This window comes from Sphingomonas mangrovi (genome assembly GCF_047975845.1).
GTDB lineage: Bacteria > Pseudomonadota > Alphaproteobacteria > Sphingomonadales > Sphingomonadaceae > Sphingomonas.
The window spans coordinates 1-51,474 of sequence record NZ_JBIUCZ010000025.1 but is presented as its reverse complement, the minus strand read 5'-3'; the positions used below and the strand labels follow the sequence as shown (position 1 = coordinate 51,474).

48 protein-coding genes are annotated in these 51,474 nt (G+C 70.0%); 15 read left to right on the top strand and 33 right to left on the bottom strand.

Translation table 11 applies throughout. The features are described from left to right. Positions 1 to 152: 152 nt before the first annotated feature. The 3 genes from ACBY01_RS12490 to nadA form a co-directional block, all read right to left on the bottom strand. Positions 153 to 1,847, bottom strand: a complete 1,695-nt coding sequence (locus tag ACBY01_RS12490) for a DEAD/DEAH box helicase (RefSeq protein WP_416461205.1) — start codon at positions 1,845 to 1,847, stop codon at positions 153 to 155. Between the two features lie 197 nt (positions 1,848 to 2,044). After that, positions 2,045 to 2,878: a TIGR00266 family protein gene (locus ACBY01_RS12485; protein WP_416461204.1), complete on the bottom strand. Its 834-nt coding sequence runs from the start codon at positions 2,876 to 2,878 to the stop codon at positions 2,045 to 2,047. Positions 2,879 to 2,922: 44 nt separating this feature from the next. Continuing rightward, the gene (gene nadA / locus ACBY01_RS12480) at positions 2,923 to 3,933 is read right to left on the bottom strand and encodes a quinolinate synthase NadA (protein WP_416461203.1); all 1,011 of its coding nucleotides are present in this window, start codon (positions 3,931 to 3,933) and stop codon (positions 2,923 to 2,925) included. A gap of 43 nt (positions 3,934 to 3,976) precedes the next feature. On the opposite strand from nadA, the gene ACBY01_RS12475 reads away from it, so the two are divergent. From ACBY01_RS12475 to ACBY01_RS12465, 3 genes are read left to right on the top strand one after another with little or no spacing between them, the layout of a single operon-like run. Then, positions 3,977 to 4,615, top strand: a complete 639-nt coding sequence (locus ACBY01_RS12475; RefSeq protein WP_416461202.1) for a hypothetical protein — start codon at positions 3,977 to 3,979, stop codon at positions 4,613 to 4,615. After that, positions 4,612 to 4,968, top strand: a complete 357-nt coding sequence (locus tag ACBY01_RS12470) for a hypothetical protein (protein ID WP_416461201.1) — start codon at positions 4,612 to 4,614, stop codon at positions 4,966 to 4,968. The genes ACBY01_RS12475 and ACBY01_RS12470 overlap by 4 nt, the downstream gene beginning before the upstream one ends. A gap of 50 nt (positions 4,969 to 5,018) precedes the next feature. Then, a complete protein-coding gene (locus ACBY01_RS12465; protein WP_416461200.1) occupies positions 5,019 to 6,188 on the top strand; it encodes a hypothetical protein in 1,170 nt (389 codons plus the stop codon). Between the two features lie 342 nt (positions 6,189 to 6,530). Here ACBY01_RS12465 and ACBY01_RS12460 read toward each other — a convergent pair whose 3' ends face one another. From ACBY01_RS12460 to ACBY01_RS12450, 3 genes are read right to left on the bottom strand one after another with little or no spacing between them, the layout of a single operon-like run. Next, the gene (locus ACBY01_RS12460) at positions 6,531 to 7,064 is read right to left on the bottom strand and encodes an NUDIX domain-containing protein (protein WP_416461199.1); all 534 of its coding nucleotides are present in this window, start codon (positions 7,062 to 7,064) and stop codon (positions 6,531 to 6,533) included. Positions 7,065 to 7,078: 14 nt separating this feature from the next. Then, positions 7,079 to 7,792, bottom strand: a complete 714-nt coding sequence (locus tag ACBY01_RS12455; RefSeq protein ID WP_416461198.1) for a DUF4230 domain-containing protein — start codon at positions 7,790 to 7,792, stop codon at positions 7,079 to 7,081. Continuing rightward, entirely contained in the window at positions 7,777 to 8,643 is an 867-nt protein-coding gene (locus ACBY01_RS12450; protein WP_416461197.1) for an MBL fold metallo-hydrolase, read from the bottom strand. The genes ACBY01_RS12455 and ACBY01_RS12450 overlap by 16 nt, the downstream gene beginning before the upstream one ends. Before the next feature lie 167 nt (positions 8,644 to 8,810). On the opposite strand from ACBY01_RS12450, the gene ACBY01_RS12445 reads away from it, so the two are divergent. After that, entirely contained in the window at positions 8,811 to 9,641 is an 831-nt protein-coding gene (locus tag ACBY01_RS12445) for a phytanoyl-CoA dioxygenase family protein (RefSeq protein ID WP_416461196.1), read from the top strand. A gap of 139 nt (positions 9,642 to 9,780) precedes the next feature. Here the strand turns inward: ACBY01_RS12445 and ACBY01_RS12440 are convergent, their stop codons facing one another. The 12 genes from ACBY01_RS12440 to ACBY01_RS12385 all read right to left on the bottom strand — a co-directional run bounded on the left by ACBY01_RS12440 (position 9,781) and on the right by ACBY01_RS12385 (position 20,383). Further along, positions 9,781 to 11,355 carry a PQQ-binding-like beta-propeller repeat protein gene (locus tag ACBY01_RS12440; RefSeq protein WP_416461195.1) on the bottom strand — a complete coding sequence of 525 codons (1,575 nt, stop codon included), beginning with the start codon at positions 11,353 to 11,355 and terminating at the stop codon, positions 9,781 to 9,783. A gap of 252 nt (positions 11,356 to 11,607) precedes the next feature. Beyond that, entirely contained in the window at positions 11,608 to 13,119 is a 1,512-nt protein-coding gene (locus tag ACBY01_RS12435; RefSeq protein WP_416461194.1) for a M56 family metallopeptidase, read from the bottom strand. Further along, entirely contained in the window at positions 13,116 to 13,484 is a 369-nt protein-coding gene (locus tag ACBY01_RS12430) for a BlaI/MecI/CopY family transcriptional regulator (RefSeq protein WP_416461193.1), read from the bottom strand. Before ACBY01_RS12430 ends, ACBY01_RS12435 begins: the two co-directional genes overlap by 4 nt. 820 nt (positions 13,485 to 14,304) lie before the next feature. Beyond that, positions 14,305 to 14,631, bottom strand: coding sequence for a Grx4 family monothiol glutaredoxin (grxD, locus tag ACBY01_RS12425; protein ID WP_416461209.1), 327 nt, complete (start codon positions 14,629 to 14,631; stop codon positions 14,305 to 14,307). Between the two features lie 4 nt (positions 14,632 to 14,635). Continuing rightward, positions 14,636 to 14,875, bottom strand: a complete 240-nt coding sequence (locus ACBY01_RS12420) for a BolA family protein (protein ID WP_416461192.1) — start codon at positions 14,873 to 14,875, stop codon at positions 14,636 to 14,638. Positions 14,876 to 14,878: 3 nt separating this feature from the next. After that, on the bottom strand, positions 14,879 to 15,202 hold the full coding sequence (locus ACBY01_RS12415; protein ID WP_416461191.1) for a DUF1476 domain-containing protein: 324 nt from the start codon (positions 15,200 to 15,202) through the stop codon (positions 14,879 to 14,881). Between the two features lie 216 nt (positions 15,203 to 15,418). Beyond that, positions 15,419 to 16,030: a 3-isopropylmalate dehydratase small subunit gene (gene leuD / locus ACBY01_RS12410; protein WP_416461190.1), complete on the bottom strand. Its 612-nt coding sequence runs from the start codon at positions 16,028 to 16,030 to the stop codon at positions 15,419 to 15,421. Positions 16,031 to 16,058: 28 nt separating this feature from the next. After that, positions 16,059 to 16,184, bottom strand: a complete 126-nt coding sequence (locus ACBY01_RS12405) for a hypothetical protein (RefSeq protein ID WP_416461189.1) — start codon at positions 16,182 to 16,184, stop codon at positions 16,059 to 16,061. 4 nt (positions 16,185 to 16,188) lie between these two features. Further along, the gene (gene leuC, locus ACBY01_RS12400; RefSeq protein WP_416461188.1) at positions 16,189 to 17,625 is read right to left on the bottom strand and encodes a 3-isopropylmalate dehydratase large subunit; all 1,437 of its coding nucleotides are present in this window, start codon (positions 17,623 to 17,625) and stop codon (positions 16,189 to 16,191) included. Between the two features lie 246 nt (positions 17,626 to 17,871). Next, entirely contained in the window at positions 17,872 to 18,507 is a 636-nt protein-coding gene (locus ACBY01_RS12395) for a CoA transferase subunit B (RefSeq protein WP_416461187.1), read from the bottom strand. Between the two features lie 2 nt (positions 18,508 to 18,509). Next, entirely contained in the window at positions 18,510 to 19,679 is a 1,170-nt protein-coding gene (locus ACBY01_RS12390; RefSeq protein WP_416461186.1) for an HAD family acid phosphatase, read from the bottom strand. Then, positions 19,676 to 20,383 carry a CoA transferase subunit A gene (locus ACBY01_RS12385; RefSeq protein WP_416461185.1) on the bottom strand — a complete coding sequence of 236 codons (708 nt, stop codon included), beginning with the start codon at positions 20,381 to 20,383 and terminating at the stop codon, positions 19,676 to 19,678. The genes ACBY01_RS12390 and ACBY01_RS12385 overlap by 4 nt, the downstream gene beginning before the upstream one ends. Positions 20,384 to 20,475: 92 nt before the next feature. On the opposite strand from ACBY01_RS12385, the gene ACBY01_RS12380 reads away from it, so the two are divergent. After that, complete coding sequence (locus ACBY01_RS12380; RefSeq protein ID WP_416461184.1) at positions 20,476 to 22,122, top strand: thiamine pyrophosphate-binding protein; 1,647 nt, start codon at positions 20,476 to 20,478, stop codon at positions 22,120 to 22,122. 311 nt (positions 22,123 to 22,433) lie between these two features. On the opposite strand, the gene ACBY01_RS12375 is transcribed toward ACBY01_RS12380, so the two are convergent. Beyond that, positions 22,434 to 22,604 (bottom strand): CsbD family protein, encoded by a 171-nt coding sequence (locus ACBY01_RS12375; protein ID WP_416461183.1) that lies wholly within the window; start codon positions 22,602 to 22,604, stop codon positions 22,434 to 22,436. Positions 22,605 to 22,704: 100 nt separating this feature from the next. Next, positions 22,705 to 23,709: a sulfur carrier protein ThiS gene (gene thiS, locus ACBY01_RS12370; protein WP_416461182.1), complete on the bottom strand. Its 1,005-nt coding sequence runs from the start codon at positions 23,707 to 23,709 to the stop codon at positions 22,705 to 22,707. Between the two features lie 118 nt (positions 23,710 to 23,827). On the opposite strand from thiS, the gene aroQ reads away from it, so the two are divergent. From aroQ to ACBY01_RS12345, 5 genes are all read left to right on the top strand, one after another. Next, positions 23,828 to 24,262: a type II 3-dehydroquinate dehydratase gene (gene aroQ / locus ACBY01_RS12365; RefSeq protein ID WP_416461181.1), complete on the top strand. Its 435-nt coding sequence runs from the start codon at positions 23,828 to 23,830 to the stop codon at positions 24,260 to 24,262. A gap of 30 nt (positions 24,263 to 24,292) precedes the next feature. Continuing rightward, positions 24,293 to 24,796 carry an acetyl-CoA carboxylase biotin carboxyl carrier protein gene (gene accB, locus ACBY01_RS12360; RefSeq protein ID WP_416461179.1) on the top strand — a complete coding sequence of 168 codons (504 nt, stop codon included), beginning with the start codon at positions 24,293 to 24,295 and terminating at the stop codon, positions 24,794 to 24,796. Between the two features lie 4 nt (positions 24,797 to 24,800). Further along, on the top strand, positions 24,801 to 26,156 hold the full coding sequence (gene accC, locus ACBY01_RS12355) for an acetyl-CoA carboxylase biotin carboxylase subunit (protein WP_416461208.1): 1,356 nt from the start codon (positions 24,801 to 24,803) through the stop codon (positions 26,154 to 26,156). Positions 26,157 to 26,247: 91 nt separating this feature from the next. Then, the gene (gene arsC / locus ACBY01_RS12350; protein ID WP_416461178.1) at positions 26,248 to 26,592 is read left to right on the top strand and encodes an arsenate reductase (glutaredoxin); all 345 of its coding nucleotides are present in this window, start codon (positions 26,248 to 26,250) and stop codon (positions 26,590 to 26,592) included. Between the two features lie 4 nt (positions 26,593 to 26,596). Then, entirely contained in the window at positions 26,597 to 28,165 is a 1,569-nt protein-coding gene (locus ACBY01_RS12345) for a phospholipase D-like domain-containing protein (protein ID WP_416461177.1), read from the top strand. A gap of 42 nt (positions 28,166 to 28,207) precedes the next feature. Here the strand turns inward: ACBY01_RS12345 and trxA are convergent, their stop codons facing one another. The 10 genes from trxA to ACBY01_RS12295 all read right to left on the bottom strand — a co-directional run bounded on the left by trxA (position 28,208) and on the right by ACBY01_RS12295 (position 42,914). Next, positions 28,208 to 28,528, bottom strand: coding sequence for a thioredoxin TrxA (gene trxA / locus ACBY01_RS12340; RefSeq protein WP_416461175.1), 321 nt, complete (start codon positions 28,526 to 28,528; stop codon positions 28,208 to 28,210). A gap of 48 nt (positions 28,529 to 28,576) precedes the next feature. Beyond that, entirely contained in the window at positions 28,577 to 32,020 is a 3,444-nt protein-coding gene (gene addA, locus ACBY01_RS12335) for a double-strand break repair helicase AddA (protein ID WP_416461174.1), read from the bottom strand. Further along, complete coding sequence (addB, locus tag ACBY01_RS12330; RefSeq protein ID WP_416461173.1) at positions 32,007 to 34,973, bottom strand: double-strand break repair protein AddB; 2,967 nt, start codon at positions 34,971 to 34,973, stop codon at positions 32,007 to 32,009. The genes addA and addB overlap by 14 nt, the downstream gene beginning before the upstream one ends. Continuing rightward, positions 34,966 to 35,727, bottom strand: a complete 762-nt coding sequence (locus ACBY01_RS12325; RefSeq protein WP_416461172.1) for a nucleotidyltransferase family protein — start codon at positions 35,725 to 35,727, stop codon at positions 34,966 to 34,968. Before ACBY01_RS12325 ends, addB begins: the two co-directional genes overlap by 8 nt. After that, positions 35,724 to 36,695 (bottom strand): aminoglycoside phosphotransferase family protein, encoded by a 972-nt coding sequence (locus ACBY01_RS12320; protein ID WP_416461207.1) that lies wholly within the window; start codon positions 36,693 to 36,695, stop codon positions 35,724 to 35,726. The genes ACBY01_RS12325 and ACBY01_RS12320 overlap by 4 nt, the downstream gene beginning before the upstream one ends. Further along, positions 36,692 to 37,144 (bottom strand): tRNA (adenosine(37)-N6)-threonylcarbamoyltransferase complex ATPase subunit type 1 TsaE, encoded by a 453-nt coding sequence (tsaE, locus tag ACBY01_RS12315; RefSeq protein ID WP_416461171.1) that lies wholly within the window; start codon positions 37,142 to 37,144, stop codon positions 36,692 to 36,694. The genes ACBY01_RS12320 and tsaE overlap by 4 nt, the downstream gene beginning before the upstream one ends. Next, complete coding sequence (locus tag ACBY01_RS12310; RefSeq protein WP_416461170.1) at positions 37,141 to 39,486, bottom strand: sensor histidine kinase; 2,346 nt, start codon at positions 39,484 to 39,486, stop codon at positions 37,141 to 37,143. Before ACBY01_RS12310 ends, tsaE begins: the two co-directional genes overlap by 4 nt. Positions 39,487 to 39,719: 233 nt before the next feature. Further along, positions 39,720 to 41,126, bottom strand: a complete 1,407-nt coding sequence (ahcY, locus tag ACBY01_RS12305; RefSeq protein WP_416461169.1) for an adenosylhomocysteinase — start codon at positions 41,124 to 41,126, stop codon at positions 39,720 to 39,722. Positions 41,127 to 41,282: 156 nt separating this feature from the next. Then, positions 41,283 to 42,254: a HupA family protein gene (locus ACBY01_RS12300; RefSeq protein ID WP_416461168.1), complete on the bottom strand. Its 972-nt coding sequence runs from the start codon at positions 42,252 to 42,254 to the stop codon at positions 41,283 to 41,285. Between the two features lie 99 nt (positions 42,255 to 42,353). Continuing rightward, positions 42,354 to 42,914, bottom strand: coding sequence for a YqgE/AlgH family protein (locus ACBY01_RS12295; RefSeq protein WP_416461206.1), 561 nt, complete (start codon positions 42,912 to 42,914; stop codon positions 42,354 to 42,356). 103 nt (positions 42,915 to 43,017) lie between these two features. Between ACBY01_RS12295 and ACBY01_RS12290 the strand changes: the two genes are divergently transcribed. The 3 genes from ACBY01_RS12290 (at position 43,018) to ACBY01_RS12280 (ending at position 45,579) form a co-directional block, all read left to right on the top strand. After that, positions 43,018 to 43,500 (top strand): peroxiredoxin, encoded by a 483-nt coding sequence (locus ACBY01_RS12290; RefSeq protein WP_416461167.1) that lies wholly within the window; start codon positions 43,018 to 43,020, stop codon positions 43,498 to 43,500. A 130-nt stretch (positions 43,501 to 43,630) separates the two neighbouring features. Further along, entirely contained in the window at positions 43,631 to 44,017 is a 387-nt protein-coding gene (locus ACBY01_RS12285) for a hypothetical protein (protein ID WP_416461166.1), read from the top strand. Positions 44,018 to 44,142: 125 nt separating this feature from the next. Then, complete coding sequence (locus tag ACBY01_RS12280) at positions 44,143 to 45,579, top strand: AMP nucleosidase (protein ID WP_416461165.1); 1,437 nt, start codon at positions 44,143 to 44,145, stop codon at positions 45,577 to 45,579. 166 nt (positions 45,580 to 45,745) lie between these two features. On the opposite strand, the gene ACBY01_RS12275 is transcribed toward ACBY01_RS12280, so the two are convergent. From ACBY01_RS12275 to ACBY01_RS12265, 3 genes are read right to left on the bottom strand one after another with little or no spacing between them, the layout of a single operon-like run. Beyond that, positions 45,746 to 47,584: a M2 family metallopeptidase gene (locus ACBY01_RS12275; RefSeq protein ID WP_416461164.1), complete on the bottom strand. Its 1,839-nt coding sequence runs from the start codon at positions 47,582 to 47,584 to the stop codon at positions 45,746 to 45,748. 57 nt (positions 47,585 to 47,641) lie between these two features. After that, on the bottom strand, positions 47,642 to 48,403 hold the full coding sequence (locus tag ACBY01_RS12270; protein ID WP_416461163.1) for an alpha/beta fold hydrolase: 762 nt from the start codon (positions 48,401 to 48,403) through the stop codon (positions 47,642 to 47,644). Further along, positions 48,384 to 48,827 (bottom strand): GFA family protein, encoded by a 444-nt coding sequence (locus tag ACBY01_RS12265; RefSeq protein ID WP_416461162.1) that lies wholly within the window; start codon positions 48,825 to 48,827, stop codon positions 48,384 to 48,386. The genes ACBY01_RS12270 and ACBY01_RS12265 overlap by 20 nt, the downstream gene beginning before the upstream one ends. A gap of 86 nt (positions 48,828 to 48,913) precedes the next feature. Between ACBY01_RS12265 and ACBY01_RS12260 the strand changes: the two genes are divergently transcribed. Next, a complete protein-coding gene (locus ACBY01_RS12260) occupies positions 48,914 to 50,581 on the top strand; it encodes a M28 family metallopeptidase (protein WP_416461161.1) in 1,668 nt (555 codons plus the stop codon). Between the two features lie 136 nt (positions 50,582 to 50,717). Continuing rightward, the gene (locus tag ACBY01_RS12255) at positions 50,718 to 51,344 is read left to right on the top strand and encodes a YitT family protein (RefSeq protein WP_416461160.1); all 627 of its coding nucleotides are present in this window, start codon (positions 50,718 to 50,720) and stop codon (positions 51,342 to 51,344) included. Positions 51,345 to 51,474: the final 130 nt, after the last annotated feature.

Here is a 51,474-nt window from a genome sequence, read left to right as displayed (position 1 = left end):
CCAACAGGTCCGCAAAGGACGCCGGCCTCGTCTGCTTGCGCATCTCATCTCTCCGATACCCAGCGAAGAGAATTACATCCCCAGCTTTATGCAAAGGTCCCGCTTTCGCTGGATGACGGTTCCTAATTAGTAAACTGGACGGCGGCCGCAGCTCACCCGCGCGGGGCGCGGGGGCGGAACGGTCGTGCCTGGTGGCGTCCGGCGTTCGGGTGCGGGCCACGGTTCGGGCGCGGGCCGCTGCTTCCCGGCGGCGGCGGGCCGTCCATCGGCAGGACGCGCAGATCGTCGTCGCCCTCGCCCGCGGTGCGCTTGATCGCGGCGACGAAGCGGCTGGCGACCGCGCGCGGGATCTGGAAAGCGGTCTCGTCGGCACCGATGCGGATCGCGCCCACCTCGCCCTTGGTGATGTGGCCGCGACGACACAGCAGCGGCAGCAGCCAGCGCGGATCGGCGTTGTGGCGGCGGCCGATGTTCATGCGGAACCACACGCTGTCCTCGAAGCCCGGGCGCGGGCCGTCGTCGCGCGGGCGACGCTCGGCGCTGCCGCCGACCAGTTCCTCGGGCGCCGGCAGCTTGGCGCGATAGGCGCGCACCAACAGCGCGGCGAGATCGGCGGGCTCGCGGCCTTCGAGCAGCCGGGCGCCCAGCGCGCGATCCTCCTCGTCCAACTCGACCGGCTCGGACAGCTTGGTGAGCAGCCGCTCGCGATCGGCCGCGCGGATCGACTCGGGGCTCGGCACCTCGACCCATTCGGCGTTGATCTTCGCGCCGCGCAGCATCGATTCGACGCGGCGGCGACGCTGGTACGGCACCACCAGCACAGCGACGCCCTTCTTGCCCGCGCGGCCGGTGCGGCCCGAACGGTGCTGGAGCGCCTCGGCATCGCGCGGCAGTTCGACGTGGACCACCAGGCTGAGCGACGGCAGGTCGATCCCGCGCGCGGCGACGTCGGTCGCGACGCAGACGCGTGCGCGGCGGTCGCGCAGCGCCTGGAGCGCGTGGTTGCGCTCGTTCTGGCTGTGCTCGCCCGACAGCGCCACCGCGTCGAAGCCGCGCTCGACCAGGCTGGCGTGGAGGTGGCGTACCGCCTCACGCGTGGCGCAGAACAGGAAGGCGGTGTCCGGCTCGTGGAAGCGCAGCAGGTTGACCACCGCATTCTCGATGTCGGGCGGCGCCACCGTGACGCACTGATAGGCGATGTCGCCGTGGCCGCGATCGGCCGACAGCGTCTCGATGCGCATCGCGTCGCGCTGGTAGCGCTTGGCGAGCGCGACGATCGGGCGCGGCATCGTCGCCGAGAACAACAGCGTGCGGCGGGTGTCGGGCGTCGCGTCGAGGATCTGCTCCAGGTCCTCGCGAAAGCCCATGTCGAGCATCTCGTCGGCCTCGTCGAGCACCGCGGCGCGGATCGCCGACAGGTCGAGCGCGCCGCGTTCGAGGTGGTCGCGCAGACGCCCCGGCGTGCCGACGACGATGTGGGCGCCGTGGCTGAGCGTGCGACGCTCGCGCGACGGATCCATGCCGCCGACACAGGTGGCGATCCGCGCGCCGGTCTGGGCATAGAGCCAGCCGAGTTCGCGCGCGACCTGCAGCGCGAGTTCGCGCGTCGGGGCGATGGCGATGGCGAGCGGCGCGCCGGCCGGGCCGACGCCGTCCTCCGCCAGCAACTGCGGCGCCATCGCCAGGCCGAAGGCGACGGTCTTGCCCGAGCCGGTCTGCGCCGAGACGACGAGGTCGCGTCCCTCCGCCTCGGGCTGGACGACGGCGGCCTGGACGGCGGTGGGCGCTTCATAGCCGCGCGCGACGAGCGCCGCGGCGAGCGGTTCGGGAACGTTACCAAAGTGCATGCGCGCGCAGATGGCGCTTTCCGCCCCGCGGCACAAGGCCCTACGGTGCGCGCGTGCGGGACGCACCCGCGACACAGGTGTATCGAACGGCTGGTTTGCGGCGCACCGGGGATGCGTGGGTCGCTTTTCGTCGAACCGCCTACCCGCTCGTCTTCAACGGGCATCGAATCCGCCGAAACGCACGGAAGAGCCCCGCCCTAGTCGTTGCCGCCGACGAAGTCGCCCAGGCCGCCGAGGATCGATCCCTCGCCGCGATTCTGGCCGCCGCGGCTGCCCGCCGCTGCGAGCATCCGGCCGGCGAGACGCGAGAAGGGCAGCGACTGGATCCACACCTTGCCCGGCCCGCGCAGCCGGGCGAAGAACAGCCCCTCACCGCCGAAGAACACGCTCTTCACGCCGCCGACGGGGACGAGATCGAAGTCGACGCCGTCGGTCATTGCCGCCAGGCAGCCGGTATCGACGTGCAGTTCCTCGCCGGGGCCGAGCGTGCGTTCGACCACGGTGCCGCCCATCTGGACGAAGACCCAGCCGTCGCCCTCCAGCTTCTGCATGACGAAGCCCTCGCCGCCAAACAAGCCGGTGAGCACGCGCTTCTGGAAATGGACGCCGATCGACACGCCCTTGGCGGCGGCGAGGAAGCTGTCCTTCTGGCAGATCAGCCGCCCGCCGAGCTCGCCCAGGCGGATCGGCAGGATCGCGCCGGGCGTCGGCGACGCGAAGGCAACACGCGCCTTGCCGCGGCCCTGATGGGTGAAGACGGTGGTGAACAGGGTCTCGCCCGTCACCAGCCGGCGGCCGGCGCCGAGCAGCTTGCCCATGAAGCCCGCGTCCTGGCCGCTGCCGTCGCCGAAGACGGTCGCCATCGATACCGCTGAATCCTTCCACACCAGCGCCCCGGCTTCCGCCACCGCACTTTCGCCGGGATCGAGCTCGATCTCGAGGAACTGGAGCTCCTCGCCCTTGATCTCGAAATCGATGTCGTCGGCCATGCCGGTGCTACGGTGGTGCTGCCAGGGGCTGGGGCGGGACATGGGACCTCCGAGTCGGGAACGGGTGGGACGGCGGCCGAAGGCCCTTAGTCGCCGGTGACCTTCACCGGCCCCAGATCGCCCAGACCGACCGTGCCGGCGGCAAGGCCGAGCATGCGGTCGAGCGAGACCTTGGCCTTCAGGCGCAGGTCTTCCTCGATCTCGATCCGCGGCTCCAGGTCGCGCAGCGCCAGGTACAGCTTCTCGATCGTGTTGAGCGCCATGTACGGGCATATGTTGCAGTTGCAGTTGCCGTCGGCACCCGGCGCGCCGATGAACTGCTTGTCGGGCATCGCCTTCTGCATCTGGTGGATGATGTGCGGCTCGGTCGCGACGAGCAGCGTGTCGCCCGACATCGCCTGCGCGTATTCCAGGATGCCGCGGGTCGATCCGACATAGTCGGCGTGGTCGAGAATCACCGCCGGGCATTCGGGATGCGCCGCCACCGGCGCACCGGGATGCTCGGCGCGCAGCTTGAGCAGCTCGGTTTCCGAGAACGCCTCGTGCACGATGCACACGCCCGGCCACAGCAGCAGGTCACGGCCGGTCTTGCGCGCGAGATAGCCGCCCAGATTGCGGTCGGGGCCGAAGATGATCTTCTGGCTCGGGGGAATCTGGCTGAGGATCTTTTCCGCCGAGGACGAGGTGACGATGATGTCGCTGAGCGCTTTCACCTCGGTCGAGCAGTTGATGTAGGTGAGCGCGATGTGATCCGGGTGCTGTGCGCGGAAGGCGGCGAACTGCTCGGGCGGGCAGCTATCCTCCAGGCTGCAGCCGGCGGCCATGTCCGGCAGCACCACGACCTTTTCGGGGCTCAGGATCTTGGCGGTCTCCGCCATGAAGCGCACGCCGCAAAAGGCGATCACCTCGGCATCGGTCGCCGCCGCCTTGCGGCTGAGGTCGAGGCTGTCGCCGACGAAATCGGCGAGGTCCTGGATCTCGGGCTTCTGATAATAATGGGCGAGGATGACGGCGTTGCGCTCCTTGCGCAGCCGATCGATCTCGGCGAGCAGATCGACCCCGGCCAGAGTGCCACCGATGCCGTTGCGTGCGTCCATTCCAGCTCCCCTGCCGCCCGATGCGGGCGGTCGAGGCGCTCACATGGCCATTTGCGGCCGATGCGGCAAGATGCGCGCGCGTGACGGTGCCGGCAAGCCCGCCGTTGCAGCCTGGTGCGGCTTCGTCCAAAATCTCGGCGACGGGTTCGATGGAGGCACGATGGTCCGGCACCGGTTGAGGCTCTTAGGCCCGACACTTGCTGCGCTCGCAGCGACCATCGGCATGCCTGCGAGTGCGGAGGGGTTTGCGGTCCGGGAGATCGCCGAGCTCGCCGGTCAGGCGGCCGCTGTCCTGGGGGCCGGCTTCGAACGCTCGACGACGGAAAGCCAAGTCGTGCTGCACTGCGAGGACTGCGTGGGCGAGCCGCTCGTCGCGCTTTCGCTCGGGCGCCAAGCCGACGGCACCGAGCAACGCGTCCGGTCGGGTCAAACGCGCATCGCGACGCTGGAAGAACAATGCAAAGCGCGCGATCCCAGCTGTGAGCTGAGCGCGCTCAGCGTTTCGCCTGCGGTCGGCTGGATCAGTTCCTGGTCGATGGGAGGTAGGGCCGGCGCGACCGCGGTCGTCCTGCGCGACGGCGACCTCCTGACCATCCGGGTACTGGCGGCAGATGCGGCCAGCGCGGGCAAGGTGCTGGACGCGCTTGTCCAGGGCTTGATACCAAAGGTCGTCGGCGCATGATCCGCCAGGCGTCGGCAGCAGGCGCGGTGTTGCTTGCAGCGACGGGGCCGCTGTGGTTCTCGCAGCGAGCGAGAGCCTTTCCGCAGATCACGCCGGCGCTGGTGCCGGCGCCGAGCGAAACGGCCGAGCCGTCGCTTCGGCTCGACGTCGCAAGCGCCGACGTGCGGACCGACGGCTACCTAGGGGCCTCGGTGCTGAGCATCGCCTTGCCCACGAGCGATCCGGCCGTTTCCGCAGGGACCATCGCGGAAATCGCGACCCAGTTGCAGGACGGCAAGGGGGTGATCGAGATCCGGTTGCTGCCGTGTACGGACGCGGAGTGTCCTACGCCCGAGAGGCCTCTCCGCGACTAAAGCCTAGCCGCGCGACGCGCCCTCCTCGATCGCGGCGAACTCGAAAGGAAATGGCGATCAGCGCTTCATATCCCCACCACACCCGCCTGCTGCCGGAGATACCTGGCTGGATCGCGGAAGAAGACACTGGCTTCGAACGACATCGGGGTGGCGGATTGCTGCTCCTGCGCACCTACCGTCGCGGCGGGATGCGGGCGGTCGTCGAAATAACGGCGGGCGAATGGGCGGAGTCGCGGGTGGCGCAGTCGATGTACCTACCCATAGAGCAAACGGCAGACGGAGCTACGGGCATGCGGTGCTGGCTTCTGCGGAACCGCCGAGCCAATCTCGTCATGCACGACGGTGCTCTGGATGCGCTTTCCGTGACGCTACGCGGCGGGCCGGGGGATCTTCGCGGCAGCGTCTTTCTCACTATCCATGGCGAGGGGCTCGCCCCCGACGATGCGATCGGGGTCGCGCTGGCGCTCGACTGGGAAGCGATCACGACGACGCTCGCCGGCCATCACCCCTTCGATGCCGCGCGCGTGGCGGCCGCGACGCGGCCACCGCCACCACCGCCCTCGGACCAGCCGCGCCTGTGGCCGATGCTTCCGTCGCTCACCGTGATGGAACGCCTCTCGCAGTTGGAATTGGAACGTCCTCCGCGGTTCAAGATCGCGAACATCGCCGACCTCTTTCCGTCCGATGGAAAACACTGCGTCGCAGCGATGCCGACGCCGATCCTGGTGCTCAAGGAGCATGGCTTCGCCCCCGACCTCATCTGGAGCGGCTTCCAGTTCGTTTCGGGCCGGCTACGGGATGCACTCGACCTTCCGCCCCACACCGTCGAATATGGGGAGGTGGACACGCGCGGCAGCGCCGATGCGGCACGCGCTGCGGACTACAAGGTCCTCCACGCCGTGCATGAGGCCGACCCCGTGGATCTTGCTCGGATGTATGGGTACGAGCCGGACAGGGATGCGGACGGAAGCCTCTCGACAGCTTGGGTGCTCGCACACCACGGACCGCATGCTGCGCCGCGCCGGACGATATGGCGGGACGGTTTCGTGCCGCCCGCGCCGCTGTTTCGCGATACTCGAGGAGGGTTGATCGCAACGGATGCGCTGGCGGAGCGCGTCATGCGGGCAGGATTGACCGACGTGATGTTTCAAGACGTGACCAGCGAGGCTTCGCTGCACCGCATCGTCACGCGAGTCATTGCAGACGACGGCGCCGGCTAGCGCGGCGGGACGCCACTACCAGAGCCGTGCGGCGCGTGATCTCCGGCATCGCGACGGCGTGCTGCGTCGCGGTCGACGGGGCATCGCGTCGCATCCTCGAGCACTGCCGGTCGCCGTCTGCCGCCCACCATGCCGGACGGCCTTCAATCTTCTCCGTTCGTCTCGAGAAAGGATCAAGCGTTTCGAGCGCCCGTATGGAGAGAGCCACCCGGCCTATCGATACGCTGCCTCTACAATCTCGACCGCGACACGAGACGAACGGAAGAAGGGATGAGAGGGGCCTCCTCGCCGACGTCGATCGGCCCGTCGGCTCCCGTAAGACCGCGACCTAGCCTACTCCACCTACCACGCCCCCAGCCCCGTCGCTCCCCGGCGAAGCTCGTCGATCCGGCGGCGCGTGGCCGGCGAGGTCGCGGCAGGCAGGGCATCGAGCGGAAACCATGCCGCCTCCGCGACCTCCAGCGCGTCGGCACGGCGCAGCCCTGCCGCGGCTTCGGCCGAGACCCGCGCGACGAAGACGATCACGTGATCGTCCTTGCCTTCCAGTCGGCTGTGATAGACGCCCAGGATCCGGTCGACGGCCGCGCCGTCAACTGCCACTTCCTCCGCAAGCTCGCGGTGGAGTGCCGTCTCGGCGCTCTCGCCCTTCTTCACGCCTCCGCCGGGCAGGTACCAGTGCTCCGCATAGGTGTGGCGGATGAGCGCGATCCGATCGTCGGGATCGAGCAGCACCGCGCGGACGCCGACCGTGCGCGGCTTGGTGACACGCCATACCAGCCGGGCCGCGCCGACCAGGAGCCGATGATGCAGGGCGATCGCGCGTCTCCGCCGTGGTTGCCGATTGCGCGACGGTAACGCCGCGTCGCCGCCGTGCAACCGCCCGGCTGCCGCTATCGCCGGTTGGCGAGCACCTCGTCGACCGGGGCGGTGACGTCCCAGCGTTCCCGGTCCTGCGAGCGGCGCTCGCCCGGGAAGGTCACCAGCACGCGCGCGTCGCCATAGCCGACGCTCGCCAGCGGTGCGCCGAGCAGCCGGGCGAGCGCCGTGCGCGCCTTCTCGCGGGCCTGCGCCATGCGCTCGGGCGAGCGTGCCTCGGTCTGCGCCTTGGCCTGCGCCGCCTGCGAGGTGCGGCGGGCGAGTTCCTCGCCGGCCGCGCGGGTGACGAACATGCCTTCGGTGCGGACCAGCGTGCGCTGCGCCTCGTCCACATTGGGCTTGCCGACCGTCACGTCGGGGGCGTCGATCACCAGCGTGCGGGTGCTCTCGGACCATTGCAGATCCGACGGGCCGATCCGCGACACGTCGACGAAGTAGTCGACCGAAAAGGGCGCCTTGATCACCTGATTGGACTTGAGCATGCCGTAGCCGCGCACGTCGGTGGCGGTGCTCTGGAGCGTACCCGACAGCTCGGCGACCTTGAGCGTGGCGGCGCCCGAAAGCCGGGCGGTCACCAGCCGGGTGACGGCGGTGCCGTCCTCCTCCTCGGTGACGACATATTCCTCGGTGTAGCGCTGGTAGATCGCCACCGCCCCCAGCGTCAGCCCGACGCCGAGCACCAGCGCGAGGAGGGTGCGCAGCACGCCCGGCCTCAGTTGCGTCGCCACAGCGTCTCTCCCGCACCCGTCTCCATCGCCAGCCCGCGCCCCCGAAGGTCGAGAAGATGCGCGAGCACCGAGCGCTCGGCCGCGGGCAGCAGCGTCGCGTCGAGCCCGACGTACATCCGCCGGACCAACGCCGGAATGGCGCCGACGCCCTCGCCGAGCAGCCGCAGGATCTGCCCCTCGCGCGCCTTGCGGTGGCCGAGCAGCCCGCGCACGAAGCGCTGCGGGTTCTCCACCGCCTCGCCGTGGCCGGGATAGTAGACGCGGTCGTCGCGGCCCATCAGCGTCTCCAGGCTCGCCATATAGGCGGTCATGTCGCCGTCGGGCGGCGAGACGATCGTGGTCGACCAGCCCATGACATGGTCGCCGCTGAACAGCGCGCCGCTCTCGGGCAGCGCGAAGGCGAGGTGGTTGGAGGTGTGGCCGGGCGTCGCCACCGCGACCAGCGACCAGCCCTCGCCTGCCACCCCTTCCCCATCGGCGAGCACGCGGTCGGGCGCATAGGCGACATCGAACGCGGCGTCGGCGCGCGGGCCGGCGTCGTCCATCGTCAGCGGCGCGCAGCCGACCACCGGCGCGCCGGTCCGCCGGGCGAGCGGTGCGGCGGCGGGGCTGTGGTCGCGATGGGTATGGGTGCACAGCACCGCCGTCACGCGGCGATCGCCGACCGCGGCGAGCAGCGCATCGAGGTGCGCCTCGTCGACCGGCCCGGGATCGATCACCGCCGCGTCCTCGGCACCGCCGACGACATAGCTCTGCGTGCCGGTGTGGGTATAGGGCGAGGCGTTGGGAGCGAGGACGCGCAGCACCAGCGGCTCCAGCGCGATCGGAACACCGGTCGGGGGATGCGTCATGCCCCCGACATGGCGGCTCGGGCGGCGGGGCACAAGATGGCGAGCGCGCCGCCCATGCGGACGAAGGCGCGCTCGCCCATGCCGCCGATGGATCGCAAGTGGAGCCATCCCCCGTCGCCGCAGGTGCCGCTGTCGGATAGCTCGACGGGGAGTCTTGGGAGCCTGCGATGATCCTGCCTCGCCTGCGCCGGCGCTCCAGTCCTGCACCCATCTATGACGCGGTGGACGATTGGCTCTCGCAGACGGCGGCCGAGGCGCTGCGGCGGGACGGCTTTGTGGCGGTCGAACGGCTCTTCTCCGCGACCGAGGTGCAGGCGGTGCAGACGCTGCTCGACCGAGCGTTCGAGCGCGCGATGCGGATGCCGGCGGCGAACGCGCTGCTGGTGTGCTACCCCGCCGACGCGCCCGGCGGATGGGACCAGATCGAACTCAACTACGCCGCCACGCTTGCGCCCGCGCTGCTCCAGACTGCGGTGTTCCGGCGTTGCACCACCCTGGCGCGGCGGCTTGCCGGCCCGGGGTCGCACGCCTTCGACCATGCCATCTACAAGGCGGCGCACAACCGCACCGAGACGCCCTGGCATCAGGATGCCGCCTTCCGACGGTGGCAGTTGCCACGGCCGCACCAGCTGCACTTCTGGATCCCGTTGCAGGATGTTGCGCGCGACGGCGGCTGCATGGAGTTCCTTCCCGGCAGCCACCGCCGCCCGGCGCTCCGCCACGAGACGGTGCTGCGCGCCTCCGGCCGCATCGGGCTGGTCGCCGCCCCGGATCCCGCCGCCCGCGTCGCCTGTCCGCTGTCGGCAGGCGGGCTGACCATCCACACCCCTGCGACGCTCCACTGCGCGCGCGCCAACGCCAGCGACGTGCCGCGCCGGGCGTGGGTCCTTCAGTTCGGCCTCTTCGGCGAGACCCGGCTCGCGGCCAAACGGCTGGCCGGATCGCTCGTTAAACTTCCCGTCGGCCGCCTACGCAGCCGCCCGGAGCGACCCGCGTAGCCGCCGCTTTCGCCCTCGCGCCGTCCGGTGCCATCCGCCGCGGGGCAGCCGCTACGCCGATCAGCGCCCGGTGCACACCTTCGCGAGCGCGCCGCGACCGCACCAACACGGAGGAACCGGGAGGCTCGTCTGGGTCGGCTCAGCGCAAGCGATAGGCGACCAGCGTGGTAGGGTTAGAATAGGTTTCCGGAGTCTTGCGCACGATCAGCATCCCGTCGCCGGTGATCGCCATGTCTCCTCCGGTCGGACCGCTCCACACCGGCGCGTGATTGCCTTCCGTCGGGATGGCGTAGACCGCCTTGTCCGTGCTGACGAAGACGAGATTCCGGGTCGCGACCGTGTTGCCGACGAAGCGCTCGCCCGCCGGAGGCGTCCACGACCACTGCGGCGCTCCCGAACTCTCGTTGAGCGCGTCGAGCCGACCCGGATTATTGCGCGCCAGATATACGATGCCGCCGCCGACCGCTGGCGTGGTGCTGTAGCTGTCTGCGCTGCGCCACGCATATGCACCGGTCGTCTTCGACCAATTTACCAGCACGGACGGGGAACCGTCGCCGCGATGCCCCGAATAGGCGAGGACGTTCGCGTTCGATCCCAGGATCGGCGCACCATGATAGTCGTAGCCGCTGTTCTGGAAGAAGGGATCGAGCAGATGCTGCTTGAGCGCCCCGGTCGCACGGTCGATCACCTCGATGGCGGTACCCGAATAATAATAGACGCTGTCGGCGTCGACGGCCGGCGTCTGGCCATCCCAGATATATCCACTGGCTTCATGGTACCAGTATGTCAGGGCGGAGTAGTCATAGCCGTAGACGACGTTCCCGTAATAGCCCGCCGACATGTACAGCCCTTCGCCATAGGGCGTCGGCGCGAGGAAACTCGACCACTGCGACGCGAACGGGGCGTTCGGCCCGACGAACTGCCCGGTTTCCGCGTCGATAGGGACGATGGCGTTGTTTTCCGAAGACGAGACCAGCGTCGTCACGAAGACCTTGCGGTTGCCGATCGCCGGCGCGCTCACGTCGGAAATCCTGCCGAGGTTGTAGGACCAGCGCGGCTGGCCCGTCGCCGCAATCAAGGCACGAACGCTCGACGTGCCGTCCTGATCGCGCGTCACGGCATAGGCGAGCCCGTTGAAGGAAGCGATGGTGCTGACGCCGGTGCTGCCTTCCGAAGTCCATTCCCAAGCTTTCGCGAAGGACGCAGGGTTCAACGTCGTGTTCACGAACCCCGTGTGTGCGGCATTGCGCTGGAACGTGGTCCAGTCCGCCAGTCCCACCGTCAGTTTGTAGGTAAAGACCTGCGTGGACCCCCCATACACCGTCGAGCATGCCGCTTCGCGGCACAGGCGGAAGGTGACGCTGCCGTTGTAGCTGCCTGGTGCTAGGGTCGAAGCAGGACGCAGACGGACCTGATAGCCGCCGTTCGGCTTCTTCACGACGGGATCCACGAGGACGAGTTGCCCCCGGTCATAGCCGATGTCGGCCAAGACGGGATCGCTGCCGGTGCCTTGCACGGTCGCATCGAACCCCAGCGTCGCCCCGCTGTCGTCCTCCGTGATCGTCAGCGCCTGCGACGTGGCAGACAGCGTGACGTTGAGGGTCGGCGTCGGCGACGGGACGGTAACGCTCCCCCCGCTATCCCCGCCCCCGCCGCACCCCGCGAGCATCAAGCACAGCGCCGCCGGGGCGACGCCCCCTCCCCACATCCTCATTACCGCATCCCCCATTGGGCACCATCGCTCGGCGCGCCTGTGCCACCGCGAGGTTCTGCCGCGCAGCGGCCGCTTTGTCGATGCGGGCAGACAAAGTCGCGAAGCAAAAAGAAAGGGCCCGGCACTTGGAAGATTGCCGGGCCCACGCATGCGCTCTGCGCATCTAGCCGAGACTTATCTTTTTTCGTCTTGCTACCGGGCCTTCGTCGACAATCCTCCGCTCCGAAGCCGTGGCAAGGCTCCGGTCCTTCCTCAATCCTCCGCTGGGCTCGCCATTTCCTGTTCGATCTCGGCGATGCTGGCGTCGATGCCGGCGAGCGCCTCGGCGCGCTGGGCGGCGGTCATGTCGGGATTGGCGGCGAGCGTGCTGCGGGTGCCGCGCAGGCCGGCGATCGCGGCGGTGAGCGCGTTGTTGCGGATCGCGGCGACGTCGATCGATCCGGCCGCCGCGGCGGCGGCCTGGGCAGCGCTGGCGGCCGCGGATTGCGAAACCGCGTCGATGCGGTCGGCGCACACCACCATCATCGTCCGATCGCCCTGGGGACGGTTGATGACGAAGGCACCCGGCTCGCCTTCGCGGCCGCATCGCCCTTCGGTGACGTTGCCCGTGCTGTCGATCCGCTGCGCCCGGACGAGCACCGGACCCGCCGGCGCGACAGGCGCCGAAGGGGCTGCAGGCGCGGGCGCAGCGCCGGGAGTCGCTGGCGCCGCGGGAGCGGCAGGTGCCGCCGGGGCCGCGGGGCTCGCCTGGAGCAACTGCGGCCTGGGCAGGTCGATCCGCGCGATGTCGATGCCGGTGGAGCGGGTGACACGGGTGCGCAGCGTCTCGGCCGCCTGGGTGCCGGAGGCGGTGAGCCCCAGCGCCGCGAGCGCGGCTCCGGCGATGCCTGCGCCTCCGGCCATGCGACGGAACGGCGACAGGCTGCGGTGCTTGGACAACATCTTCAGTCTCCCCTTGAGTTCGTGGACGGTGTGGAGGTGGCAGGCAGCGGACACGGCGCCGCCGTGCGCGGACTTGACGATGGCGCGGCCATAGGCGTGGCGGACGCCGGGCGCGGCGCGGGCGAGCACCATCGCGTCGCACGCCATTTCCTGATCGGCGCGGAACGCGCGGAAGGCGCGCCAGGCGACGGGGTTGAACCAGTGGCAGGCGAGCAGGCCCAGCGCGATCCAGTTGGCGAGCAGGTCGCCGCGGGCGTGGTGGCCGAGCTCGTGCGCCAGCGCGAGCGTGCGCTCCTGCGCGTCATAGCGCTCGGCGAAATCGCGCGGGAAGGCGACGTAGCGGCGCCACACGCCGAAGGCGAGCGGCCCGCTGGCGGCGGCAGTCTCGAACACCCGCACCCGGCCCTCGGCGACGTCGTAGCCGCGCCCCGAGGCGAGCACCCGCTGGCAAAACCGGGCGTGGCGCACGACATGCCAGGCGAAGAAGGCGACGCCGCCGGCGAGCCACAGCAGCACGACCAGCCCGGGCACGTCGGCCATGCCCCACCCCTGCGGCACCGCCGGGATGGTCGCGACCGGATAACCGAGCGACACCGTTCCGGGCGGGATCGGCGCGCCGATCGGCCCTCGGTCGAACAGCCGCAGCGCCGCCGGCAGCGGCGGCAGCGCCATCCGCAGCACCGGCAGCAGCCACAGCGCATAGGCGACGCTGGGGCCGAAGGCGCGCCGCACCGGCGCGCGCAGCGCCAGCACCAACAGCATCAGCAGCGTCGTGGCGACCAGCGTCTCGACCGCCCAGCCGATCGCGGGCTGCGCGCTCATTGCTTGAGGTCCCGGAGCAGCGCCTCAATCTCCTCGATCTCGCGGCTGCTGAGCTGGTCGCGGCGCGCGAGGTGCGCGACCAGCGGGGTAAGGCTGCCGCCGAACAACCGGTCGATCAGCCGCTGCGATTCGCCCACGACGTAATCGTCGCGCGCGACCAGCGGGCGATAGCGATAGCGGCGCCCCTCCTCCTCATGCCCGACGACCTGCTTGGCGAGCAGACGGCCGAGCAGCGTCTTGACGGTGTTGGCGCTCCAGGCGCGATCCTCGGGCACGCGCTCGACCACCTCCTGGGCGGTGAGCGGGCTCTCGTCCCACAGCACCTCCATCACGACATGTTCGGCATCACTGATCCGTTCGGGCATGGCGGCAACTCCTGACTACGGATGTAGTCTACCTGATTACGGGTGTAGTCAAGGGGGGAGCTATCCCGGTGATTTCGGCTCCGTATGGCGCTAAGCGAGGGTGTCGAGAGGCTTTACAGGGGCGCACTTCCCGATGCCGCCGTTAACCCTCAAAGTGGTTGGATTGGCCGGCTGAGCGCGGCTTTGGCACACATGCTGCATAGGACATGGCGTATCGCGCGTCGGCGCGCTTCAACGGGCGGATCGGCGCGCTTCCCGCGCGCGATCCGCCCACCCGGTCCCCTGTTCAGCGCTGGTGATTGCGGGAGTCGGCGACGGCTCGGCCGGGGACGCGGGTCTGTCGTGGCGTGCCGCAGCGGCGACACCCCCGCGGTGGGAGAAGCCAGCTTTCGCTGGCATGACGGGAAGGCTGTCTGGACAGGAGCGGCTTGCAGGCCGGCGCGGTGTGCGGGCGCGCGGAGCAATGTGCGCGACATAGGCACGAGGCACGAAGCATGGGCCAAGCCGCAAGGAAGGTGGATGGCGGCCGTCGCACCATCCATGAAAATCGTCACCCCAGCGAAAGCTGGGGTCTCGTGCCGCAGGGACGACCTCCGCGGCGGCGCTCCGAAGGTGGGCAACCAGCCTGAGCAGGAGGACGGAACGGGCGCGTGGCCACAATCCGCGTTAAACCGCTACCGTAGGCAGCATCGGGACTTCAGCCCGCGAGGATGCACATCAAAGCGCCCGCCCGCCTAAAGCGCCGCACGGACTGCCCTCGGCAACACAGCGCAAGCCCCCACCCGGTCGCCCGCCCCTTTCGGGCGGGCGACCCGAAGCATCACGCCGCCGGGCGCTCGGCGCCGAACAGCTGGGCGAGTTCGCCGCTTTCGTACATTTCCATCATGATGTCGGAGCCGCCGACGAACTCGCCGCGGACGTAGAGCTGCGGGATGGTCGGCCAATCCGAATAGGCCTTGATGCCCTGGCGGATCGCCTGGTCCTGCAGCACGTCGACGCTCTCGAACTCGATGCCCAGGTGGTTGAGGATCGCGACCGCGCGGCTGGAAAAGCCGCACTGCGGGAACAGCGGGCTGCCCTTCATGAACAGCACCACGTCGTTGGCCTTCACGACCTGGTCGATGCGGGCGTTGGCGTCTTCGGTCATCATTCTACTCCTGTACGGGCGCGGCAGTGGTGAGCTGCAGCGCGTGGAGGACACCCCCCATGCGGCCGCCGAGCGCGGCATAGACCGCCTGGTGCTGACGCACCCGCGGCATTCCGCGGAAGCTCTCCGACACCACGCGTGCGGCATAATGGTCGCCGTCCCCGGCGAGATCGGTGATCTCCACCGTGGCGTCGGGGATGCCGGCGCGGATCAGCGCCTCGATCTCGGCAGCGGGCATGCCCATGATTCAGCGCGCTTCCATCAGCTGGCGGCGCGCCTCGACGGTCAGCTCCTCGAGCGCCTTGCGCACGGTCGACTCGTCGGTCGCGACGCCGGCGGCGGTGAGGTCGCCGACCAGCTTACGGATCACGTCGTTGTCGCCGGCTTCCTCGAAGTCGGCCTGGACGACCGCCTTGGCATAGGCGTCGGTCTCTTCGGGGGTCAGCTTCATCTTCGCCGCCGCCCACTGGCCGAGCAGCCGGTTGCGGCGTGCGGTGACGCGGAACGCCATTTCCTCGTCGCGCGCGAATTTGGTTTCGAACGCCCGTTCGCGATCGTCGAAGGTGGTCATTGCGGTCCCCTGTGTTGTCGCGCCGGAGATAGGACGCGTGTGGCGGCAAGGCAACGGGGGCGCTGGGTGGGACCTGCTGCGAGGCGAGCACCCCCCTTCTTCGTCCTCCCGACGGAAGTCGGAATCCATTTCCGCTACCGCTGGAAGCGCGAGCGTTGCGCGTCTGGATGCTGACTTTCGTCAGCATGACGAGGGAGGCCGGGGTGGCGCTCCCTCTCAAGCGGCAGCGGGCAGGTTGCCTGCCGACGCGCTCAGCCACGGGCGCGATGCGGCCACTCCGGACTCGTAACCGCCGATCGCCGCGTCGCGCGCGAGGGTGATGCCGATCTCGTCGAGCCCCTCCATCAGGCAGGCGCGGCGGAACGGGTCCATCTCGAACGCGAAGCGATCCTGGAATGGCGTCGTCACCGTCATCGTCTCCAAATCGACGGTGACGGGATTGTCGCGCGCGACCTCGACCAGCCGGTCGACCGCTTCCTGCGGCAGCACGACGGCGACGATGCCGTTCTTGAACGCGTTGCCCGAGAAGATGTCGGAGAAGCTCGGCGCGATCACCGCCTTCACCCCCATGTCGCCCAAAGCCCAGGCGGCATGCTCGCGGCTGGAGCCGCAGCCGAAATTCTCGCCCGCGATCAGCACCGGCGCGCCGGCATAGCGCGGATCGTCGAACACGTTGCCGGGCTCGGCACGCACGCTCTCGAACGCGCCCTCCCCCAGCCCCTCGCGCGTCGTGGTCTTGAGCCAGCGCGCGGGGATGATGATGTCGGTGTCGATGTTCTTGGCGCCCCAGGGATAGGCGCGCCCTTCGACGCGGGTGACGGGTTCCATAAGCTCTTCTTCCAGGCGGGAGCGCGGCTCAGCGCGCTGCGTCGTCCGACAGCGCCGGGCGCTTCGAGGGCGATCGTTCGGCACTCGCGGCATAGGCCGCGGCAAGGCCGCTCAGGATCGCACCAACCACCAGCGCCAACAATGCTCGCTTCATCGCCTCATTCCCCCATCAGGTTTCGTACATCGGTCAGCCGACCCGTCACCGCCGCCGCCGCCGCCATCACCGGCGACACCAGATGCGTGCGCGCCCCCGGCCCCTGTCGTCCCACGAAATTGCGGTTCGACGTAGAGGCACAACGCTCGCCGGCGGGCACACGATCCGGATTCATGCCCAGGCACATCGAGCAGCCCGGCTCGCGCCATTCAAAACCCGCGTCGGTAAAGATCTGGTCAAGCCCCTCGGCCTCGGCCTGGCGCTTGACGAGCCCGGAGCCAGGCACCACCAGCGCCTGGCGCACGCCGGCCGCGATGTGGCGGCCGCGCAGCACGTCGGCGGCGGCGCGCAGGTCCTCGATGCGGCTGTTGGTGCAACTGCCGATGAAGATGTTCTCGACCGGGATGTCCTCCATCCGCGTGCCGGGCTCCAGCCCCATATAGTCGAGCGACTTGCGGGCGGCGGTGCGCTTGGCCGGATCGGCGAAGCTGTCGGGGTCGGGCACCGCCCCGGTGATCGACACCACATCCTCGGGGCTGGTGCCCCAGGTGAGCGACGGCGAGATGTCGGCCGCATCGATCACCACGGTCGCATCATACTGCGCGCCCGCATCGGTCGCGAGGCTGCGCCAATAGGCGACCGCCTGGTCCCAGTCCGCACCCCTCGGTGCCATTGGCCGGCCCTTGAGATAGGCAAAGGTCTTGTCGTCCGGTGCGATCAGGCCGGAGCGGGCGCCCGCCTCGATCGACATGTTGGCGACCGTGAGTCGCCCCTCGATCGACAGGTCGCGGATAACGCTGCCGGTATATTCGAGCACATAGCCGGTGCCGCCCGCCGCGCCCAGCTGGCCGACGATCGCCAGCGCCACGTCCTTTGCCGTCACGCCGAAGCCGAGCGCGCCGTCGATCCGCACCTCCATCGTCTTCGACGGTTTCAGCAGCAGCGTCTGCGTCGCGAGCACATGCTCGACCTCGCTGGTGCCGATACCGAACGCCAGCGCGCCGAGCGCGCCATGCGCCGAGGTATGGCTGTCGCCGCACACCAGCGTCGTGCCCGGCAGGGTGAAGCCCTGTTCCGGCCCCACGACATGGACGATACCCTGCTCGGCCGCAACCGCATCGATGTAGCGCACGCCGAACTCGGGCGCGTTGCGCTCCAACGCGGCAAGCTGGCTTGCGCCGGCGGGGTCGGCGATCGGCAGGCGGTTGCCCTCGGCATCGACGCGCGCCGTGGTCGGAAGATTGTGGTCGGGCACCGCGAGGGTGAGGTCGGGGCGACGCACCGGACGGCCGGCGGCGCGCAGGCCGGCGAACGCCTGCGGGCTGGTCACTTCGTGGACGAGGTGCCGGTCGATGTAGACGAGGCAGGTGCCGTCGTCGCGGCGCTCCACGACATGATCGGCCCAGATCTTTTCATACAGGGTGAGAGGACGGCTAGCCATTGTCGCGCGACTAACAGTTTCTTGCGTGGATGCAAGGCTCGGAGCAAGGATCGTACCCGTCTCGAATGCGCCCGCGCTTCTATAGAGTAAGGGAAGTGGTGGCGCCGCCTCGGACTCCAACCACTCTGTTCGTCATCCTGACGAAGGTCAGGATCCATTGCCGCTCCGCTCGTACCTTTGGCGTTGCGCGAATGGATGCTGACTTCCGTCAGCATGACGAGGGTGGGTTAAGCGGAAGTGCCCGCCCTACTCCTCGTACGCCGCGGCGGTCTTCGCCCGCACTTCCTCTGAGGTCACCCCCGGCGCGCATTCGACCAGCCGGAAGGGGCTCTGGTGATCCGGCCGCTGGAAGACGGCGAGGTCGGTGATGATCATGTCGACCACGTTGCGGCCGGTGAGCGGCAGTGTGCATTCGGGCAGGAACTTGGGCTCGCCGTGCTTGGACGTGTGCTCCATCACGACGATGATCTTCTTGACGCCGGCGACCAGGTCCATCGCGCCGCCCATGCCCTTGATCATCTTGCCCGGGATCATCCAGTTGGCAATGTCGCCGTCCTGGCTGACCTCCATCGCACCGAGCACGGTCAGGTCGATGTGCCCGCCGCGGATCATCGCGAAGCTCTGCTCGGAGCCGAAATAGACCGACTGCGGCAGTTCGGAGATGGTCTGCTTGCCGGCGTTGATGAGGTCGGGGTCCTCGTCGCCCTCGTAGGGGAACGGGCCGATGCCGAGCATCCCGTTCTCCGACTGGAGCGTCACCTCCACGCCCGCCGGAATGTGGTTCGCCACCAGCGTCGGGATGCCGATGCCGAGGTTGACGTAGAAACCGTCTTGCAGCTCGCGGGCGGCGCGCGCCGCCATTTCGTCGCGGGTCCAGGCCATGACTACTCCTTGGGCATGCCGGCCGCGACGGCGGCAGCGGGATCGGTCCAGCGGCGGTTGGCGGGGAAGACGTCCGCGACGCCGCCCTTCAGCCCGCTGCCGTAGACGGGGTTGGGAAGCAGGAACCAGCCCGCGCCCCACAGCAGCCGGAACTGCTCGCCGACCGCGGCGGCGCGGCGCTGGGCGGGGGTGAGGTCGGGATCGGAGAACAGGTCGCTGAAATCGCCGAGCTGGTCGCCGACGAGCGCCACCACGCAGTATTTGGCAGTGACCTGCGCGCGACGCGAGTCCTTGTCGCTGCCGCTCCCTTCCGGCCGCAGCAGCAGCGTGTCGCCAGGCACCGCCTTGCCGAGCCCGGCGCCTTCGAGCGCACGGGCGGTGGCGGCGGCGTTGGCAGCGCTGCGGTTGGAGACGAACACCGGCGTCACGCCGGCTTTCCGCGCGGCACTGAGCGCCTCGACCGCGCCGGGAACGGCATCGACCTGGCCGGTGCCGGTCGCTTCCCAGCGACGCCAGCGCGCGTCGTCGTAGGACAGGCCGCGCGCCGCCTCGTCCGCTTCGTAGCCGAGGTTGAGCAGCACGGTCTCGTCGATGTCGAGCACCACCGCCAGCGGCTTGGCACCGCACTCGGCGAAGCGCGGCGCCGCGAGCGTCGAGCCCGGCGCGAGCGCGACCGAGATCGCGGCGATCCCCGCCTGGCGATAGTCGGCGTTGATCCGGATCTGCTGGGCGAGCGCGCGATACGCCTGCGCCGACAGCGCCGCCGCCTCGCCCGAGCCATAGAGATACTGCATGCCCGCCGGGACCGGCGCCGACACCGCCGGCGCGCCGGGCCGCGCCTGGCCGGGGACCGGCATCGGCGCGCGGATGTCGGCGGCGGTGGGCGGCGGCAGCGGGCCGGACACGATCGTCATGCCAGGAGTACCGGTGGGCACCCCTTGCTTCGCCGCGCGCTTGGCGGCACGTTTCGCCTCGCGCCGCTCGGCCTTGGCCTGCCGGCGCGCCGCCTTGCGCGCCTGCTTGTCGGCCTCGTCGCCGTCGCGCGAGACCACGCTCCTGCCGATCACCGCGGCGGCACCCACCGGCACCGCGGCGACGCAGCCGGGCAGCAGCAGCGCGATCGCCGCCACGCCGCCGAACGCGACTCGCCCTGCCGGACGCCGTCCGATCATGCCGTCGGCCGCTCGCGCACGGTGCGGAACTCGATCTGCTTGTCGTAGGGACTGCCGACGATCATGCGCTTCACATAGATGCCCGGCAGGTGGATCGCATCGGGATCTAGGCTGCCGACCGGCACCACTTCCTCGACCTCGGCGACGCAGATGCGGCCGGCGGTCGCCATCGGCTGGTTGAAGTTGCGCGCCGTCTTGCGGAACATCAGGTTGCCGGCCTCGTCGGCCTTCCATCCCTTGACGATCGACAGGTCGGCGCGGATGCCGCGCTCGAGGATATAGTCCTCGCCGTCGAAGGTCTTGACCTCCTTGCCCTCGGCGACCTGGGTGCCGACGCCGGTCTTGGTGTAGAAGCCGGGGATGCCGGCCCCGCCCGCGCGGCAGCGTTCGGCGAGCGTGCCCTGCGGGCAGAACTCGACCTCCAGCTCGCCGGCGAGATACTGGCGCTCGAACTCCTTGTTCTCGCCGACGTAGGACGAGATCATCTTCTTCACCTGGCGCGAACGCAGCAGCTTGCCCAAGCCCACGCCATCGATGCCGGCGTTGTTGCTGGCGATGGTGAGGCCGGCGACGCCGGACGCCTCGATCGCGTCGATCAGCCGTTCCGGAATGCCGCACAGGCCGAAGCCGCCGGCGCAGATCAGCATGTCGTCGCGGAGCAGCCCGTCGAGCGCCGAAGCGGCATCGGGGTAGAGCTTGTTCATCGGCACCTCTCTTCGCGCCGTCGATAGGGTGTGCCGGGCGGCAGGGTCAAGCGGACTGGCGGCGGCGCGCGGCCGGCGATAGCGTGCGCGCCATGACCCAGACGCGCAGCGGCGGACGCATCCTTGTCGACAACCTCCTGGCCCACGGATGCGACCGCATCTTCCAGGTGCCGGGGGAGAGCTTCCTCGCCGTGCTCGACGCGCTGCACGACGTGCCGGCGATCGATCTCGTCACCTGCCGGCAGGAGGGCGGTGCCGCGTTCATGGCCTGCGCCGACGGCGCGCTGACCGGGCGGCCGGGCGTATGCTTCGTGACTCGCGGCCCGGGCGCGACCAACGCCTCGATCGGCGTGCACGTCGCGCGGCAAGACTCGATCCCGTTGCTGCTGTTCGTCGGCGACATCGACCGCGGCACCCGCGATCGCGAGGCGTTCCAGGAGGTCGACCTGCCGGCGATGTTCGCGCCGCTCGCCAAATGGGCGACACGGATCGAGGACGCGCGCCGGATTCCCGAATATATCGCCCGCGCCTGGACCGTCGCCACCAGCGGCCGCCCCGGACCGGTGGTGATCGCGCTGCCAGAGGACATGCTGGTCGAGCAGGTCGAGGCGGTCGACCGGTCGCTGCCGGCACCCCTCCCCGTCGCGCTGGACCCGAAGGACTTCGTGCCGCTGTTCGAGCGGCTGCGTGCGGCCGAACGCCCGGTCGCGATCGTCGGCGGCGCAGGCTGGGACCGCGCGACCGGCGCCGCATTCGACTGCTTCGCGAAAAACTGGGGCATCCCGGTCGCCGGGGCGTTCCGGCGGCAGGACGCGATCGCCAACACCTCCCCGGCATGGGCGGGCAACCTCGGCTACGGCCCCAATCCCAAGCTGGCGCAGCGCATCCGCGACGCCGACCTGATCCTGGCGGTCGGCGCGCGGCTGGGGGAGGCGACGACCGACGGCTATACGCTGATCACGCCCGACCACCCCGGCCAGGTCCTGATCCACATCCACCCCGAGGCGGAGGAACTGAACCGCGCCTATCGCGCCGACCTGGCGATCCACGCCGGGGTGTTCGCGTTCGCCGCCATGTGCGCCCGCGCAGACTTCCCCGGAACGCCGCATCCGTCGGGCGCCGAAGCGCATGCCGAATGGCTCGAATGGTCCAGCCCCAAGCCACGCGAGGGCGTGACGCTCGACCTCGGTCCGTGCGTCGCGGCGATGCGCGAGCGGTTGTCGCCGGAGGATGCGATCCTCTGCAACGGTGCGGGCAATTTCTCGAGCTGGTGGCACCGCTACTGGCACTCTGGCTGGTCGGGCAGCCAGCTCGCCCCGACCGCGGGGGCGATGGGCTATGGCGTGCCCGCGGCGGTCGCGGCGGCGCTGCGCTGCCCGAACAAACTGGCGGTCGCGATCGCGGGCGACGGCGACTTCCTGATGAACGGCCAGGAACTGGCGACTGCAGTGCAAACCGGCGCCGAGCTGCTGGTGCTGCTGGTCGACAACGGCGGATACGGGACGATCCGCATGCACCAGGAGCGCGCCTATCCGCGCCGCACGAGCGGCACTGCGCTCGCCAATCCCGACTTCGCCGCACTGGCGCGGGCCTATGGCTGCTGGGCGGAGACGGTGGAGGCGACCGACGCTTTCGCGCCGGCGCTCGACCGGGCGCTCGCGGCGGGCGGAGTTCGGCTGCTGCACCTCAAGACCGACATCGAGGTGATCACGCCGGGGGCGCTGCTGTCGGGGCTTTGAGGGTTCGGCGGCGGCGCGGCGCTCTTCGTGCTCCCGCGCAAGCGGGAGCCCAGGGTTGCGGGGCCCCAAAGCGCGCTGTTCTGTGGAACTCTGGGCCCCCGCCTGCGCGGGGGCACGGCGGCGCTTGGGGCGCGCAGGGTGTGCTGCTAATCGGGCGGCATGCCTGCTCCGTCGTTGCGCGAATGGATCCTGACTTCCGTCAGGATGACGGATCGCGGGGTAAACGCTCCGGCGCCCCCTGCCCCGCCCATACAAAAGGCCGCCCCGGTTTCCCGGGACGGCCCTTATGCCTCCGCTCTCGCGGAACTCGTTTAGATGTCGTCGCCCAGGGCGCCCTTCACCTTGCCGGCGAGCTGCTGGGCCTTGCCCTTGCCCTCCTGAACGGTACCCTCGTCGCGGGTCGCGGGGTCGTTGCTCTGCTGCTTGACCTTGCCGACGGCCTCGTTGACGTTGCCTTTGATCTTGTCGGTGAGTTCACCCATGATCGGTCTCCTCGTCCCGGCTGCGGCAGCGCGGAAGCGCGCGCCGTTCAGCCTTCGGGAATAAAACGACCGATGCGCGGCGCGGTTCCGCGCGATTGCGCTAGATCAGTCCGGCGAGAGGGCTCGACGGGTCGGCGTAGCGGCGCTTGCCCATGCGGCCGGCACGATAGGCGAGCCGCCCCGCCTCCACCGCCGCGCGCATCGCCTGCGCCATCAGGATCGGGTCCTTGGCCTCGGCAATGGCGGTGTTCATCAGCACGCCGTCGCAACCGAGCTCCATCGCCGCAGCCGCGTCCGATGCGGTGCCGACGCCGGCGTCGACCAGCACCGGCACCTTCGCGCCCTCGACGATCAGGCGGATCGTCACCTTGTTCTGGATGCCCAGGCCCGATCCGATCGGCGCGCCCAGCGGCATGATCGCGACTGCGCCGACATCCTCCAGCCGCTTGGCGGCGATGGGATCGTCGACGCAATAGACCATCGGCTTGAAGCCTTCCTTGGCCAGCACCTCGGTCGCGCGCAGCGTCTCGACCATGTCGGGATAGAGGGTGCGCGCCTCGCCCAGCACCTCCAGCTTCACCAGATCCCAGCCGCCCGCCTCGCGCGCCAGCCGCAGCGTGCGGATCGCGTCTTCGGCGGTGAAGCAGCCGGCCGTGTTGGGAAGATAGGTGATCTTCTTGGGGTCGACATAGTCGGTCAGCATCGGCGCGTTCGGGTCGGTCACGTTCACCCGGCGCACGGCGACGGTGACGATCTCCGCGCCCGACGCTTCGACCGCGGCGGCGTTCTGCGCCATGTCCTTGTACTTGCCCGTGCCGACGATCAGGCGCGAGCGGAAGCGCGTGCCGGCGACTTCCCAGCGATCCTCGTCGATCGCCACGGCATGGTCGCCGCCGCCGACGAAGTGGACGATCTCCAGCTCGTCGCCGTCGTGGAGCTTGGCTTCGTGCAGCGTCGAGCGGGGCACCACCTCCAAGTTGCGCTCGACCGCGACCTTTTCCGGCACCAGCCCGATCTCGGCGGCCAGTTCGGCGATGGTCTGGCCGGCGCGGACGCGCTTGTGCTCGCCGTTGACGATGATCGTGATGGTGCCGTCGTTGTGCATTCGGATTCGCCTTGGCTGTCGTCGGGTCCGCGCCGCGTCTCGACTTCGTTCGACGCTCGGGGCTATGGCCGGCGCATATAGGGTGCCGGCAAGCCGGCCCGCAACCGAAAGGCAGCGCATGGCGGACAGCGTCTTCGTCCTCAACGGTCCCAACCTCAACCTGCTGGGGCTTCGCGAGCCCGAGATCTATGGCTCCGACACGCTCGACGATATCGCCGGCATGCTGGAGGACCGCGCCCGCGAGCTCGACCTGGAGATCGACCTGCGCCAGTCGAACCACGAAGGCCATCTGATCGACTGGCTGCACGAGGCCCAGGCCCAACGGGCGAAGGCGGTGCTGCTCAACGCCGGCGGCTTCACCCACACGTCGGTGGCGCTGCACGACGCGATCAAATCGGTGACGACGCCGGTGATCGAGGTGCATCTGTCGAACCCGCACCGGCGCGAGTCCTTCCGCCACACCAGCCTGATCGGACAGGCGGCGAAGGGAACCATCGCCGGTTTCGGCGCGCTTTCCTATCTGCTGGCGCTTGAAGCGGCCGCGCGCATCTGACAGGAGCCCGGTTTTTCCCTTGGGGGTCGAATGGCAGAAGATACGCAACCCGCCACCATGGCGATCGACATCGAACTGGTCCGCCAGCTCGCGGACGTGCTGGACCAGACCCAGCTGACCGAGATCGAGGTCGAGGACGGCAGCCGCAAGGTTCGAGTCGCGCGCAAAGCGGCCCCGATCGCTCCCGCGCCGATGGCGATGCCGCAGGGCTATGCGCCGGCACCCGCCGCGCCGATGGCGGCCCCCGCCTCGCCCGCCGTCGCCCCCGCCGAGGCCGGCGGCTCCGCCCCGACCGCGAGCGCCGATGCGGTCAAGTCGCCGATGGTCGGCACCGTCTATCTGGCGGCCGAGCCCGGCGCCAAGCCGTTCGTATCGGTCGGCCAGAAGGTCGCCGCCGGCGACACGCTGGTGATCATCGAGGCGATGAAGGTGATGAACCCGATCCAGGCGTCCGCCGCCGGCACGGTCACCGCGGTGCTCGTCTCCAACGGCCAGCCCGTCGAGTTCGACCAGCCGCTCGTCGTCGTTGAGTAAGCCCGTGCCCGAGATCAAGAAGCTGCTGATCGCCAATCGCGGCGAGATCGCGCTGCGGATCCACCGCGCCTGCCACGAGATGGGGATCAAGACGGTGGCGGTCCATTCGACCGCCGACGCCGACGCGATGCACGTCCGGCTGGCGGACGAGGCGGTGTGCATCGGGCCGCCGTCCGCGACCGACAGCTACCTCAACATCCCCAACATCATCTCGGCGGCCGAGGTGACGGGCGCGGATGCGATCCACCCGGGCTACGGCTTCCTGTCGGAAAACGCCAAGTTCGCCGAGATCGTCGAATCGCACAATCTGATCTTCGTCGGGCCGAAGCCCGAGCACATCCGCACGATGGGCGACAAGGTGGAGGCCAAGCGCACCGCCGGCGCGCTCGGGCTGCCGCTGGTGCCCGGCTCCGACGGCGCGATCACCGACGTGGCCGAGGCCAAGGCGCTGGCCGAACGGATCGGCTATCCGGTCATCATCAAGGCGGCGTCCGGCGGCGGCGGTCGCGGCATGAAGGTGTGCACCAGCCCCGACCAGCTCGAAACGCTGATGCAGCAGGCGGGCACCGAGGCGAAGGCGGCGTTCGGCGACGCCACCGTCTACATGGAAAAGTACCTCGGCAACCCGCGCCACATCGAGTTCCAGGTGTTCGGCGACGGCAACGGCAATGCCATCCATCTGGGGGAGCGCGACTGCTCGCTCCAGCGCCGCCACCAGAAGGTGCTGGAGGAGGCTCCCTCGCCGATCCTGTCGGCCGAGGAGCGCAACCGCATGGGCGGGATCGTCGCCAAGGCGATGGCCGACATGGGCTATCGCGGCGCCGGCACGATCGAGTTCCTGTGGGAAGACGGCGAGTTCTACTTCATCGAGATGAACACCCGCCTGCAGGTGGAGCATCCGGTGACGGAGATGATCACCGGCGTCGACCTCGTGCGCGAGCAGATCCGCGTCGCCGAGGGCCATCCGCTGTCGGTCGCGCAGGACGAGATCGAGTTCCGCGGCCACGCGATCGAATGCCGCATCAACGCCGAGGACCCGCGGACCTTCACGCCGTCTCCGGGCAAGGTCGCGGCCTATCACGTGCCCGGCGGGATGCACGTCCGCGTCGATAGCGGGCTCTACGCCGGCTACAAGGTGCCGCCCTATTACGACAGCATGATCGCCAAGCTGATCGTCTACGGCCGCACGCGCGAGGGCTGCCTGCTGCGGCTCCAGCGCGCGCTCGAGGAGTTCGTGATCGAGGGGATGAAGACCACCATTCCGCTCCACCAGGCGCTGCTCGACGATCCCGAGTTCCGGGACGGCGCGTACACGATCAAATGGCTGGAGGAGTGGCTGGCGAAGCAGCCGGCCGCATGACGCGCGGGGCCGGCGCGGGCGACCGTTCTCCGCCGCCGGCCCCGTCGATCGTCTCCCCCGCCCCGTTCCCGCAATCGCAGGAGAGACCGCGTTGAAGGCGACCATCTGGCACAATCCGCGCTGCTCCAAGTCGCGCGAGACGCTCGCGCTGCTGGAGGCGGCACCCGGCGTCGAGGTGACCGTGCGCGAATACCTCAAGGTGCCGCCGAGCCGCGACGAACTCGCTGCGCTCTACGCCCGTGCGGGCCTGTCGCCGGGCGAGGGCCTGCGCCGCGGCGAGGCGGTCGCCAAGGAGCTGGGGCTGGCGGACGCCTCCGACGACGCGATCCTGGACGCGATGGCGGCCCACCCCATTCTGATCGAGCGGCCGCTGGTCGAAACGGCCAAGGGCGTACGGCTCGGCCGTCCACCCGAAGCGGTCCGCGGGATCCTCTGAGCCGATGGCCAAGGCGACTCCCGCGCTCGAACCCGGACGCAATTGCTGGCGGATCGAAAAGGCCAGCCGCGCCGCCGTCGTCGTCGATGCCGACGCCTATTTCCGGCTGGCGCGCGCTGCAATGCGCAAGGCCGAGCAGCAGCTGCTGCTGATCGGCTGGGACTTCGACGGCCGCATCAAGCTGGTGACCGAGGAGGAGGACGAGGCGCCCGCCCGCGTCGGCTCGTTCCTCGAATGGCTGGTCGAGGCGCAGCGCGGGCTGCACGTCCACATCCTGCGCTGGGACACCGGCGCGCTTAAGGCGCTGTTCCGCGGCACCACCGTCCTCACCCTGCTGCGCTGGATGGCGCATCCGCGGATCACCGCCAAGCTCGACGCCTTCCACCCGCCCGCCGCCTCGCACCACCAGAAGATCGTCGTGATCGATGACTGCGTTGCGTTCTGCGGCGGGATCGACATGACCGCCGACCGCTGGGACACCAGCGGGCATCGCGCCGACGAGCCCGCGCGGATCGAGCCCGACGGCACGCCCTATGGCCCGTGGCACGACGCCACCACCGCGCTCGCCGGGCCGGTCGCCAAGGCGCTGGGCGAGCTGTGCCGCACGCGCTGGGAACTCGCCGGCGGCGGCACCCTGCCGGAGCCGAGCGAGACCGCGCCGTCGTGGCCCGACGAGCTGGAGGCGCAGTTCACCGACGTCGAGGTCGCGATCTCGCGGTCCTCGCCCGAAATGCCCGGCCACGAACCGATCCGCGAGATCGAGGCGCTGTACCTGGACCTGATCGCGCGCGCGGAACGCTGGATCTATGCCGAGAGCCAGTATTTCGCCTCGCGCCGCATCGCCGAGGCGATCGCCCGCCGCCTCGACGAGCCCGACGGGCCCGAGGTGGTGATCGTCAACCCCGTCAGCGCGCAGGGCTGGCTGGAGCCGATCGCGATGGACACGGCGCGGGCGCGGCTGGTCGAGACGCTGCGCCGGCGCGACCGCCACGGCCGCTTCCGCGTCTACCATGCCGAGAACGAGGCGGGCGAGGCGATCTACATCCACGCCAAGGTGACGGTGATCGACGGCGAGATCCTGCGGGTGGGATCGTCCAACTTCAACAACCGCTCGATGCGGCTCGACACCGAGTGCGACGTCACGATCGATTCGACGCGCCCGGCCAACAGCCGCGCCGGCAGCGCGATCGCCCATGTCGCGCACGCGCTGATCGCCGAGCACTGCGACACGACACCAGAAACGGTGGCGGAGCGGCTGGCGGAGACGGGTTCGCTGATCGCGACGATCGAGGCGCTCAGCCCGGCCAGCGGGCGGCGGCTGCGCGCCTACGAGACGCCGGACCTCAACGAGGTCGAGAAGTGGCTCGCCGACAACGAGGTGCTCGACCCCGAAGGCCCCGGCGAGATGTTCGAGGCGCTGTCCCACCGCGGGCTGCTGCGCCGGCTGCGGCCGGGCAAGAAAACGCCGGCGCCGGTGGCGGTCTATGCCGTGGGCGCGGTCGCGGCGACGGCGGTGGGCGGCCTGCTCGCCGCGGTGCTGCTGCGCCGGCCCAAGAGCCCGCCGCAGGAATGATCGCGCGGGCGGGGCCGGCCCCGCCTACGCGTCCGGTTCGGATCAGAGCTCGCCCTGGAGCCAGCCCTTGATCTGGCCCTTGGGTGCCGCGCCGACCTTGGTCGCTGCGGGCTGGCCGTTCTTGAACAGGATCATCGTCGGGATGCCGCGCACGCCGTACTTGCCCGGCGCGTCGGGGTTCTCGTCGATGTTGAGCTTGGCGATCGTCACTTCCTCGCCGAGTTCGTCCGAAATCTCCTCGAGCGACGGGCCGATCATCTTGCACGGGCCGCACCACTCCGCCCAGAAATCCACCAGCACCGGCTTGTCCGCATCGAGGACATCTGCCTGGAAGCTGGAATCGGTGATCGCCTTGGTCGCCATGAGTTTCTCCTTCGTTGTTTGGTGAAATATGATCGGGTGGACGCCGTCTCAAGCGCGCGAGGGCAAGCTTTGCTCCCGCACGGCCAAGCGCGGCTTGTATTGGTCGAGCAGCGCCGCCGGCAGCGCGAGCAACCGCGGGACCGACGTGTAGAGCAGCGCCGCCTCGATTTGCCGGCCGGGGAAGATGACGCTCAGCGCGGCGGCATAGGCCGCCATCTGCCGCAAATGATAGGTCGGCGCCTCCTCTGCCGTCTGCGGCGCGCGCCGCCCGGTCTTGAAGTCGACGACCAGCACGCGGTCGTTCTCGATCAGCAGCCGGTCGACGGTGCCCGACACGACGGTGCCGCCGACGGTGGCGGCGATCGGCGCCTCAGCGAGCGCCGTGTGCCCGAACAGCGCCGCGAAGTCGGGTTGATCGAGGATCGCGAGCGCGTCGCCGACGATCCGGCGGCGCTCGGCCGCATCGTCGACCTGCGCCGCGCCAGCCAGCCAGCGCTCGCCCGCCGCGGCGCGCTCGGCAGGCGGCAGCGCCGGCAGCCGCTCGAACAGCTGGTGGAGCAGACGGCCGCGCTGCGCGGCGGCGCGCATCGCCGGCGTGGGCGGCGGATCGGCAACCTCGTCCTCGCCGAGCGACGAGGGGGCGAGCGGACGCGGCGGGCGCGCTTCCTCGGGCGCAGGCGCGCGCAGCCAGGCGGGGATCGGCTCGGCCGCAGCATCGATGGTCTTTGCCGAGCCGGCACGCGGCGCCACCGGCTTGCCAGGGGTCCGACCGCGGAACACGCGCGTGCCGTCCTCCTCGGCGCCGACGTCCAGCGCGTCGAGCGCGGCGGCGGCGGCGGCGTGCCAGCTGAGCGGCGGCGCCACGCCTTGCGCGCGGGTGCCCGGCGCACCGGCGATCACCAGCCGTTCCTCCGCCCGGGTCGCGGCGACGTAGAACAGTCGCCAATGCTCGGCGAGTTCCTTGGCATCCGCCTCGGCAAGCGCGGCATCGAGCGGCCCGTCGCGCTCGCCCGCGCGTGGGCGGAACACCGGAAAGGCTGGTCCCGCATAGTCCTCGGGCGTCCACAGCAGCGTCTCGCGCCGGTTCTGGCTGGGGTCGATGCAGGCGTCGGCCAGGATCACCAGCGGCGCCTGCAGCCCCTTGGCGCCGTGCGCGGTCATCACCCGCACCGCGCCACCGCCCTGTGACGGGTCGCGCTTGATTTCGACGTCGCCACGATCGAACCAGTCGAGGAAGCGCTGGAGCGAGGGCGTCGCGACCTGCTCGAAGCTCAATGCCGCGTTGAGCAGTTCCTCGATCGGATCGCGCGCCTCCTCGCCCAGCCGCAGCAGCAGCTTGCGCCGCCCGTCGAGTGGCCCCGACAGCAGCTCCTCGAGGAAACGGTAGGGCGTCGCCAGATCGGCGCGGCGCAGGATGCGCTGGAGCGGCGCCAATGCTTCCTCGGGCTGGGTCGTGCGCAGGTGCCGCCACAGGCTGCCGCGCTCGCGCAGCGCCGCTGTCATCAGCTGCTCCTGGCTCCAGCCGATCAGCGGCGAGACGAGCAGGCTCGCCAGCGACAGGTCGTCGTCGGGCTGGAGCGCGAAGCGGATCGCGGCGAGCAGGTCCTGCACCGCCAGCGGCGCGTTGAGCCGCAGCCGGTCGATGCCGGCGACCGGCACATTTTCCGCATACAGCCGCGCGACGATCAGCGAGGCGAGTTCGCCGCGGCGCTTGACCAGCACCATGACGTCGCCCGCGCCCAGCATCCGCCCCTTGCTCTCCAGCGGCAGCGTGCCGATCCAATCGCGGATCTGGCGGGCGATGCGGGTGGCAAGCGTGCGGGTGGCGTCGGCGACCCATTGCTCCTCGCCATCGTCGCCCTCGCCCGCTTCCTCGACGGTCGGCGCCCACAGCGTCACGGTGCCCGGCCCGGCCACGCGGCTGGCATGCTGGAGCCGTTCCTCCATGTCGCCCATGCCGGGCTGCGGAAACGCGTCGATCGCCGCGTCGACGAAATCCAGCACGGGTGCCGTCGAGCGGAAGCTCTCGGTCAGCGACAGCGTGTCGAGCGGCTGCGCTTCCGTGTCAAACTCGGGAGCGACGGCGGCGCGCTGGTCGAACAGCTGGTGCGCCGCCTTGAAATACACCGGGTCGGTGCCCTGGAAGCCGAAGATCGCCTGCTTGTAGTCGCCCACCACGAACAGCGTGCGCAGCCCGGCGGTGCGTGCGCCTTCGCCTGCGAAGAATTCGTCGACCAGTGCGCGGACGATCGCCCATTGCTCGGGATTGGTGTCCTGCGCCTCGTCGATCAGGACATGCTCGGTCGCCTGGTCGAGCTTGAAGCGCACCCACTCGCCGATGCCCGGCTGTGCGAACAGCGCCAGCGTGCGCGCGATCAGATCGTTGAAGTCGACCGCGCCCGCACGCCGCTTCGCGTCGGCATAGGCGGCGGCATAGCGGCGTCCCGCCTCCAGCGCAGCGGCGAGCAGATCGGCATAGGCCGCGCGGCGGCGCATCGCGACCAGCTCGGCACAGCGGCTGCCGATCGCCTCGGCCGCGACGTCATAGTCGGGCATCGCCGCCAGGATCTTGGCCGATGCCTTTTTCAGCGTGTCCTTCTGGGTGAAGAACTGGCCGTAGAGCGTGTCGAGCGCATCCGCGCGAGCGGCCGGTTCGCCCGCCAGCCACGCTGCGATCGCGCCCGCGACCTTCAGGCCGGTGGCGGTGCCCCAGGCGCGGTTCGCCTCCATGAGGTCGCGCAAGGCCTCGACGTCGAATGCGTCGTCGCTGCACCCGGCGCAGATCGCCGCGTCGAGATCGCCGTGCGGCAGGTCGAACGCATCGCGCAGGAAGCCGGCGAGATCGGCCGGCAGCGCTGCCATCGCGTCCGGGCGGCGCGCGCATTCGGCCAGGAACGCCTCCGCCCTGCCCTCGCCCAGCCGCAGGCTGAGCGCCGCGATCGCATCGCCCAGCGTGACCCGCCCCTGCCGCTGTTCCTCGACCAGCATCGCCGCCAACGCATCGCGCGCCATCGCCGATTCCTCGCGCGCCTCCAGCGGGCGGAAGCCGGGGACCAGCCCCGCCTCGACCGGAAAGGCGGCAAGCAGCGTCTGGCAGAAGCTGTGGATCGTCTGGATGCGGATGCCACCGCCCGGCGCGTCGAGCACCCGCGCGAACAGCGTGCGTGCGCGGGCGAGCAGCGCCGGGTCGTTGGGGTCCTCCCCCAGCGCGAACAGGTCCTTCTTCAGGTCGGGCTCGGGCAGGCGCACCCAGCGGGCAAGGCGGGCATTGACGCGCTCGGCCATCTCGGCCGCGCCCGCTTTGGTGAAGGTGAGGCACAGGATCGCCGAGGGCTCTACCCCGCGCAGCAACAGGCGGAACACCCGCGCGGTCAGCACCTGCGTCTTGCCGGTACCGGCGGAGGCGGACAGCCAGACGTGGTGGCGCGGGTCGCTCGCGCGCGCCTGGTTGCCCTTCAGTTCGGGAAGCAGCCCGGCGCTACTCACGGCCATACCATTCGTCGCGGCGCATCAGCTGGTCGTACTCGGCAAAGGGGGCATATTCGGGCTTGAGCTTGGCGGTGAACGGTTCGGCGCCAGTCAGCCACTTCGCAACCGCCTCGGTGAAATGGTGGAGTGCCAACGCTACGAACCGGTCGGTCGGCACGCGGTTGAACTTGCCCGCCGGATCGACCGGCGTCGCGACATAGCCGAACGCATCGCCCTTCTTGGCGAGCGACCAGTATTCGAAGGCGGTGGCGGTGCCGGCGATGTCCTCGAACGCGCCGCGCTCGGCCATGATGCCGAGCAGGCCCAGCTGGAGGCTGAACCCGTCGCGCACTGCGCGGGTCGAGGGCGGCTGCCCGGTCTTGTAGTCGACTACCGCCAGTTCGCCGTTCTCCAGCGCGTCGATGCGGTCGAACTTCCCGCGCAGCTCGACGCCGGCGAGGTCGATGGTGCCCTCGCCCTCGACGCCCAGGATGCGGCGGCCGCCCTCCATTTGCGCCGCGACCTGACCCGCGATCCAGTCGACCGCCTCGCGCAGCCGCGGCACCCACAGCGCGCGCAGCAGCGGATGGGTGCGCGGATCGGCGGCAAGCTGCTCGACGCGCGCGGCGAGCTTCGCCGGATCGAAGCCGTCGTGGCGTGCCCATTCCTCCAGCACGGTGTGCACCGCCGTGCCGCGCCACGCGGCGCTGGGATCGGCGTCGACCGGATCGAGCGCCGCCAGCCGCAGCATCCGCCGCGCGTAGAAGGCGAAGGGATCGGCCTTGAGCCGGTCGACCTCGGTCACCGAAATCCTGCGCGGGCGCTGCGCCACCGGCGGGCATGGCGCCGGGCGCGGCGCGGGATCGTATCCGCCGGGATCGTCGATCGCATGCGTCCAGCGCGCGAGCGCGTCGGCGCGGGTGAGGCCGCCCGACAGCGCCTCCAGCCGCAGCCAGAAGCGCGAGGCGACGGTCGGCGCGCTCGCGTCGCGGTGGGCGCGGGTCAGCAGCACCTCGCGCGCGCCCAGACTTCCCGCGAAGTCGTGCGCGGCAAGGCCGATACGCCGCTCCAGCCCCGGCAGCCCCAGCTCGGCGCGGATGCGCGGCGCCAGCCAGGGATCGGGCGCAGGCAGCCCCGGCCAGACGCCCTCGTTGAGGCCGCCCAGGATCATCAGGTCCGCCGTCTGCAGCTGCGCTTCGAGCAGGCCGTAGATGGCAAGGCGCGGATGGCCGCCCTGCGGCGGGCGAACCGCCACCTCGTCCATCAGCGTGCGCAGCATCGGACCGATCGACTCGGGCTCGACCAACGCGGGGCCGTGCACCGCCTCCTGCTCCAGCGTGTCGAGCAACTCGGCCGCCCCGCGCCCCTCGGGTCGCGACCACAGCGCATCGCCGCCCAGCGCCGTCGCCGTGGCGCGCAACGCGCCGAGCAATTCGGGCAAGGGGCGTGCGCCCCCGGCATACGCCTCGGCAAGCGGGGCGAGCAGCGGGCGGGTCTGTTCCCACCACGGCGCCGCCGCACGACGGAGCGCGCCGTCGCGCCCCTCCGCATCGGCGAGAAAGGCGTCGAGCCCGGCGAGCCCCGGCGCCGGCCTTGGGCCCCGGATGGCGCGGTCGAGCCGTCGTACCCCTTCCAGCCAGTCAAGCCGTGCCTCGCCAGCACAGGCGAGCGGGTGCTTGAGCAGCGCGAGCAGCGGCAACGGCGCGAAATCCTGCGCAGCGACGTCGGCGAGCGCGAGCAGCATCGTGCCGGGCGGCAGCACCGACAGCGGCTGGCCGGCGGTGTCCTCCGCGGCAATCCCCCACCGTGCGCAATGCGCCGCCACCCGCCGAGCAAGCGCGCGGTCCGGCGTCACCAGCGCCGCGGTCTTGCCTTCGGTCTCCAGCGCCTGGCGCAGCGCGATCGCGATCGCCTGCGCTTCCTCCGCCGGAGTGGGCAGGTCGAGCGCCTGGACGCCCGCCAGGCTGCGGCGCTCGGCGGGCAGCGTGATCCAGTCGTGGGTGCGTTCGGCCGGGGCCAGCGCGCTTTCGATCGTGCGGCTGCGCGCCGGCCGCGCGTCATGCTCGCTGGCGGCGTGCCACGTCTCGAACTCGCGCCGGCCCACCCCCATGCGGTCGAGCAGCAGCTTCAACTGGAACTGCGGATGCGTCTCCAGCGATCGACGGCGGCGGCCGGTGACTGGATCGGGTTGGTGCGGCCCCAGCAGGTCCCATTCGGCATCGTCCATGTCGATGGCGAGGCCGGAGAGCACGACGCTCCCCTGTGGCAGCTCCGCGATCGCGCGCAGCAGTCGCGCGATCACCGGCGACGAACTGGCGATGCCGGCCGCGCAGACGAAGCCGTCGGGCGAGGTCGCCCGCCAGCGCGCGATCAGCCGGTCGAGCAGGCGTCGGCGGCGGACGGCGAGGTCGATCCGCCCGAGCTTTGCGAGCTCCTGCGGCCAGCGCACCAGAACCGTCTCGAACATCGCCAGCGAGCGCTGCCAATGCTCCTGGATCGGCTCCTCGAAGGTCAGCGTCTTCAGGGCGTTGGGCTCGACCTCCTCGACCAGCAGCTGGTCGAGCGTGCGCGCGAGGTCCCCGGCAAGCCGCACCGCCTCGGCGGCGTCGACCGGGCGGCGGGCACGCGCGCGTTCCTCCGCCACCAGCCGCGACAGGATCATGCGGCGCGCGAGCGGTGCTACCGCGGGCGGAATCGGATCGAGATCTTCCGCAGGATCGGCGAACGGCCCGACCGCCTCGTCGATCTCGGGATCGCCGACCGCGACCAGCCGCGGCATCAGCAGGCCGCCCTTGCTCGCGCGCACGAAGGCGTCGGTAATCGCGCGCTTGGCACGGTTGTTGGGCAACAGCACAAAGCCGCGCGCCAGCGCCATCGGGTTGCGGCCGTAGCGCCGCAGCAGGCCGTTCGCGAGCGCGTCGGCGAACGCCCGGTGTGGCGGGATCGAGTAGAGCCGAAGCCGCGGGGCCTCAGCCATCGGCGAGCGCCGCCTCGGTCTCCCCGATCGCGGCGGGGGTACCGACATCGAACCACAGCCCCTCGTGGACCATGCCCCACAGCCGGCCGGCGTCGAGCGCACGCTCCCAGAACAGGTTGGTCGAGAACGGCCCCTCCGGCCAGTCGGCGATCACCCGCGGCGACAGGATCTGGACGCCGGTGAACACGAACGGCGCCAGGCGGCCGGGCTGGCGCCGGCGGGTGATCCGGCCCGAGGGATCGAGGTGGAAGTCGCCCTGCCCGCGGTGGCTGGCGGCGCGCGCCAGCGGCACCAGCAGCAGCAGCGCGTCCATGCGGTCGTCGTCCCAGCTTTCCGCCAGCAGCCGGATCGCATCGACCGGTCCGTCGATCCACAGATTGTCGCTGTTGACGCAGACGAACGGCTTGTCGCCGATCAGGTCGCGCGCCTGGACCAGCCCGCCGCCGGTCTCCATCAGCTGCACGCGTTCGTCGGAAATCGCGAGGTCGAGGTCCTTCACCCGCGCGCGCAGATGCGCCTCCAGCACGTCGGCGAGGTAATGGACGTTGACCACCGCGCGTCGGATGCCGGCGGCGCGCAGCCGGTCGAAGACATGGTCGATCAGCGGCTTGCCCGCCACCTTGACCAGCGGCTTGGGACGGGTGGCGGTGAGCGGACGCATCCGCTTGCCCAGGCCCGCCGCCATCACCATCGCCGTCTCCGGTACGACGGCGTCGGGCACCGGGCGCAGCGACAGCGTCATCGATGCGGTCATGCGCGCACCTGCATCGGATCGCCGCGCAGCGCGGCCGGCAGGTTGGCGTCGAACCAGGCGGCGACCGGCGCCAGCACCGGCTGGGCGAGGTCGCGCTCTAGATAGCTCCAGACGCGCGGGCACAGCGCCGGGTAGCGCGGCTTGCCGTCACGCTGCCACAGCCGGGTGAAGATGCCGACGATCTTGGCGTTCCGCTGCGCGCCGAGCACGTGATAGGCGGCGAGGAAGTCGTCGCCGACGCCGGTGATGCGGCGATAGCGGTCGAGCATCGCCTCCTCCAGCGACGCGGGCACGTCGCGCCGCGCATCCTGGAGCAGCGAGACCAGGTCGTAGGCCGGGTGGCCGGCGAGCGCGTCCTGGAAGTCGAGCAGCCCCAGCGTCTCCGCCTCGCCCTCGATCAGCATCAGGTTCTCGGCATGATAGTCGCGCAGCACCGTCACCGCTGCATCACCCTCGACGGTGTCGAGCACCACCTCCCACGCGGCCTGGTATCCGGGCACGTCGACCTCAACGCCGATCGCCGGGCAATACCATTCGGGCAGCAGCATCGCCTCGCGCAAATAGACGCTGCGGTCGTAGGGCGGCACGGGCGCGGCGGGATGGTCGCGCAGGCGGATCAGCACGTCGACCGCCTCCGAATAGAGGCGCAGCTCGCTCTCGGGCGCGGCATCGACGGTTTCGCGCAGGCGCGCGTCGCCGAAGTCCTCGAGCAGCGCCAGCCCCTCGGCCGCGTCCTCCGCCAGGATCGCCGGCGCGCGGAAGCCGCGCTCGGTCAGCCAGCGCGCCAGTTCGACGAACGGGCGCTGGTCCTCCAGCGCGGGGGGCGAGTCCATCAGCACCGCGCTGCGGCCGGCGTCGATCGCGCGGAAATAGCGGCGGAACGAGGCGTCGCCGGCGAGCGGCACCACCTCGGCCCCTCCCCATCCGTGCGCTGCGAGAAAGGCGGGCGCCGCGGCGGGCGGGTTCATGTCAGCGGCCATCGTGCCTTCCATGACGGCGGCACCTTGGCTGTCAAGCGGCGGGTGCCATCGGGTTCGGGGGTGAGGGTGAGCCACAGCGCATCGTCCCACGCGCTGTCGGGCAGCCGCTCGGGCCATTCGACCAGCAGCAGCGCGTCGAGCCGGGCCTCGTCGAGCCCGAGCTCCTCGGCCTCGTCGGGATGCTCGATGCGATAGAGGTCGACGTGGAGCACGGGAAAACGCGTCTCGGGCGGCTCGTAGGGCTGGACGATCGCGAAGCTCGGCGACGGCGCCTCCTCCAGCAGACCCAGCGCGGCGAGCAGCCCGCGCGCGATGCTGGTCTTGCCGGCGCCCAGCGGCCCGGACAGCGCGATCGCGTCGCCCGGCTGGACGACGCGGGCCAGGGCGGCGCCGAACGCGTGGCTGTCCTCCGGGCCGGCGAGCAGCAGGTCGCTCATCCGCGCGGCAGCTCGATCGTCACCAGTGTGCCGGCGCCCTGTTCGGATACCAGCTCGATGGTGCCGCCATGCGCCTCGACGATGCGGCGGGCGAGCGGCAGGCCGAGGCCGAGCGCGCGCTCACCGCGGCGGAGCGCGCCGCCAGGGGCGAAGCGGTCGAGCGCATGAGCAGCGGTGTTGGCGTCCATGCCGGGACCGTCGTCGGACACGACGATGCGCGCGCTGTCGGCGTCGCCGTCGGCGTGGAGCAGCACGCGCCCGCGCTCGCGGGTGCCGGCTATGGCGTGGTCGAGCAGGTGGCAGATCGCCTGGCCGATCCGCCGCGCATCGCCGATCATGTGGCCGACCGAGGGCGCGACCTCGACCGCGAGTTCGATCTTCTTGGCGGCGGCGGCCGGCAGCATCTCCGCCGCCATCGCGCGGGCGAGCGGCGCCAGCTCGATCTCGCTGCGCTGGAGCGGCGCGCCCTCGCTGGCGGTGAGGTCGAGCACGTCGTCGATCAGTTCGCCCAGCCGGTCGACCGATTCGAGGATCGCGCCAGTATAGCCGGTCGCCGTCTCGCCGAGCGCGCCGGCGTAGCCGCCGTGGAGCATCTCGGTGAAACCCTTGATCGAGGTGAGCGGCGTACGCAGCTCGTAGCTCATCGCCGCCAGGAATGCGGTCTTGGTGCGGTCGCCCGCCTCCAGCGCCTCGTTGCGGTCGCGCAGCGCCTGCTCGATCCGCCGGCTGTCGGAAATGTCGAGCATCGTCAGCAGCGCGTTGCCGTCGGGCAGCGGCACCGCGCCGAATTCGTAGTGGCGTCCGTCCGCCATCGCGAAATGGCCGCCGCGTTGGATGCGCTGGACGGTGGCGAAGCGGATCAGCTCGGGGATCAGCAGCGCGCGCGACGGATTGGCGAGCTTCGGCGCCGCCAGTTCGGCGATCGCATCGACGCGAGGATGGTCGTTGAGAAACGCCTCTTCCAGCCCCCACAGCTGGCGGAACTTGCTGTTCCACAGCTGCAGCCGGCCGTCGGCGGCGAACACGCCCAGCGCCTCGAACAGATTGTCGAAGGTGGCGGTGCGCACGCGCAGCAGCGTGTCGCGCGCGCTCGCCAGCTGGACCTGCTCGGTGCGATCCTCGAAGATCACCAGCAGGCCGCCTTCGGGCAGCGGCTGGGCGACGACGCGCAGATAGGTGCCGCCGGGCAGGTGCCACGGCTCCTCCACGGCTTCCGCGGCGCGGAACCAGGCGCGGCGCTCCTGCTTCCACCCGGGGAAGTCGCGCACCTCGGGCAGGCGCTTGGCCTCACGCATGCGCTCGAGCACGCGGTCGAACTCGGGCCGGTCGGCAAGCCATTCGCCGCGCATGCCGAAGATGCGGCGGAACGGCTGGTTGCAGAAGTCGAGCGAGCGGTCGGCGGCGAACTGGACCACCCCCGCCGACAGCCGGTCGAGCACCGCGCGCTGCGCGAGCCGCGAGCGCTTCATGCCGGCGCGCATCTCCTCGATGTCGTGGATGTCGACCGCGAAGCCGGCGATGCCGCCCTCGGGCAGCGGCACGTCGTGGACGCGCAGCGTCCGCCGCTCGCCGCCGATGGTGGCGGGCATCACGCTCGCCTGCGGCTGGCCGGTGTCGCGGGCGATCAGCGCGCTGCCGAGCGGTCCGCCCATGCCGTCGCCGTCGACCAGCTCGGCCTGGCGCCCCAGCACCTCGCGCGCGTCGAACGCATCGACCGCGCGGACATAGGCGCTGTTGACCATCGCCAGCCGCAGGTCGCCGTCGCGGTACCACATCGGCATCGGCGCGGCCTCGATCAGGCCGGAGAGCGCGTCGAAGCCCGAGCGATATTCCTCGATGTCGCGCGACAGCGTGCCGATCTCCGCCTGGAACTCGGTCGCGTCGAAGAACCACACGAGCGCGCCGCCGTGGGGTTCGAGCACCGCCGGCGCGCGTTCGCCCGCGGCGATCAGGGTGCGGGCGGCGCCGCGCGCGCGCACCTCGATGCGGAACGGCCGCGCCGCACGCTGCGCGCCGCCGATCTCGCGCAGCAGCGCCTCGGCACTCGCCGGATCGAGCCCCTCGTCCATGCCGGTCAGGTCGGCGAGCGTCTGCGGCATCGCCGAGAGCCCCAGCCATTCGGCGAGCCGCGGTGGCATCTCGACCCGTCCGTCGCCGCGCACCAGCATCGCCTGCGCAGGGGCGGCACGCACCAGCGTCGCGTCGATGCCGGCAGCGGCCATGCCGGCGCGCGCGCGCCTGCGCAGCCACAGCCCGGCCGCGAGCGCCCAGATCGCGCCGACCAGCACCACCGCCAGAACCGCCCCGGCCAGGATCGCCGAAACGGGGTTGAGAATGATCATCGCCGCGTTCGTCCTCGCGGACGTGCCGAACTGCCTGCCCTCATCGGCCGCGGTTTAGGCGATCTCTCGGCCAAGCGCCATGCGCGCCGCAGCACCGGCGGGTCGCTTCGTCGCCGGACGCGAAACGGGGCCCACGAAAAAGGGCGGAGTGCCCGGCACCCCGCCCCGCTCCACGCTTCGCCATCTTCCGTTCTCGTCATCCTGACAGAGGTCAGGATGACGAGAGTGGCAGATCAATAGCGATAGTGATCCGGCTTGAACGGCCCCTCGACCGGCACGCCGATATAGTCGGCCTGCTTGCTGGTCAGCTTGGACAGCTTCACGCCCAGCTTCTCCAGGTGGAGCGCCGCGACCTTCTCGTCGAGGTGCTTGGGCAGGACGTAGACCTCGTTCTTGTATTCGTCCGACTTGGTCCACAGCTCGATCTGCGCCAGCACCTGGTTGGTGAAGGACGAGGACATCACGAACGACGGGTGGCCGGTCGCGCAACCCAGGTTCACCAGGCGGCCCTTGGCGAGGACGATGATCTTCTTGCCGTCGGCGAACTCGACCTCGTCGACCTGCGGCTTGATCTCGGTCCACTTCAGGTTGTTGAGGCCCGCGATCTGGATCTCGCTGTCGAAGTGGCCGATGTTGCACACGATCGCCATGTTCTTCATCGCGCGCATGTGATCGAGCGTGATGACGTCGGCGTTGCCGGTGGCGGTCACGAAGATGTCGGCGCGGGTTGCCGCGTCTTCCATCGTCACGACCTCATAGCCTTCCATCGCCGCCTGCAGCGCGCAGATCGGGTCGACCTCGGTCACCAGCACGCGCGCGCCGCCGTTGCGCAGCGATGCGGCCGAGCCCTTGCCCACGTCGCCGAAGCCCGCGACGCACGCCACCTTGCCGGCGAGCATCACGTCGGTCGCGCGGCGAATCGCGTCGACCAGCGATTCCTTGCAGCCGTAGAGGTTGTCGAACTTCGACTTGGTCACCGAGTCGTTGACGTTGATCGCCGGGAACGGGAGCTTGCCCTGCTTGGCGAGCTCGTAGAGGCGGTGGACGCCGGTGGTGGTCTCTTCCGACACGCCCTTGATCGCGTCGACCGTCTTGGTGAGGTAGCCCGGACGCTCCTTGAGGAAACGCTCGAGCGTCGCGACGAAGATCTCTTCCTCTTCGTTGGTCGGGGTGAACAGCGTCTCGCCCGCCTCGACGCGCGCGCCCCACAGCGCGAACATCGTCGCGTCGCCGCCGTCGTCCAGGATCATGTTGCAGGTGGTGTCCTGCCCCCAGTCGAAGATGCGCGTGACGTATTCCCAATATTCCTCGAGCGTCTCGCCCTTGACGGCGAACACCGGGATGCCCTGCTCGGCAATCGCGGCGGCGGCGTGATCCTGGGTCGAGAAGATGTTGCACGACGCCCAGCGCAGCTCGGCGCCCAGCTTGGCCAGCGTCTCGATCAGCACCGCGGTCTGGATCGTCATGTGCAGCGAGCCGGTGATGCGGGCACCCTTCAGCGGCTGCGACGCGCCGAATTCCTCGACCAGCGACATGAGGCCGGGCATCTCGGTCTCGGCGATCTCGATTTCCTTGCGGCCGAAGGCGGCGAGGCTGATGTCCTTGATGACGTAGTCCTGGGTGTCGAGCGCGGTGGCCACGAAATATCTCCTGTCGATGCGCACCCGAGCCGGCACGCCGCATGCGGCGGCCCTAGCCGACCCCCCGCCGCCGCGCAATCAGCTATATAAAGAGTTCTTTATATGACGGGTCCGGAACGGCGGCGGCGGAGGCGGCGCCGGAGCGCCGCCCGCCCCCTATTTGCGCACACCCAGGATCGCGCCCGCGGCAAAGCCGGTTGTGCTCTCGTAGCGGAACACGGCTCCGATCTCGACGCCGGCCGGGCCGTAGAGCGCACCCACGATCTCGCCCGAATAGGGGTAGGCGGGATCGCTGCGCACGCTGCCGCTGAACCGTCCGGTCGCGCGGTCGAGCTTTGCCGTGAAGGTGAACGGCACGTCGGTGTGGTTCCACGTCTCGTTGCCGTCCACGACGAACGTGCCCGACACCGTGCCCGCCGCCCAGTCGACCGCGATCGTCGGCAGAACGGCCGTCGGAAGGAAACCGGTGAAGGCGGTGCGCGTCGTCACCCCGGTCACGTCGAAACCGGCAGTGTAGTCCGCCCGCCCCGAGCCGGGCAGGTCGGACGCCAGCGTTGGCGATCCGTAGATGAACAAGCGCCGGTAGGCACGACTGCCGCCGCCGTCGAACCAGCGGACATACCCGGCATAGGTCCCGCCATCGCGCAGGACGCGGCGAACGAACCGCGGCTCCCCTCGGAAACCATCGGCGCGCCAGCCCGGCTCCTCGCCGGCGCCAAGCTCGGCGGGACCGGCGTCGAACCGGGCGCCGTCGAAGAACGCCTCGTAGCGTCGCCCCTCGCTCTTGAAGCGGAAGCCGACGCGGGCGGAATCGGTCTGGAGCGCGGTGCTGCCACCGGCCGGGACCGTCGACCCGTCGATTTCCTCGGTCACGATCGCCCCGACCCCGGCGAAGGTCGCATCGACGGAGAAATCGGCCGCATTCGTATAGCTCGGTGCCGGAGCGGGGGTCGGCGTCGGCGTCGGGGTGGGCGTAGGAGAGGGCGCCGGCGTTGGTGTGGGCGTCGCCGTCGGCGTGGGCGCTGGCACCGACACGTCCCCACCCGAACCGCCATCGTCGCCCCCGCATGCCGAAAGCAGCGCAAGCGCCGCGAGCGACGCCGTCCAGCTCGAACCCTGTTTCCGCATCCTCACCCCTTCAACGCGCAAGAGCGGCACGACGCCGCCCTCTTTTGCGCCCCGATCATCGCCCGTCCGGGAAGAAGAATGCAAGGCCGGCCGAAGAAATCAGGCGGTGCCGCCGCCGCTCACCAGCAGTCGCGGATCGATTCCGGCAGTGGTGAAGCCGCGTTCCCAGCGATCCTCCGCAGCAACGTCGAAGAGGAGCGACGGGTCGGCGCGCGTCGTGAACCAGCCGTGCCGCGTCAGCTCCCCTTCGAGCTGGCCGGCTTCCCAGCCGGCAAAGCCCAGCGCGACGAGGAACTGTTGCGGACCTTTGCCCTCGGCGATCGCTTTCAGCACGTCGATCGTTCCCGACAGCGACCAGCGGCCGGAGACATCGATCGTGTCCTGGCCCGACCAGTCATCGCTGTGAAGCACGAAGCCGCGGCGCGGCTCCACCGGCCCGCCGATGTGCACGGGGCGGTCGGGCACCAGATCGGTGCGCAGTTCGAACTGGCGCAGCAGGTCGTGCAGGCCAAGGCCTTCGACCTCCTCGCTAATGCCGACGCCCATCGCCCCCTTTTCGTCGTGGGCGCAGATCGCGATCGCCGCGCGCTCGAACCTCGGATCGCCGATACCGGGCATCGCCAACAGGAACTGCCCGACCAGAAACGCTGCACTCTCCATGGCTTGGGAACATAGCGCGACCCCGCCGCTTGAAAAGCCCCGCCCGCGCGCCCTAGCTATCCGCGACGGCGCCCCCTCGGGCGCACGCGACACGGAGATTTGCATGACCATCCAAGTGGGCGACCGCCTGCCCGACGCCCCCCTCGTCAAGGTGACCGGGGACGGCCCCGACCAGATCGACACCGCCGGCTACTTCGCCGGCCGCCGCGTCGCGCTGTTCTCGGTGCCGGGCGCCTTCACCCCGACCTGCTCGGCGCGCCACCTTCCCGGCTTCGTCGAAAAGGCCGATGCGATCCGCGCCAAGGGCATCGACGAGATCGCCTGCACCGCCGTCAACGACGCCTTCGTGATGCAGGCGTGGGGCGAGGCGACCGGCGTGGGCGACAAGGTCACGATGCTGGCCGACGGCAACGGCGCCTTCGCCAAGGCGGTCGGGCTGGAACTCGACGGCTCGAAGTTCGGCCTGGGCAGCCGCGGCCAGCGCTATGCGATGGTCGTCAACGACGGCGTGGTCGAGGCGCTGCACGTCGAGGAAGGCGGCGAGTTCCGGGTGAGCTCGGCCGAGCATCTGCTCGAGACGCTCTGATCCGCGGGCCGGGGAGATCGCCTAGACGCGATCTCCCCGCCTTGCCGAACATGCCTTTCGGAACCCCGGCGCCCCGCACGAGTTGGTTTGCTCGTTACGCGATCACACTGAATCGATGGGAGGCTCCGCGATGAATGCATCCACGACGAACACCACCAACGGCACGACCGGCACCGACACCACTGCCGAGACCAAGACCGGCTTCGCCGACAAGGCCCATGTGCAGCTCGACAAGAGCAAGGAAGTCGTCGCCGACGCCGCCGCCAAGAGCAAGGAGGCGATCAGCGGTGCGGCCAAGAGCACCACGGCCGCGGTGAAGAACAACCCGGGCACCACCGCCGCGATCATCGCCGGTGCGGCCGCTGCGGTCGCCGGCGCAGCGTTCGGCGCCTCCAAGCTGATCGACAAGAAGAAGGCGTCCGACAAGACCACCGGCACCAAGTCGACCGCGGCGAAGTCGACCGCCGCCAAGTCGGGCACGACCAAGTCCGCCGACACCAAGTCGACCGGCAAGTAAGCCGCCGCGCGGGATCGCCGCGCAGCACCAGGCGCCGGTGTCCGCAGCCGCGGGCGCCGGCGTTTGCGCGTGTGGGCGATGCGCGCTTGCTTGCGCGCTGGCGGCGAACGCTTTAGCGGCAGAGGATGACGCAAGCCTCAGACATCGTCGATCGTCTGGATCGACTCTACACTGCCTCCGTGGATCGGCTGCGGGGCGCGCTCGACACCTATCTCCGCGACGGTACGCCCCCGCCCAGCTCGGCGCGGATGGACGGCTCCTTCGCCTATCCCGAGCTTCGGCTGAGCTATCGCGGCGGCGGCGATCTGCCGACGCCGATGCGCTCGTTCGCGCGGCTCAACGTGCCGGGCGACTATCGCATCACCGTGACGAAGCCGGCGATGTTCGCCGACTATCTGACCGAGCAGCTGTCGCTGATCCTGGACAGCCACGACGTCGAGGTGAGCGTCGCGCCGAGCCGCCAGGAAATCCCCTTCCCGTATGTCCTCGACGCCGGCCATGCGCTCAGTCTGGACGCGGTCTCCGCCGCCGAGCTCGCGCGCCACTTCCCCGCGACCGAGCTGGCGCACATCGGCGACGAGATCGCCGACGGGCTGTGGGTGAACGCGGACGAGAGCCGGCCGCTGGCGCTGTTCGACGGGCTGCGCACCGATTTCTCGCTCGCGCGGCTGCGCCACTACACCGGCACCCCGCCCGAGCACATCCAGCGCTACGTGCTGTTCACCAACTATCATCGCTACGTCGACGAGTTCGTCCGCTGGGCGTGTTCGCAGCTGGGCGAAGGCAGCCGCTACACCGGCGTGTCGGGTGCGGGCGGGCTGATGATGACGGCGGGCGACGACGTCGACAAGCTGGTGACCGACAGCGCGTGGCGGCGCCACCAGATGCCGGCCTATCACCTGATGGCGCCCGACCGCAGCGGCATCACGCTGGTCAACATCGGCGTCGGCCCCTCCAACGCCAAGACGATCTGCGACCATCTTGCCGTCACGCGCCCGGAGGCGTGGCTGATGATCGGCCATTGCGGCGGCCTGCGCCCCAGCCAGCGGATCGGCGACTATGTCCTAGCCCACGCCTATCTGCGCGACGACCACGTCCTCGACGACGTGCTGCCGCCCGAAATCCCGGTGCCGGCGATCGCCGAGGTGCAGCAGGCGCTCGCCCGCGCGGCGCAGAGCGTGTCGGGCCAGTCGGGCGACGAGCTCAAGCGGCGGCTGCGCACCGGCACGATCGTCACCACCGACGACCGCAACTGGGAACTGCGCTTCTCGCGCTCGGCGCTGCGCTTCTCGCTCAGTCGCGCGGTCGGCATCGACATGGAATCGGCGACGATCGCCGCACAGGGATACCGCTTCCGCGTACCCTACGGCACGCTGCTGTGCGTCTCGGACAAGCCGCTCCACGGCGAGTTGAAGCTGCCGGGACAGGCCAATCGCTTCTACGAGCGCGCGATCAACGAGCATATGCGGATCGGCATCGAAACGTGCGAGGAACTGCGCCGCGAAGGCAACCGCCTCCACAGCCGCAAGCTGCGCGCGTTCAACGAGCCGCCGTTCCGCTGATCGAGCGCGGGGGGCGCCTCCCCTCGTCATCCTGACGGAAGTCAGGATCCATTGCCGCTACGGGCAAGAGCAGCGGGCGTTGCGCGTCTGGATGCTGACTTTCGTCAGCATGACGAAGAGGGTGTGCGGGGCAAAAGGGGGCGGCGATGAACGCCCCCCCGCTCGCTCACCAGCCCTTGGGCTTGCCCTTGTTCTGCTGGTCGAGCCAGGTCTTCAACGGGGCGAAATAGTCGACCATCGCCTTGCCGCTCATCTTGCGGGTGCCGGTGAAGGCCTCCAGCGCCTCCGGCCAGGGCTTGGACGCGCCCATCGCCAGCATCTTGTTCAGCCGGGCGCCGACCTCCTTGTTGCCGAAGAAGGAGCAGCGGTGGAGCGGCCCCTTCCAGCCGGCCTGGTCGCACGCCGCCTTGTAGAACTGGAACTGGAGGATGCGCGCCAGGAAGTAGCGCGCGTAGGGCGTGTTGCCCGGGATGTGGTACTTGGCGCCCGGATCGAAGCGGGTCTCGTCCCGCGCCACCGGCGGCACCACGCCCTGGTACTGGAGGCGCAGCGCGTCCCAGCCCTTCTGATACTGGCCGGTCGGGATATCGCCCGAGAACACGCCCCAGCGCCACTTGTCCATCAGCAGGCCGAACGGCAGGAACGCCACCTTGTCCATCGCCTGGCGCAGCAGCAGGCCAATGTCCTTGTCGGCACCTGGCACCTGCGCGCGGTCGAGCAGGTCGATGTTCACCAGATAGTCCGGCGTGATCGACAGCGCGACGAAGTCGCCGATCGCCTCGTGGAAGCCGTCGTTGGCGCCGTTCATGTAGAGGAACGGCTGCTGGTTGTAGGCGCGCTGGTAGTAGTTGTGACCGAGCTCGTGGTGGATCGTCACGAAGTCGTCGGAGTTGACCTTGGTGCACATCTTGATGCGCACGTCGTCCTTGTTGTCGAGGTCCCAAGCGGAGGCGTGGCAGATCACCTCGCGGTCGGCGGGCTTGGTAATCTGCGACCGCTGCCAGAAGGTCTCGGGCAGCGGCGCGAAGCCGAGCGAGGAATAGAAGTTCTCGCCCGCCTTCACCATCTTCACGGGGTCGTAGTTCTTCGCCTTGAGCAGATCGCCGATATCGTAGCCGAGGTCGCCCGAGCCGGCGGGCGCGACCACGTCATAGATGTTGCCCCATTCCTGCGCCCACATGTTGCCGAGCAGGTCGGCACGGATCGGGCCGGTCTTGGGCTGGACGGCATCGCCGTACTTCTCGTTGAGCTTCCAGCGGACATAGGTGTGGAGCGACAGGTAGAGCGGCTCGACCTCCTTCCACAGCGTGTCGGCCATCTGCGCGAACTGCTCGGGCGGCATGTCGTAGCCCGACCGCCACATCGAGCCGACATCGGCGAAGCCCAGCTCCTCGGCGCCCTGGTTGGCGATGCCGACCATCTGGGCATAATCCTGCCGCATCGGCGCGCCGACATTGTCGTGCCAGCTGACCCACATCTCCTTCAATTCGTTGGGGTCGCGGCTGGTGCCCATCGCCGCCTCGATGTCCGATCCGTTGATCGGCTGGCCGTTGCGGGTGCCGCGGCCCTTGCCATAGGCCGATGCCATCTTGGTGGCGAGGTCGGACAGTTGCTGCGCCGCGCCAGGACGCGTCGGCGCCGGCAGCGTCAGGCCGTTCTTGAGGATGTCGAGCTTGCGGCGGGTGTCGTAGGACAGCCCCTTCACGCCGTCGAACTTGGCGGCTTCCAGCGCATAGCGAACGCCCATCTCGGTGCCGATCGCGCCCGACTTCGCCGCGAGCGCGTCGGTATCGTCGGTGATGTAGGTGGCGTTCACCCAGGCGATGCGCGCCGCGTCGAGCGAGAAGTCGCCCATCTCCTGTTCGGCGCGCGCGACCAACGCGTCGGCCTGGGCTGCGGTAGGGGCCGCGGCGGCGGCGGGCGCCGGCTGCGCGGTCTGGGCGAAGGCGGGTGCGGTGACGAGCGAAAGCGCGACGGCAAGCGTCGAGGCAGCGGTACGGAACATGAAAAACCCCCAGGGTCAGACGGATGCGCGCAACCTGCGCGCCCGCCCACCCCCAGGTCAAGCGCCGAGGAAGTCGGCGATCGCCTGTCCCAGCTCCGGCTTGGTCACCGCGCTCATATGCCCGCCCGGCACCTCGCGCAGCGTCGCGTGCGGAAGCAGTTCGGCAAGCGCGGCGTGGCTGCCGTTGTCGCTGTCCTCCTCGCCCGCGACCACCAGCGTCGGCTGGGCGATCGCGGCGATGGCGTCGCGCTCGGTATCCACGAAGGTGTCCAGGATGCCGAGCAGCGCGACCGGATCGCCCTTGGTGGTCTTGAGGAAGGCTTCCGCCAGCCATTCGGGCGTGCCGCGCTCGTGCTTGCCGAGGTTGGTCAGGATGTTGCGGAAATGGTCGGCGCGGCCGCTGGTGCCGGTCAGCCCCTCCAGCCCCATGCCGGCGACCACCAGCTTGGCCGGCGCCGCCCCGCGCGCCACCATCCGCACCGCGGTTCGCCCGCCGAGCGAATAGCCGCCGAGGTCGTAGTCGGTGAGCCCCAGATGCGCGACCAGCGCCTCGCCGTCCTGCGCCAGCGCGTCGGGCGGGTACGCCGCCGCATCGTGCGGGCGGGCGCTGTGCCCGTGCGCGCGCAAGTCCGGCATGATCACGCGATATCCCTTGGCCGCGATCTTGGCGGCGTGGCCGTAGCGGATCCAATTCGTATAGGCGTCGCTGAAATAGCCGTGGATCAGCAGCAGCGGGCGGCCCTCGCCGCCCTCATGCCAGGCAAGCTCGGTGCCGTCGAAGCTCTGGAAGCGGTGCGTCTCAGTCGGGAAGTCTGCCAAGGGTTTTCATCCACCTGTCGCGCGTGGCCGGGTTCTCGTCGGCGCGATATTCGGGCAGGCCGCGCGTGTCGAGCCATTGCGGGTGCCAGCTCTCCACCCCGAAATGGTGGCGCGGCTGGAAGCGCGCGGGCGCGTCGAAGCTGCCGATCGTCAGGTCCAGGTTCTCGCTGTCCGGGAATTCGAAGGTCAGCGGCGTGCCGCACTCGCGGCAGAAGCCGCGGTTGGCGATCGGCGAGGAGGCGTAGCGGTCCGGCTCGCGCTCCCACACCACCTCCGCCTTCTTCACGTTCTTGAACGCGATCGAGACGCCGCCGGTCGCACGCTGGCACATGCGGCAGTGGCACAGATAGGCGTCGTCGTCGTGGATGGCGACGCGGTAGCGGATTCGTCCGCACTGGCATCCGCCGGAAACCGTCTCGCGCATCGCCTTCTCCCGTTCCTCTGCTGCACCACCTCGACATCGTGCGCGGCTTGGGCATCATGGGATCGTTCGTCGCACAGGAGTATCCCATGCCATCCCGTATCCCGCGCACCCTCCCGCGCCTGCTCGCGCTCGCCGCGCTGCTCGGCGCCTCGCCGCTCGCGCTCGCCGCACCGGGCAAGACACCCAGCTTCGACATCGCGCGCGTCGCCAACGACATCAAGATCCTGTCGAGCGACGAATATGAGGGCCGCGGCCCCGCCACCCGCGCCGAGACCAAGACGATCACCTATATCGCTGAGGCGTTCAAGGCGGCGGGGCTCAAGCCGGCCGGCGACAAGGGCAGCTTCTTCCAGGACGTGCCGCTGCTGCGCTCCGACATCGTCGGCACGCCCAGCCTGTCGATGGCGATCGGCGGCACCGCCACGCCGCTCACCCAGGGCGACCAGATCGCGGTGCGCGCCGCCTCGACCGGGCAGACGGCGGTGAAACTCGACCAGGCGCCGCTGGTGTTCGTCGGCTATGGCGTCAAGGCGCCGGAGCGCAACTGGGACGACTTCAAGGGTATCGACCTCAAGGGTAAGATCATGGTCGTGCTGGTCAACGACCCCGACTTCGAGGGCGGCGAAGGCGATTTCGGCGGCAAGCTGATGACCTATTACGGCCGCTGGACCTACAAGTACGAGGAAGCCGCGCGGCAGGGCGCGGCCGGCGTGCTGGTGATCCACGAGAGCGAGCCCGCCTCCTACGGCTGGGCGACGGTCAAGAACTCCAACACCAACACGATGTTCGACATCGTCCGCTCCGATCCGACGAAGGCGCACACCGCGATGGAGGGCTGGATCCAGAAGGATCTGGCGACCCGGCTGTTCCAGGCGTCCGGCACCGATTTCGACGCGGCCAAGGCGGCCGCGCGCAAGGCCGACTTCCGGCCGATGCCGCTGAAGGCGACGATGACCGCCAGCTACCAGGTGAAGCCGGAGATCATCACCTCGCACAATGTCGCAGGCGTCCTGCCGGGCAGCGGCCACCCCGAGGAGACGGTGATCTATTCGGCGCACTGGGATCACCTGGGCATCGGCGCACCCGATGCGAAGGGTGACACCATCTACAACGGTGCGCTCGACAATGCGTCGGGCACCGCCGCGCTGCTCGAGCTCGCCCGCGCCTATGGCAAGGGGAAGAAGCCGGACCGCTCGGTGCTGTTCCTGGCGGTGACCGCCGAGGAGAAGGGGCTGCTCGGCTCCGAATATTACGCCGCCAACCCGCTGCGGCCGCTCGCCACCACCGTCGGCGCGATCAACATGGACGGTCCGTTCGCCGCCGAGAAGACCCGCGACTTCAGCATCTCGGGCGCGGCCAAGCTCGACCTGCTGACGATGCTGACCGAAGAGGCCGGCAAGGTCGGGCGCCACTATACGCCGGACGCGCGACCGGAAGCGGGCAGCTTCTACCGTTCCGACCATTTTCCCTTCGCCAAGCGCGGCGTGCCGGCGATCTCCTACGATGCGGGCCAGGAGCTGGTGAACGGCGGTGCGGCGCGCGGCAAGCAACTGGCCGACGTCTATACCCGCGATCGCTACCACCAGCCGGCCGACGAATATGACGCGAGCTGGAACACCGACAGCTGGCAGGGCGACCTGGCGCTGCTCTACCGCCTGGGCGACCGGCTGGCGAACGGCCGGACCTGGCCGAACTGGTCCGCGGACAGCGAGTTCCGCGCCGCGCGCGAGGCGACCGCCGCCCAGCGCAAGTGATCGCGGCCGGCCGGGGGACGCCTGCTCCCCGGCCGGCGCGCCCTCCCATTTACGCGGCCGGGAAGCGGCGATAGGAGCGCGCAAAAGCCTTGGGGGAGGCATGACCTGCGACGGCGCCCATGTTCCGGAGCGCTTGATGACGTCTACCCTTCGTTCCCCTGCCCCCAGCGCGATCCCGCACAGCCGCGCGGAGGATCTCTATGCGATGTTCGTGGGCTGCACGCTGCTGGTGCTGGGGCTGGTGTTCCTGAAGGCGGCGGGGCTGGTGACGGGGGGCGTCGCGGGGATCGCGCTGCTGGTCTCTTACCTCGTGCCGCTGCCGCCGGGCGTGCTGTTCACGATCATCAACCTGCCCTTCTTCGTCTTCGCGGCGGTGGCGATGGGGATGCGCTTCACGCTGCGCTCGATCGCGGTCAACGCCGGCATCGCGCTGTTCTCCGCGATCCGCCCGCTCGCGTTCGAGGTGCACAACGTCCACCCGGCGTTCGCCGCGCTGGTCGGCGGCACGGTGATCGGAATGGGCATCCTGTCGCTAGCGCGGCATGACGCCGCGGTCGGCGGCACCGGCGTGCTGACGCTATGGCTGCAGCGCGAGCGCGGCTGGAACGCCGGCCGCACCCAGATCGCGCTCGACGTCGTCATCCTGTCGCTCGCGATCCCGGTGGTCTCGGCCGAGCGGCTCGGCTGGTCGATCCTGAGCGCCGCCGCGATCAGCGGCATCCTGATCGCGTGGCACCGTCCTGGCCGGTACACGGGGTATTGAGGGTGAGGCGGCCCCCCCACGACCAAGCCGTCACCCCAGCGAAGGCGGGACATTTGCATAACCGGTTTTTTGGTGAAGCGGTGGCGTGAATGGTGGTTGCGGCGGCGGGAGTGGCGACGCGGCGGGGATC

Coding starts and splice junctions, on each gene's coding strand:
- ACBY01_RS12275 (WP_416461164.1), bottom strand. CDS start 47,584: ATGTTCCGTACCGCTGCCTCGACGCTTGCCGTCGCGCTTTCGCTCGTC.
- ACBY01_RS12290 (WP_416461167.1), top strand. CDS start 43,018: ATGACCATCCAAGTGGGCGACCGCCTGCCCGACGCCCCCCTCGTCAAG.
- aroQ (WP_416461181.1), top strand. CDS start 23,828: ATGGCGGACAGCGTCTTCGTCCTCAACGGTCCCAACCTCAACCTGCTG.
- ACBY01_RS12470 (WP_416461201.1), top strand. CDS start 4,612: ATGATCCGCCAGGCGTCGGCAGCAGGCGCGGTGTTGCTTGCAGCGACG.
- ACBY01_RS12485 (WP_416461204.1), bottom strand. CDS start 2,878: ATGTCCCGCCCCAGCCCCTGGCAGCACCACCGTAGCACCGGCATGGCC.
- ACBY01_RS12310 (WP_416461170.1), bottom strand. CDS start 39,486: ATGATCATTCTCAACCCCGTTTCGGCGATCCTGGCCGGGGCGGTTCTG.
- ACBY01_RS12390 (WP_416461186.1), bottom strand. CDS start 19,679: ATGATCGGACGGCGTCCGGCAGGGCGAGTCGCGTTCGGCGGCGTGGCG.
- ACBY01_RS12450 (WP_416461197.1), bottom strand. CDS start 8,643: ATGACGCATCCCCCGACCGGTGTTCCGATCGCGCTGGAGCCGCTGGTG.
- ACBY01_RS12345 (WP_416461177.1), top strand. CDS start 26,597: ATGGCCAAGGCGACTCCCGCGCTCGAACCCGGACGCAATTGCTGGCGG.
- ACBY01_RS12280 (WP_416461165.1), top strand. CDS start 44,143: ATGACGCAAGCCTCAGACATCGTCGATCGTCTGGATCGACTCTACACT.
- ACBY01_RS12285 (WP_416461166.1), top strand. CDS start 43,631: ATGAATGCATCCACGACGAACACCACCAACGGCACGACCGGCACCGAC.
- ACBY01_RS12265 (WP_416461162.1), bottom strand. CDS start 48,827: ATGCGCGAGACGGTTTCCGGCGGATGCCAGTGCGGACGAATCCGCTAC.
- thiS (WP_416461182.1), bottom strand. CDS start 23,709: ATGCACAACGACGGCACCATCACGATCATCGTCAACGGCGAGCACAAG.
- ACBY01_RS12260 (WP_416461161.1), top strand. CDS start 48,914: ATGCCATCCCGTATCCCGCGCACCCTCCCGCGCCTGCTCGCGCTCGCC.
- ACBY01_RS12325 (WP_416461172.1), bottom strand. CDS start 35,727: ATGACCGCATCGATGACGCTGTCGCTGCGCCCGGTGCCCGACGCCGTC.
- ACBY01_RS12430 (WP_416461193.1), bottom strand. CDS start 13,484: ATGCCCGAACGGATCAGTGATGCCGAACATGTCGTGATGGAGGTGCTG.
- ACBY01_RS12395 (WP_416461187.1), bottom strand. CDS start 18,507: ATGGCCTGGACCCGCGACGAAATGGCGGCGCGCGCCGCCCGCGAGCTG.
- ACBY01_RS12440 (WP_416461195.1), bottom strand. CDS start 11,355: ATGAGGATGTGGGGAGGGGGCGTCGCCCCGGCGGCGCTGTGCTTGATG.
- tsaE (WP_416461171.1), bottom strand. CDS start 37,144: ATGAGCGACCTGCTGCTCGCCGGCCCGGAGGACAGCCACGCGTTCGGC.
- ACBY01_RS12420 (WP_416461192.1), bottom strand. CDS start 14,875: ATGGGCATGCCCGCTGCCGAGATCGAGGCGCTGATCCGCGCCGGCATC.
- ACBY01_RS12380 (WP_416461184.1), top strand. CDS start 20,476: ATGACCCAGACGCGCAGCGGCGGACGCATCCTTGTCGACAACCTCCTG.
- ACBY01_RS12255 (WP_416461160.1), top strand. CDS start 50,718: ATGACGTCTACCCTTCGTTCCCCTGCCCCCAGCGCGATCCCGCACAGC.
- accB (WP_416461179.1), top strand. CDS start 24,293: ATGGCAGAAGATACGCAACCCGCCACCATGGCGATCGACATCGAACTG.
- grxD (WP_416461209.1), bottom strand. CDS start 14,631: ATGACCGAAGACGCCAACGCCCGCATCGACCAGGTCGTGAAGGCCAAC.
- ACBY01_RS12300 (WP_416461168.1), bottom strand. CDS start 42,254: ATGCGGAAACAGGGTTCGAGCTGGACGGCGTCGCTCGCGGCGCTTGCG.
- nadA (WP_416461203.1), bottom strand. CDS start 3,933: ATGGACGCACGCAACGGCATCGGTGGCACTCTGGCCGGGGTCGATCTG.
- ACBY01_RS12465 (WP_416461200.1), top strand. CDS start 5,019: ATGGCGATCAGCGCTTCATATCCCCACCACACCCGCCTGCTGCCGGAG.
- addB (WP_416461173.1), bottom strand. CDS start 34,973: ATGGCTGAGGCCCCGCGGCTTCGGCTCTACTCGATCCCGCCACACCGG.
- ACBY01_RS12405 (WP_416461189.1), bottom strand. CDS start 16,184: ATGAAGCGAGCATTGTTGGCGCTGGTGGTTGGTGCGATCCTGAGCGGC.
- ACBY01_RS12435 (WP_416461194.1), bottom strand. CDS start 13,119: ATGAGCGCGCAGCCCGCGATCGGCTGGGCGGTCGAGACGCTGGTCGCC.
- ACBY01_RS12375 (WP_416461183.1), bottom strand. CDS start 22,604: ATGGGTGAACTCACCGACAAGATCAAAGGCAACGTCAACGAGGCCGTC.
- addA (WP_416461174.1), bottom strand. CDS start 32,020: ATGGCCGTGAGTAGCGCCGGGCTGCTTCCCGAACTGAAGGGCAACCAG.
- leuC (WP_416461188.1), bottom strand. CDS start 17,625: ATGGCTAGCCGTCCTCTCACCCTGTATGAAAAGATCTGGGCCGATCAT.
- ACBY01_RS12475 (WP_416461202.1), top strand. CDS start 3,977: ATGGCCATTTGCGGCCGATGCGGCAAGATGCGCGCGCGTGACGGTGCC.
- ACBY01_RS12490 (WP_416461205.1), bottom strand. CDS start 1,847: ATGCACTTTGGTAACGTTCCCGAACCGCTCGCCGCGGCGCTCGTCGCG.
- ACBY01_RS12415 (WP_416461191.1), bottom strand. CDS start 15,202: ATGACCACCTTCGACGATCGCGAACGGGCGTTCGAAACCAAATTCGCG.
- ACBY01_RS12385 (WP_416461185.1), bottom strand. CDS start 20,383: ATGAACAAGCTCTACCCCGATGCCGCTTCGGCGCTCGACGGGCTGCTC.
- ACBY01_RS12445 (WP_416461196.1), top strand. CDS start 8,811: ATGATCCTGCCTCGCCTGCGCCGGCGCTCCAGTCCTGCACCCATCTAT.
- leuD (WP_416461190.1), bottom strand. CDS start 16,030: ATGGAACCCGTCACCCGCGTCGAAGGGCGCGCCTATCCCTGGGGCGCC.
- ACBY01_RS12320 (WP_416461207.1), bottom strand. CDS start 36,695: ATGAACCCGCCCGCCGCGGCGCCCGCCTTTCTCGCAGCGCACGGATGG.
- trxA (WP_416461175.1), bottom strand. CDS start 28,528: ATGGCGACCAAGGCGATCACCGATTCCAGCTTCCAGGCAGATGTCCTC.
- ACBY01_RS12295 (WP_416461206.1), bottom strand. CDS start 42,914: ATGGAGAGTGCAGCGTTTCTGGTCGGGCAGTTCCTGTTGGCGATGCCC.